At 65.3% G+C, this 52,174-nt stretch carries 46 protein-coding genes and 2 pseudogenes (1 of these 48 only partly in view); 19 read left to right on the forward strand and 29 right to left on the reverse strand.

Features of this window, described 5'->3' with window-relative positions:
* Both AB3X94_RS30615 and AB3X94_RS30620 read right to left on the reverse strand, forming a co-directional pair.
* On the reverse strand, window positions 1-569 hold the 5' portion of the coding sequence (locus AB3X94_RS30615; RefSeq protein ID WP_176105165.1) for a sugar ABC transporter substrate-binding protein. 754 nt of this gene lie to the left of the window's left edge; the window shows 569 of its 1,323 coding nt (coding positions 1-569); its start codon is at window positions 567-569; its stop codon lies off the left edge, out of view.
* 97 nt (window positions 570-666) lie between these two features.
* Window positions 667-1,446: an L-iditol 2-dehydrogenase gene (locus tag AB3X94_RS30620; protein WP_368613535.1), complete on the reverse strand. Its 780-nt coding sequence runs from the start codon at window positions 1,444-1,446 to the stop codon at window positions 667-669.
* A gap of 253 nt (window positions 1,447-1,699) precedes the next feature.
* On the opposite strand from AB3X94_RS30620, the gene AB3X94_RS30625 reads away from it, so the two are divergent.
* The 4 genes from AB3X94_RS30625 to AB3X94_RS30640 all read left to right on the forward strand — a co-directional run bounded on the left by AB3X94_RS30625 (window position 1,700) and on the right by AB3X94_RS30640 (window position 5,013).
* Window positions 1,700-2,191 carry a Fur family transcriptional regulator gene (locus AB3X94_RS30625; RefSeq protein WP_176105163.1) on the forward strand — a complete coding sequence of 164 codons (492 nt, stop codon included), beginning with the start codon at window positions 1,700-1,702 and terminating at the stop codon, window positions 2,189-2,191.
* An 80-nt stretch (window positions 2,192-2,271) separates the two neighbouring features.
* Window positions 2,272-3,255 (forward strand): metal ABC transporter solute-binding protein, encoded by a 984-nt coding sequence (locus AB3X94_RS30630; RefSeq protein WP_176105162.1) that lies wholly within the window; start codon window positions 2,272-2,274, stop codon window positions 3,253-3,255.
* Window positions 3,252-4,238, forward strand: a complete 987-nt coding sequence (locus AB3X94_RS30635; RefSeq protein WP_368613536.1) for an ABC transporter ATP-binding protein — start codon at window positions 3,252-3,254, stop codon at window positions 4,236-4,238. Before AB3X94_RS30630 ends, AB3X94_RS30635 begins: the two co-directional genes overlap by 4 nt.
* Window positions 4,231-5,013, forward strand: coding sequence for a metal ABC transporter permease (locus AB3X94_RS30640; protein ID WP_368613537.1), 783 nt, complete (start codon window positions 4,231-4,233; stop codon window positions 5,011-5,013). Before AB3X94_RS30635 ends, AB3X94_RS30640 begins: the two co-directional genes overlap by 8 nt.
* An 83-nt stretch (window positions 5,014-5,096) precedes the next feature.
* On the opposite strand, the gene fghA is transcribed toward AB3X94_RS30640, so the two are convergent.
* The 3 genes and pseudogenes from fghA to AB3X94_RS30655 form a co-directional block, all read right to left on the reverse strand.
* Complete coding sequence (gene fghA / locus AB3X94_RS30645; protein ID WP_368613538.1) at window positions 5,097-5,951, reverse strand: S-formylglutathione hydrolase; 855 nt, start codon at window positions 5,949-5,951, stop codon at window positions 5,097-5,099.
* 108 nt (window positions 5,952-6,059) lie between these two features.
* Window positions 6,060-6,191: pseudogene (locus AB3X94_RS30650) on the reverse strand (S-(hydroxymethyl)glutathione dehydrogenase); the annotation flags it as partial.
* A 123-nt stretch (window positions 6,192-6,314) separates the two neighbouring features.
* Entirely contained in the window at window positions 6,315-7,769 is a 1,455-nt protein-coding gene (locus AB3X94_RS30655) for a xylulokinase (RefSeq protein ID WP_368613539.1), read from the reverse strand.
* 469 nt (window positions 7,770-8,238) lie between these two features.
* On the opposite strand from AB3X94_RS30655, the gene AB3X94_RS30660 reads away from it, so the two are divergent.
* Window positions 8,239-9,648 (forward strand): nucleobase:cation symporter-2 family protein, encoded by a 1,410-nt coding sequence (locus AB3X94_RS30660; RefSeq protein ID WP_368613540.1) that lies wholly within the window; start codon window positions 8,239-8,241, stop codon window positions 9,646-9,648.
* A 115-nt stretch (window positions 9,649-9,763) separates the two neighbouring features.
* Here AB3X94_RS30660 and AB3X94_RS30665 read toward each other — a convergent pair whose 3' ends face one another.
* The 3 genes from AB3X94_RS30665 to AB3X94_RS30675 are packed head-to-tail and all read right to left on the reverse strand — an operon-like array spanning window position 9,764 to window position 15,752.
* Window positions 9,764-11,278 carry an efflux transporter outer membrane subunit gene (locus AB3X94_RS30665; RefSeq protein ID WP_368613541.1) on the reverse strand — a complete coding sequence of 505 codons (1,515 nt, stop codon included), beginning with the start codon at window positions 11,276-11,278 and terminating at the stop codon, window positions 9,764-9,766.
* A 1-nt stretch (window position 11,279) separates the two neighbouring features.
* The gene (locus AB3X94_RS30670; protein WP_176105155.1) at window positions 11,280-14,510 is read right to left on the reverse strand and encodes an efflux RND transporter permease subunit; all 3,231 of its coding nucleotides are present in this window, start codon (window positions 14,508-14,510) and stop codon (window positions 11,280-11,282) included.
* Between the two features lie 18 nt (window positions 14,511-14,528).
* Window positions 14,529-15,752 (reverse strand): efflux RND transporter periplasmic adaptor subunit, encoded by a 1,224-nt coding sequence (locus AB3X94_RS30675; protein ID WP_368613542.1) that lies wholly within the window; start codon window positions 15,750-15,752, stop codon window positions 14,529-14,531.
* Between the two features lie 426 nt (window positions 15,753-16,178).
* Here AB3X94_RS30675 and AB3X94_RS30680 point away from each other — a divergent pair, with 426 nt between their 5' ends.
* Window positions 16,179-16,820: a TetR family transcriptional regulator gene (locus AB3X94_RS30680; protein ID WP_176384456.1), complete on the forward strand. Its 642-nt coding sequence runs from the start codon at window positions 16,179-16,181 to the stop codon at window positions 16,818-16,820.
* 94 nt (window positions 16,821-16,914) lie between these two features.
* On the opposite strand, the gene AB3X94_RS30685 is transcribed toward AB3X94_RS30680, so the two are convergent.
* Window positions 16,915-17,553 (reverse strand): isochorismatase family protein, encoded by a 639-nt coding sequence (locus AB3X94_RS30685; RefSeq protein ID WP_176105153.1) that lies wholly within the window; start codon window positions 17,551-17,553, stop codon window positions 16,915-16,917.
* Window positions 17,554-17,726: 173 nt separating this feature from the next.
* Here AB3X94_RS30685 and AB3X94_RS30690 point away from each other — a divergent pair, with 173 nt between their 5' ends.
* Entirely contained in the window at window positions 17,727-18,722 is a 996-nt protein-coding gene (locus AB3X94_RS30690) for a helix-turn-helix domain-containing protein (RefSeq protein WP_368613543.1), read from the forward strand.
* Window positions 18,723-18,825: 103 nt separating this feature from the next.
* On the opposite strand, the gene AB3X94_RS30695 is transcribed toward AB3X94_RS30690, so the two are convergent.
* The 6 genes from AB3X94_RS30695 to AB3X94_RS30720 all read right to left on the reverse strand — a co-directional run bounded on the left by AB3X94_RS30695 (window position 18,826) and on the right by AB3X94_RS30720 (window position 24,547).
* Entirely contained in the window at window positions 18,826-19,560 is a 735-nt protein-coding gene (locus AB3X94_RS30695; RefSeq protein ID WP_176105152.1) for a CoxG family protein, read from the reverse strand.
* Window positions 19,561-19,595: 35 nt separating this feature from the next.
* Window positions 19,596-19,976 (reverse strand): DUF427 domain-containing protein, encoded by a 381-nt coding sequence (locus AB3X94_RS30700; RefSeq protein ID WP_013090413.1) that lies wholly within the window; start codon window positions 19,974-19,976, stop codon window positions 19,596-19,598.
* A gap of 147 nt (window positions 19,977-20,123) precedes the next feature.
* A complete protein-coding gene (locus AB3X94_RS30705) occupies window positions 20,124-20,618 on the reverse strand; it encodes a carboxypeptidase regulatory-like domain-containing protein (RefSeq protein WP_368613544.1) in 495 nt (164 codons plus the stop codon).
* Between the two features lie 268 nt (window positions 20,619-20,886).
* Window positions 20,887-22,413 carry a DegQ family serine endoprotease gene (locus tag AB3X94_RS30710; protein WP_176105150.1) on the reverse strand — a complete coding sequence of 509 codons (1,527 nt, stop codon included), beginning with the start codon at window positions 22,411-22,413 and terminating at the stop codon, window positions 20,887-20,889.
* 168 nt (window positions 22,414-22,581) lie between these two features.
* Window positions 22,582-23,880, reverse strand: a complete 1,299-nt coding sequence (locus tag AB3X94_RS30715) for an ATP-binding protein (RefSeq protein WP_368592265.1) — start codon at window positions 23,878-23,880, stop codon at window positions 22,582-22,584.
* A gap of 4 nt (window positions 23,881-23,884) precedes the next feature.
* A complete protein-coding gene (locus tag AB3X94_RS30720) occupies window positions 23,885-24,547 on the reverse strand; it encodes a response regulator (protein WP_013090417.1) in 663 nt (220 codons plus the stop codon).
* A gap of 258 nt (window positions 24,548-24,805) precedes the next feature.
* Here AB3X94_RS30720 and dacB point away from each other — a divergent pair, with 258 nt between their 5' ends.
* The 3 genes from dacB (at window position 24,806) to AB3X94_RS30735 (ending at window position 28,958) form a co-directional block, all read left to right on the forward strand.
* Window positions 24,806-26,446 (forward strand): D-alanyl-D-alanine carboxypeptidase/D-alanyl-D-alanine-endopeptidase, encoded by a 1,641-nt coding sequence (gene dacB, locus AB3X94_RS30725; protein ID WP_368613545.1) that lies wholly within the window; start codon window positions 24,806-24,808, stop codon window positions 26,444-26,446.
* A 188-nt stretch (window positions 26,447-26,634) separates the two neighbouring features.
* A complete protein-coding gene (locus AB3X94_RS30730; RefSeq protein WP_368613546.1) occupies window positions 26,635-27,633 on the forward strand; it encodes a sterol desaturase family protein in 999 nt (332 codons plus the stop codon).
* 95 nt (window positions 27,634-27,728) lie between these two features.
* Complete coding sequence (locus AB3X94_RS30735; protein WP_176384370.1) at window positions 27,729-28,958, forward strand: SGNH/GDSL hydrolase family protein; 1,230 nt, start codon at window positions 27,729-27,731, stop codon at window positions 28,956-28,958.
* Window positions 28,959-29,063: 105 nt separating this feature from the next.
* On the opposite strand, the gene AB3X94_RS30740 is transcribed toward AB3X94_RS30735, so the two are convergent.
* The 9 genes from AB3X94_RS30740 to AB3X94_RS30780 all read right to left on the reverse strand — a co-directional run bounded on the left by AB3X94_RS30740 (window position 29,064) and on the right by AB3X94_RS30780 (window position 38,702).
* A complete protein-coding gene (locus AB3X94_RS30740; RefSeq protein WP_176105146.1) occupies window positions 29,064-30,113 on the reverse strand; it encodes an L-threonylcarbamoyladenylate synthase in 1,050 nt (349 codons plus the stop codon).
* 10 nt (window positions 30,114-30,123) lie between these two features.
* The gene (locus AB3X94_RS30745; protein ID WP_176105145.1) at window positions 30,124-31,320 is read right to left on the reverse strand and encodes a 5-(carboxyamino)imidazole ribonucleotide synthase; all 1,197 of its coding nucleotides are present in this window, start codon (window positions 31,318-31,320) and stop codon (window positions 30,124-30,126) included.
* Window positions 31,321-31,424: 104 nt separating this feature from the next.
* On the reverse strand, window positions 31,425-31,943 hold the full coding sequence (gene purE, locus AB3X94_RS30750; RefSeq protein WP_013090423.1) for a 5-(carboxyamino)imidazole ribonucleotide mutase: 519 nt from the start codon (window positions 31,941-31,943) through the stop codon (window positions 31,425-31,427).
* 57 nt (window positions 31,944-32,000) lie between these two features.
* Window positions 32,001-32,891: a phosphoribosylaminoimidazolesuccinocarboxamide synthase gene (locus AB3X94_RS30755; RefSeq protein ID WP_176105143.1), complete on the reverse strand. Its 891-nt coding sequence runs from the start codon at window positions 32,889-32,891 to the stop codon at window positions 32,001-32,003.
* Between the two features lie 134 nt (window positions 32,892-33,025).
* On the reverse strand, window positions 33,026-34,090 hold the full coding sequence (gene fba, locus AB3X94_RS30760; protein WP_184226434.1) for a class II fructose-bisphosphate aldolase: 1,065 nt from the start codon (window positions 34,088-34,090) through the stop codon (window positions 33,026-33,028).
* A gap of 187 nt (window positions 34,091-34,277) precedes the next feature.
* Complete coding sequence (gene pyk, locus AB3X94_RS30765; protein WP_013090425.1) at window positions 34,278-35,714, reverse strand: pyruvate kinase; 1,437 nt, start codon at window positions 35,712-35,714, stop codon at window positions 34,278-34,280.
* A 439-nt stretch (window positions 35,715-36,153) separates the two neighbouring features.
* Complete coding sequence (locus AB3X94_RS30770) at window positions 36,154-37,347, reverse strand: phosphoglycerate kinase (protein ID WP_013090426.1); 1,194 nt, start codon at window positions 37,345-37,347, stop codon at window positions 36,154-36,156.
* A 279-nt stretch (window positions 37,348-37,626) separates the two neighbouring features.
* Window positions 37,627-37,950 carry an AzlD domain-containing protein gene (locus AB3X94_RS30775; protein WP_176105140.1) on the reverse strand — a complete coding sequence of 108 codons (324 nt, stop codon included), beginning with the start codon at window positions 37,948-37,950 and terminating at the stop codon, window positions 37,627-37,629.
* Complete coding sequence (locus tag AB3X94_RS30780; RefSeq protein ID WP_368613547.1) at window positions 37,947-38,702, reverse strand: AzlC family ABC transporter permease; 756 nt, start codon at window positions 38,700-38,702, stop codon at window positions 37,947-37,949. Before AB3X94_RS30780 ends, AB3X94_RS30775 begins: the two co-directional genes overlap by 4 nt.
* 226 nt (window positions 38,703-38,928) lie before the next feature.
* On the opposite strand from AB3X94_RS30780, the gene AB3X94_RS30785 reads away from it, so the two are divergent.
* The 6 genes from AB3X94_RS30785 to AB3X94_RS30810 all read left to right on the forward strand — a co-directional run bounded on the left by AB3X94_RS30785 (window position 38,929) and on the right by AB3X94_RS30810 (window position 43,636).
* Window positions 38,929-39,852, forward strand: a complete 924-nt coding sequence (locus AB3X94_RS30785; RefSeq protein ID WP_176105138.1) for a branched-chain amino acid transaminase — start codon at window positions 38,929-38,931, stop codon at window positions 39,850-39,852.
* A gap of 74 nt (window positions 39,853-39,926) precedes the next feature.
* The gene (locus AB3X94_RS30790; protein ID WP_013090430.1) at window positions 39,927-40,121 is read left to right on the forward strand and encodes a zinc-finger domain-containing protein; all 195 of its coding nucleotides are present in this window, start codon (window positions 39,927-39,929) and stop codon (window positions 40,119-40,121) included.
* A 200-nt stretch (window positions 40,122-40,321) separates the two neighbouring features.
* Window positions 40,322-41,347 carry a lipopolysaccharide heptosyltransferase II gene (gene waaF, locus AB3X94_RS30795; protein ID WP_176105137.1) on the forward strand — a complete coding sequence of 342 codons (1,026 nt, stop codon included), beginning with the start codon at window positions 40,322-40,324 and terminating at the stop codon, window positions 41,345-41,347.
* Between the two features lie 166 nt (window positions 41,348-41,513).
* A complete protein-coding gene (locus AB3X94_RS30800) occupies window positions 41,514-41,960 on the forward strand; it encodes a nuclear transport factor 2 family protein (RefSeq protein WP_176105136.1) in 447 nt (148 codons plus the stop codon).
* 52 nt (window positions 41,961-42,012) lie between these two features.
* The gene (locus tag AB3X94_RS30805; protein ID WP_368613548.1) at window positions 42,013-43,065 is read left to right on the forward strand and encodes a hydrolase; all 1,053 of its coding nucleotides are present in this window, start codon (window positions 42,013-42,015) and stop codon (window positions 43,063-43,065) included.
* Entirely contained in the window at window positions 43,058-43,636 is a 579-nt protein-coding gene (locus AB3X94_RS30810; protein WP_368613549.1) for a DUF2946 family protein, read from the forward strand. The genes AB3X94_RS30805 and AB3X94_RS30810 overlap by 8 nt, the downstream gene beginning before the upstream one ends.
* 30 nt (window positions 43,637-43,666) lie before the next feature.
* Here the strand turns inward: AB3X94_RS30810 and AB3X94_RS30815 are convergent, their stop codons facing one another.
* Window positions 43,667-45,400 carry a M48 family metalloprotease gene (locus AB3X94_RS30815; RefSeq protein ID WP_176105133.1) on the reverse strand — a complete coding sequence of 578 codons (1,734 nt, stop codon included), beginning with the start codon at window positions 45,398-45,400 and terminating at the stop codon, window positions 43,667-43,669.
* A gap of 188 nt (window positions 45,401-45,588) precedes the next feature.
* On the opposite strand from AB3X94_RS30815, the gene moaC reads away from it, so the two are divergent.
* Window positions 45,589-46,068, forward strand: coding sequence for a cyclic pyranopterin monophosphate synthase MoaC (gene moaC, locus AB3X94_RS30820; protein ID WP_368613550.1), 480 nt, complete (start codon window positions 45,589-45,591; stop codon window positions 46,066-46,068).
* A gap of 31 nt (window positions 46,069-46,099) precedes the next feature.
* Window positions 46,100-46,450 (forward strand): nucleotide pyrophosphohydrolase, encoded by a 351-nt coding sequence (locus AB3X94_RS30825; RefSeq protein ID WP_368613551.1) that lies wholly within the window; start codon window positions 46,100-46,102, stop codon window positions 46,448-46,450.
* A gap of 57 nt (window positions 46,451-46,507) precedes the next feature.
* Here AB3X94_RS30825 and AB3X94_RS30830 read toward each other — a convergent pair whose 3' ends face one another.
* Both AB3X94_RS30830 and ltrA read right to left on the reverse strand, forming a co-directional pair.
* A complete protein-coding gene (locus AB3X94_RS30830; RefSeq protein ID WP_368613552.1) occupies window positions 46,508-48,292 on the reverse strand; it encodes a PglL family O-oligosaccharyltransferase in 1,785 nt (594 codons plus the stop codon).
* A gap of 125 nt (window positions 48,293-48,417) precedes the next feature.
* Window positions 48,418-50,124: a group II intron reverse transcriptase/maturase gene (ltrA, locus tag AB3X94_RS30835; protein WP_368613553.1), complete on the reverse strand. Its 1,707-nt coding sequence runs from the start codon at window positions 50,122-50,124 to the stop codon at window positions 48,418-48,420.
* A 439-nt stretch (window positions 50,125-50,563) separates the two neighbouring features.
* Between ltrA and AB3X94_RS30840 the strand changes: the two genes are divergently transcribed.
* Window positions 50,564-51,031: a hypothetical protein gene (locus AB3X94_RS30840; RefSeq protein WP_368613554.1), complete on the forward strand. Its 468-nt coding sequence runs from the start codon at window positions 50,564-50,566 to the stop codon at window positions 51,029-51,031.
* Between the two features lie 255 nt (window positions 51,032-51,286).
* Here the strand turns inward: AB3X94_RS30840 and AB3X94_RS30845 are convergent, their stop codons facing one another.
* Both AB3X94_RS30845 and AB3X94_RS30850 read right to left on the reverse strand, forming a co-directional pair.
* A complete protein-coding gene (locus AB3X94_RS30845) occupies window positions 51,287-51,910 on the reverse strand; it encodes a pilin (protein WP_176105129.1) in 624 nt (207 codons plus the stop codon).
* 127 nt (window positions 51,911-52,037) lie between these two features.
* Window positions 52,038-52,174: pseudogene (locus AB3X94_RS30850) on the reverse strand (IS5/IS1182 family transposase); the annotation flags it as partial.

The following is a 52,174-nucleotide window of genomic DNA, read 5'->3' on the forward strand; positions in this document are numbered from 1 at the left end:
CCCGCCTTGCCGCGCAGGCAGATGCCGTATTGCTCCTTGGACTTGTCGGTGAGCTTGTCGGCGAATTGCGCGATCTGGTCATAGGTCGGCTGGTCGGGCATCTTCAGGCCGGCCTTGTCGAACAGATCCTTGCGGTAATAGGTCATCGAGCTTTCGACGTAGAACGGCAGCGCGTACAGCTGGCCGTTCGCGGACAGGCCGTCGCGGGCCGTCTTGACGACGTCGTTCAGGTCGTAGTTCGCGGGCAGGTTCGCGATCGGCGCGAGCCAGCCGCGCTTGCCCCATTGCGGCGTTTCGTACGCGCCGATCGTCATCACGTCGAACTGGCCGCTGCCGGTCGTGATGTCGGTCGTCGCGCGCTGACGCAGCACGTTTTCTTCGAGGATCACCCAGTTCAGCTTGATGTCCGGATTCGCTTTTTCGAACGCGGGCGACAGCTTCTTCAGCTCGATCATGTCCGGATTGTTCAGTGTCGCGATCGTCACCGTCGCCGCCGATGCGCTCAGCGCGAAGCAGGTGGCCGCGCCGGCACCGGCCGCCTTCAGCGCGAATTTGAAAGCTGGTTTCATGGTTGTCTCCTTTCTCATACGTTATGTGATGCTGCGTTCGTTTGACGGAATGACGCGCCGCTCCGAGCAGCCAACGTGCCCGCTCCCTGCTCTTCGTTCAGCTCATCCAGTTGCCGCCGTCGACGTTCAGCGTCTGCGCGGTGATGTAGTCGGCATCGGCAGACGCGAGGAACAGCGCGGCGCCGGTCAGGTCGTCGGGCACGCCCATGCGGCCGAGCGGCACGGCCTCGCCGACGAGGCGCTTCTTCTCGCCGAGCGGCCGGTTCTCGTAGCGTGCGAACAGCGCGTCGACCTCGTTCCACATCGGCGTGTCGACGACGCCCGGCGCGATGCCGTTTACATTGATCTTATGCGGCGCGAGCGCGAGCGCCGCGGACTGCGTATAGCTCAACACCGCCGCCTTGGTCGCGCAGTAGTGCGACACGAGCGCCTCGCCGCGCCGGCCGGCCTGCGACGACATGTTGATGATCTTGCCGCCGCGGCCCTGCTCGACCATCTGCCGCGCGACCGCCTGCATCAGGAAGAACATGCCCTTCACGTTGACCGCGAACAGGCGGTCGAACACGTCCCAGGATTCGTCGAGGAGCGGGCGCATGTCGAACAGCGCCGCGTTATTGAACAGGATGTCGATCTGGCCGAAGCAGCCGAGCGTGCTCGTGACGATGCGCTCGATGTCCTCGCGGCGCCGGACGTCGGCACTGACCCTCAACACGCGCTCGCCGTAGGTGCCGCGCAGCGCGCCGCCGATGCTGTCGGTCGGCTTCACGTCGACCAGCACGCAGCGCGCGCCTTCGTCGAGATAGCGCAGGGCTACCGCTTCACCGATACCGCTGGCCGCGCCCGTCAGAATGGCGACCTTATCCTGCAATCGTGCCACTGCCTGTCTCCGGTTCGTTTTTACATCCTCGCGCGTAGTGAGCGAACGCTCATCGTGCGATCAATTGCTCGGCTAGTGATCGAATGATCGGATACGGGCCGGGTCATGTCAAGGCACGCGGGCGAATTTCGATGGTGCAGCGCGGCAGGCTTCCAATCCGCGAAGATCCGCGCTGCTGACAAAAAATCGCGATACGTTATATCATTTCGACCTCGTCGCCCGCCGGGGGCGTCACGCCAGGAGATTCACGCCGATGACTACCTCGCTCGCCGAACAGCACGCCATGCGCCTCGCGCATGCGGATGCGCACGCCGCGGCGCAGGGGCTCGCGCTGACGCCGCTGCGTCGCCAGGTGTATGCGGCGATCGTCGCAAGCGAGCGGCCGGTCGGCGCGTACGAGTTGCTCGACGCGCTCGCGCCCGAGCGCGGTCGCATGCCGCCGACCACCGTCTACCGCGCGCTCGACTTCCTCGTCGCGCATGGCTTCGTGCATCGGATCGAATCGAAGAACGCATTCGTCGCTTGCTGCGAAATCGGCGTGCCGCATCGCAGCCAGTTCCTGATGTGCGACGGCTGCGGCGCGACCGTCGAGATTCCCGGCGACGAACTCGCCGACCGCCTGTCGCACAGCGCGCCCGCGTATGGCTTCGAGGTGCATCGCCAGGTGATCGAGTTGAGCGGCCTGTGCGGGCTATGTGCGCGAGCCGCGAAGCCTGGCGGCGGCGCAGCGGGCGCTTCGTCGTAATCAGACGCGCGGCGCCGCGCTGTATTTGGCCTTGCCACCCCGAGTAACTCATTCAAACTCTCAAGCAGCAGGAAACAACGATGAAAACGATCCGCTTGATGTTGTCCCGAGCGCAGCGCGCGCTGAAGGGTTCGATGTCTGTACGCACCCATCTGCGCACCTGTCTGCTCGCGCTCGCCGCGTTCGGCTTCGGCCATGGCGCGTTCGCCGCCGACGCGAAGATTTCGGTCGTCGCCGCGGAGAATTTTTATGGCGATGTGGTGCGGCAACTCGGCGGCGATCGTGTCGACGTGACCAGCATCCTCAACAACCCGGACCAGGACCCGCATCTGTTCGAAGCGAGCCCGGCCACCGCGCGCGCGTTGCAGCACGCGAGTCTCATCGTCTACAGCGGCGCCGACTACGATCCGTGGATGGGCAAGCTGCTAGCCGCGTCGAAAGGCGCGCAGCGCACCGTGATCGTCGCGGCCGATCTGGTGGGCAAAAAAGGTGGCGACAATCCACACCTGTGGTATGACCCGGCGACGATGCCCAAAGTCGCGCGCGCGGTCAGCGACGCGCTCAGCGCTACTGACCCGGCGCACAAGTCGGCGTACGATGCGAACCTCGCGAAGTTTCTCGATTCGCTGAAGCCGATCGACGCGAAAGTAGCCGAGCTGCATGGCCGCTATGCGGGCCTGCCGGTCACGGCGACCGAGCCGGTGTTCGGCTATATGTCGGACGCGATCGGCCTGAATATGCGCAACCAGCGCTTCCAGCTCGCCGCGATGAACGACACCGAAGCGAGCGCGGCCGATATCGCCGCGTTCGAACGCGATCTGCGCGAGCGGCGCGTGCGCGTGCTGATCTACAACAGCCAGGCCACCGAGGCGCTGACCCGACGCATGCTGAAGCTCGCGCAACAATCGAAGGTACCGACGGTGAGCGTCACCGAAACCCTGCCGGCCGGCAAGACCTATCAGACGTGGATGCTGACGCAGCTCGACGCGCTGCAGAAGGCGCTCGCGGCGGGTGATACAAACGGCCCGAACGGTGCGACCAACGCAAAAGGACAGACTCCATGACTCCGACTGTCCATCGAACGCCAGCAGGTGCGCCGGCAGACGTACCGACCGCGCACGGCGACACGCCCGTGCTCGAACTCGACAACGTGACGCTCGATCTGGGCGGCCGCACGATCCTGCGCGACACCAGCTTCGACGTGAACCAGGGCGAGTTCATCGGTGTGCTCGGGCCGAACGGCGCGGGCAAGACGACGCTGATGCGCGCGGTACTCGGCCTCGTGCCCGCCGCGGCCGGCGCGATTCGCGTGCTCGGGCAGACGGTCGAGCGCGGCAACGCGTCGATCGGCTATATGCCGCAGACGCGCAGCGCGCTCGCCGGCCGCCGTGTGCGCGGCCGCGATTTCGTCGCGATGGCCGCCGATGGTCATCGCTGGGGCTTGCCGCATGCGGATGCGAAAACGCGCGCGGACGTCGATCGGGTGCTCGAACTCGTCGGTGGGACGAATCTCGCGAAGCGGCCGCTGTCGGAGTTGTCGGGCGGCGAACGGCAGCGGCTCCTGCTCGCGCAATGCCTGCTCGGTAATCCGAAACTGCTGCTGCTCGATGAGCCGTTGATCAGTCTCGATCCGCATCATCAGAAGAGCGTCGTCGAACTCGTGCGGCGCGTGCAGCGGGAGCTCGGCATCTCGGTGCTGTTCTCCGCGCATGAACTCAATCCGTTGCTGAACTCGATCGATCGCGTGCTGTATCTCGGCAGCGGCGTCGCGGCGCTCGGCACCGTCGACGAAGTGATCACGCGGCCGGTGTTGTCGCGTCTGTACGGCTCGCCGATCGACGTAATGCGCGTGAACGGCCGCATCTTCGTGATGTCGGGCGGCGTCGAAGTCGAGAAGCACGATCACGAGCACGAAGACGACGAGGAAGGCGGACATACGCATTCGCACGGCTACCCGCATGACCACGGCCACGGTCATTCACACGGCCACTCACACAGTCACTCGAACCCGCAAGACTCACGCGACGGACACAAGCACGATGTTTGAATACGATTTCATGGTGAACGCATTCGCGGCGTCGGGGATCGTCGCGGTGCTGGCCGGCGTGGTCGGCTATTTTCTGGTGATGCGTGGACAGACCTTCGCGGGCCACGCACTGTCGCATGTCGGCTTCACCGGCGCGACCGGCGCGGTGCTGATCGGCATCTCGCCGATCTGGGGGATGATCGGCTTCACGCTCGCGGCCGGTGTCGGCATGGGCGCGCTCGGCGAACGGCTCGCTGGGCGCGACGTCGCGATCGGCGTGATCCTTTCCTTGTCGCTCGGCTTCGGGCTGCTGTTTCTGCACTTTTTCACCGCGTATGCGACGCAGGTGACGGCGCTGCTGTTCGGCAACGTGCTCGGCGTCAATGCATCGACGCTCGGGGTGCTTGCCGCGCTCGGTGTAGTGAGTCTCGTGGCGCTCGCGGCGATCATGCGGCCGCTGCTGTTCGCGTCGCTGCAGCCGGAGCTGGCCGAAGCGAAGGGCGTGTCGCTGCGCCGCGTGTCGGTGCTGTTTCTCGCGATCGCCGCGCTGGCCGTTGCCGCCTGCACGCAGATCGTCGGCGTGCTGCTCGTGTTCACGCTGATGGTAGGCCCGGCCGCCGCCGCGCAGAACGTGAGCACGCGGCTGTCCACCGGTCTCGTGCTCGCGGCCGTCTTCGCACTCGCGCAGGCGTGGCTCGGCTTGACGCTCGCGTTCTATACCGATTGGCCGACGAGCTTCTGGATCACCGTGCTGTCGGCGGCGGTGTATGGCGGGAGTTTGCTGAAGCGGCATTGAGCGGCGCTTTCGTCGATCACATGAAAACGGCGGCACGTCACGTGTCGCCGTTTTTCATTTCGCGCCGCGCTTTACGACGTTTTTCAGCCTAGCAACACCTTCGCGTGATGCGCGAGATGATCCTCGATGAATGTCGAGATGAAGTAGTAGCCGTGGTCGTAGCCTTCGTGACGATGCAACGTCAACGGCTGCCCCGCGGCCTTGCACGCCACTTCGAACACGTCGGGATTCAGCTGCGTGGGCAGGAACTGATCCGCGAGTCCCTGATCGACGAGAATCCCTGCCGCGAACTTGCGCGTCGCGTGCGCGACCAGCTCGCTCGCGTCGTACTGCTTCCACGCTTCACGGTTCTCGCCGAGATAGCCGCTGAACGCCTTCTCGCCCCACGGACAACGCATCGGCGCCGCGATCGGCGCGAACGCCGACACCGACCGATAGATGTCCGGATTGCGCAGCGCGAGCACCAGCGCACCGTGCCCGCCCATCGAGTGACCGAAGATGCCGAGGCGCGCGCCGTCGACCGGCAATTCGTTCACGACCGTCTCGCGCAGTTCATCCCGCACGTATGAGTACATCCGGTAGTTCCTGGACCACGGCTCCTCGGTCGCGTCCACATAAAAGCCCGCGCCGACGCCGAAGTCCCACGAATCGCTCTCGCCTGGCACGCCCGCGCCGCGCGGACTCGTGTCCGGCGCGATCAATGCGAGCCCATGCTGTGCCGCGAAGCGCTGCGCGCCGGCCTTGATCGGAAACGTTTCTTCCGTGCTGGTCAGTCCGGCCAGATAGAACAACGCCGGCACACGTCCCGCGTTCTCATGCAATGCCTGCGGCGGCAGATAGACCGAGAAGCGCATCGGCAGACCGATCGCGCGCGACTCGTGCCGGTAAAAGCGCTGCTCGCCGCCATGACAGGCGTGCGACGATAGTAGTTCGAGCATCGTGAGATTCCTCGCTTAGTAGAGCACGGCCGAGCGGATCGACTTGCCCTTCTTCATCAGATCAAAGCCCTCGTTGATACGCTCGAGCGGCAGACGGTGCGTGATGGAGTAGTCGGTATGGAAGATGTCCGTCGCCTTCATCTCGATCAGGACCTCACTGGCGCGCGGACCTTCGAGATCGACTTTCTTGATCGTCAACGGGACGCCGGCTTTCCATGCGATTGCTGCTTTGCTCTTCATCGTCAATGCTCCTCCCAGTCCGTGAGTGCGTGAATGCGAAATGGGCATCGCGTGCCCGGCGACCACGTGGCGCGCGAAAAGCGTAATGGTATTGCATAGCGCGCGAAGGCTGCGCCGCCGCTGCTACTGCGCTTCGCGTGGCGCCCCGCCGCCGAACCACGGCTCGACCCGGCCGTACAGCTCGACGAAGCGCGCATACCGTTCAGCAAGGACCGCATCACCTCGCGGACCCGCGACGCGCGTCGCGCCCGGCGCGAGCGCGGCGAGATCGCGCGTTAGCCAGTGGCCGCACGCGAGGCCGCCAAGGATCGCCGCGCCGCGCGGTGCCGCGTTCGGGCAATCGACCGCGTGCAGCTCGACGTCGAGCGCATCGGCGAGCAGTTGCCGCCAGCGTGCATCGACGGAGCCGCCGCCCGCGAGCTTGAGCGCCGTCACCGGTGCGCCGCTCGCGCGAATCGCGTCGAGCCCGGCGCGCAACGAGAACGCCACACCCTCGAACGCGGCGCGCATCATCGCCCCGCGCGTGTGCTCGAGCGATAAACCGAGCCAGCCGCCGCGCGCCTGCGGGTTCAGCCACGGCGTGCGCTCCCCGGTCAGGTACGGCAGGAAAGTCAGCGTCGACGCGGCGTGACCCGTTGCATCGGCGGCATCGCCGAATGCGTCGCGGTAAGCCTGCGCCCACTCATACGACAGCCACCCGCGCACCCGCTCCAACGCGATGCCGACGTTCTGCATCGCCGCCATCCGATACCAGTGATCGCTCGCCGCCCGATAGCGATGCAAACCCTTCAGCGGCGCCGGTTCGTCGTTCGCGAGCACGACGATCTGTCCCCCGCTGCCGGTCGTCAGCAGCGCGTCGCCGTCCTGCGCGAGTCCGCTGCCGAGCGCAGCGCACGGTGTGTCCGCGGCGCCGGTCGCGAGCACGATACCGGCCCGCAAACCGAGTGCCTGCGCGGCCTGCGGCGACAGCGCGCCCGACGCCGCATACGACGACGCCAGCGGCGCGAACCACTCGCGCGGAATCTCGAGCCGCTCCAGCAGCGCCGTGTCCCACGCGCCGGCGGGATCAGCGAGCGCGGTCGCGCACGCGTCGGACGCATCGGTTACGCACGCGCCGCCGAGCGCGACGCGCAGCCAGTCCTTCGGCTGCAGCGCCCAGCGCGTGCGGCGCGCGGCCTCCGGTTCATGTCGCAAGAGCCAGCGCAGCAGCGGACCGGCCATGCCGGGCGCGACCGGGTTCGGTTGCGGCTCCGGCCATGCGTCGAGCATGGCGAGCGCGCGCGAGTCGGGCCACAGCATCGCGCGCCGCACCGCCGCGCCGTTTGCATCGAGCAGCACGACGCCGTGCATCTGACCGGAGAAACCGATTGCGCGCACGCCATCGCGCAGCTCGCGCGGCAGGCCCGCCATCGCATCGACGAGCGCGTTCCACCACGTCTCGACGTCGATTTCGGCCCACCCCGCGTGCGGCGTAACCAGCGCATACGCGACGCTCGATACCGCCTGCTCGCGTCCATGTTCGTCGACGATTGCCGCTTTCAGGGAGCCGGTGCCGAGGTCGATGCCGAGAAAACTCATGAGCGCAGGGACGTTGGAATGACGATGAGGAAGGAGCCAGCGAGGCTGGCGACGAGACATGCAAGCGAAGCAAATAAACCAGGCCGCCGCGACACCGCGAACGTTCGGCGAACGGGTCGAAACACTCGCGGAAAAAAGCCCATTCGCGGGTTAACCCCCTCGTGCGGCGAGCGTCGTCAAAACAGGACTATGCGTGAAGCGTGATACACGCCATTGATTCTCACACATATCCCCGCCGACGACGAAGCCGCGCCGCGCACGCGACGCACCGCCGGTAATCGCCCGCCGCATAGGGCTTGCCGCCGCTGCGCTGCCGATCCGTCCCACGCCCGGCTTTGATTTGCCTTTCAAAATGGGCCTGTGCATATCGTCGCCGGGAATGCCGGAATAGCCACGTATGGTCTTGTTGCGACTTTTCGTCCCCGATACCTTGGAGTCATCCCAAAACGAGATGGTGGAGACAGACGATATGCAAGCGAACACGGTTCACCCGTGCGACGAGCGCCTACCGGCCGGCCAGTTGCTTACTCTCGGCATCCAGCACGTGCTGGTCATGTACGCTGGCGCGGTCGCGGTGCCGCTCATCATCGGCGCCGCGCTGAAGCTGCCGAAAGACCAGGTCGCCTTTCTGATCAGCGCCGATCTGTTTTCCTGCGGCATCGCCACGCTGATCCAGACGCTCGGACTGTGGATCTTCGGCATCCGCCTGCCGGTCATCATGGGCTGCACGTTCGCGGCCGTCGGCCCGATGGTCGCGATCGGCACCAATCCTTCGCTCGGCCTGCTCGACATCTTCGGCTCGACGATCGCGGCCGGCGTGATCGGTATCCTGCTCGCGCCCGCGGTCGGCAAGCTATTGCGCTTCTTCCCGCCGGTCGTGATCGGCGTCGTGATTTCGGTGATCGGTTTGTCGCTGATGGAAGTCGGGATCAACTGGGCGGCCGGCGGTGTCGGCAATCCCGAATACGGCAATCCGGTCTACCTCGGCCTGTCGCTGCTCGTGCTGACGCTGATCCTGCTGATCAACAAGTTTGCCAGGGGTTTCGTCGCCAATATCTCGGTGCTGCTCGGTATCGTCGCGGGCTTCGCGATCGCGCTGATGCTCGGCCGCGTCAACCTTGACGGCGTCATGCACGCGCCGTGGGTGGGCTTCGTGATGCCGTTCCACTTCGGTCTGCCGCGCTTCGATCCGCTGTCGATCGCGACGATGGTCACCGTGATGTTCGTCACGTTCATCGAATCGACCGGCATGTTCCTCGCGGTCGGCGACATGGTCGATCGTCCGGTCGATCAGAAAACGCTGGTGCGCGGCTTGCGCGTCGATGGTCTCGGCACGCTGATCGGCGGCATCTTCAACTCGTTCCCGCATACGTCCTTCTCGCAGAACGTCGGGCTGATCGGCGTGACCGGCGTGAAGAGCCGCTTCGTCTGCGCGATGGGCGGCGTGATCCTCGTGCTGCTCGGACTGTTTCCGAAGATGGCGCAGGTGGTCGCGTCGGTGCCGGCGTTCGTGCTCGGCGGCGCGGGCATCGTGATGTTCGGCATGGTCGCGGCGAACGGCATCAAGGTGCTGTCGCGAGTCGACTTCGTCAGGAATCAGCACAACCTGTTCATCGTCGCGGTCAGCATCGGGCTCGGCCTCGTGCCGGTGGTGTCGCCGCACTTCTTCTCGCAACTGCCGCCGGCGTTGTCGCCGCTGCTGCACAGCGGGATTCTGCTTACGTCGGTGTCGGCGGTCGTGCTGAACCTGATCTTCAACGGCGTGAAGAGCGAGAAGAAGGCGAAGAGCGAGCTTCGCCGCGCCGGGCACGATCTCGACAATAGCGCGGGCAGCGAGCCGCAGGGCAACGAGATGCTGCGGGCGGCGGATCTGCATTGAGCGTTTGATGCGTCGCTGACGCGCCGAGCGGCAACGAACGCCGCACATCAACAAAAACGCCACGGCATGCCGTGGCGTTTTTGTTTTGCTTCAGCGTTTCATCAACCTGCCGGGCTCACCCCGCGGTCGCCGCCGATGCCGCGACCGGCGCGCTCGCCGCACCGTAGTCGACCGGCGCGTCGGCGGGACGCGGCTGGTCGCCGTTGTGCTCGATCCAGCCGCCGCCGAGCGCCTGATACAGCGTGACCAGGTTCTGCAGACGCTCCATGCGCGCGGTCACCAGCGCCTGCTGAGCCACGTACAGCGCGGTCTGCGCGGTCAGCACCGACAGATAGCTGTCGACACCGTTCTTGTAACGCAGGGTCGACAGATCCAGCCGGCGCTGCTCGGCCGCGACATCCCGCTCGAGCGCCGCGATCTGCTCGTCGTAGGTGCCGCGCGCGGCCAGTCCGTCCGCCACTTCACGGAAGGCCGTCTGGATCGCCTTTTCATAGGTGGCGATCTGCACGTTCTTCTCGATGTTGGCGAGATCGAGATTGGCCATGTTCTGACCGCCCTCGAAGATCGGCAGCGTGATCGACGGCGCGAAACTCCATGCCGCCGAACCCGGCTTGAACAGGCCGCCGAGCGTGGGACTCAACGTGCCGGCGCTGCCCGTCAGCGTGACCTTAGGGAAGAACGCGGCGCGCGCCGCGCCGATGTTCGCGTTGGCCGCGAGCAGATTCTCCTCGGCTTCCATGATGTCCGGACGACGCGTCAGCAGATCGGACGGCAGGCCCGCCGGAATATCCGTGAGCAGATTCTGGTCGCTCAGCGGCAGGCCTGGCGACAGATCCGCCGGCAACGGCTCGCCGATCAGCAGCACCAGCGCGTTATCGGCCTGGGCCCGCAAACGCATCTGCGACTGCAGGTTCGCGCTCGCGGTCTCGACGACCGTTTGCGACTGGCGCAGATCGAGTTCCGATCCCGTGCCGTTGTCGAACTGCAGTTTGGTGATGCGATACGACTCCTGCGCCGTAACCAGCGTGTTCTGCGTGACCTTCAGCAGATCGTCCAGTTCGAGCACCGTCATGTACTGGTTCGCCACCTGCGAGACCAGCGCGATTTCGGCGGCCTTGCGCGCCTGCGCGGTGCCGAGATACTTGGCCAACGCCTGATCCTTCAGACTCTGCACGCGCCCGAAAAAGTCGATTTCCCACGACGCGTTCAAGCCCACCGAATACGTGTTGGAGATCGTCACGCCGGTGAAAGTCAGGTCCTTCGGCGTGCGCGATCTGCTTTGCGAAGCCGCGGCGTCGAGCGTCGGGAACAGGCCCGCGCGCACGATGCGGTACTGCGCCGCCGACGCCTGCATGTTCAGCACCGACACACGCAGATCGCGGTTGTTCTTCAGCGCGATTTCGATCAGCTGCTGCAGACGCGGATCGACGAAGAAGTTGCGCCAGCCGATGTCGGCGGCGGCCTGGCCGTCCGCGCTGCGCGCGCCCTGCGCGCCCGGCTGCTGGTCGTACACGCCGCCGGTCGGGAAGGTCGCCGTTACGGGCGCCGCGGGCCGCTGGTAATGCGGCGCCAGCGTGCAACCCGTGGCGAGCAGCGCGACTGCCACTGCAATCAAAGAGTGTTTTTGCATCTCAATGCCCATCCTTGCCCGAGCCATTGCCATTCGACCCGTCGGTCGTGCCACCCGTCGCGCCGCCTTGCGGATCGTGCGGATGGTGCTGTTCGTAGTGGCGCAGCGCCTCGTCCGGGTCTTCCTTCTCACCGCCGAACTTCGCGCGAATCACGACGAAGAACATCGGGATCATGAAGATCGCGAGGAAGGTCGCCGTCAACATGCCGCCGATCACGCCGGTACCGATCGCGTGCTGGCTGGCCGAGCCCGCGCCGTTACTGATCGCGAGCGGCAGCACGCCGAGAATGAACGCGAGCGAGGTCATCAGAATTGGTCGCAACCGCAGACGCGCCGCTTCGAGCGCGGCCTCGATCGGCCCCATGCCTTCACTCTGCTGCAGTTCTCGCGCGAATTCCACGATCAGAATCGCGTTCTTCGCCGACAGGCCCACGGTGGTCAGCAGACCCACCTGGAAGAACACGTCGTTCTCGAGCCCGCGCAGCGTCGCGGCCAGCAGCGCGCCGATCACGCCGAGCGGCACCACCATGATCACCGAGAACGGGATCGACCAGCTTTCATACAGCGCCGCGAGACACAGGAACACGACGAGAATCGAGATGCCGTACAGGATCGGCGCCTGCGAGCCCGACTGACGCTCCTGCAGCGACAGACCCGTCCACTCGTAGCCGACACCCGCAGGCAGCTTGGTGACGATCTGCTCCATCGCCACCATCGCCTGACCGGTCGACTTGCCCGGCGCGGCCGCACCCTGGATTTCCACCGACGGGATACCGTTGTAGCGCTCGAGCTTCGGCGAACCGAAGGTCCACGCGGTGTTCGTGAAGGCCGAGAACGGCACCATCGCGCCCGCGCCATTGCGCACGAACCAGGCATTCACGTCTTCCGGTTTCATCCGGAACGGCGCGTCGCCCTGCAGGTACACCTTCTTGATCCGGCCGTCGGTGTCGAGGAAGTTTTGCACGTACGCCGAGGCCCAGGCGATCGAGAACGTCTGGTCGATCGAGGAGAGCGACACGCCGAGCGCCGAAGCCTTCTCGTGGTCGATGCTCACCTTGAACTGCGGTGTATCGTTCAGGCCGTTCGGACGCACCTGCGCGAGCGTCGGATCTTTCGCCGCCAGACCGAGCAGCATGTTGCGCGCTTCCATCAGCTTCGCGTGACCGATGCCCCCGCGGTCCTGCAACTGGAAGTCGAAGCCCGCCGCGGTGCCGAGTTCAGGAATCGACGGGGGATTGACCGGATACACGACCGCGTTCTTGTAGCCGCTGAAGTGCATGAACAGCCGCCGCACCAGTGCCTGCACCTTCTGGTCCGCATGCTGACGCTGCGCGTAGTCCTTCATCCGCACGAACACCAGACCCGCGTTCTGGCCACGACCCGCGAAGCTGAAGCCGTTCACCGTGAAGGTCGATTCGACGATCGCCTTCTCGTCGGTCAGCAGGTAGTCCGACACGTCCTTCAGCGCGCGCGCGGTGGTTTCCTGCGTGGAACCCGACGGCGTTTGCACCAGCACGAACATCGTGCCTTGGTCTTCGTCAGGCAGGAACGACTTCGGCAGGCGCACGAACAGCAGGCCCACCGCGAAGATCACCACCATATAGATGATGAGCCAGCGGCCCGAGCGCTTGATCACGTGGTGCACGCCCGAGTGATACTTGTCGCGGCTCCTGTTGAAGGTACGGTTGAACCAGCCGAAGAAGCCGGTGGCTTTTTCGTGATGACCCTTCGGAATCGGCTTCAGGATCGTCGCGCACAGCGCCGGCGTCAGAACCAACGCGACGAGCACGGACAGCACCATCGCCGCGACGATCGTCAGCGAGAACTGCCGGTAAATCGCCCCGACCGAACCGCCCGAGAACGCCACCGGCACGAACACCGCCGACAGCACGAGCGCCACGCCGACGAGCGCGCCGGTAATCTGGTCCATCGCCTTGCGGGTTGCCTCGCGAGGCGATAAGCCCTCCTCCTGCATCACCCGCTCGACGTTTTCCACCACCACGATCGCGTCGTCCACCAGCAAGCCGATCGCGAGCACGAGACCGAACATCGACAGCACGTTGATCGAGAAGCCGACCACGCTCATGATCGCGAACGTACCGAGCAGCACCACCGGCACCGCGATCGTCGGGATCAGCGTGGCGCGCAGGTTCTGCAGGAACAGGTACATGACGAGGAACACCAGCACGATACCTTCGAGCAGCGTCTTGACCACTTCCTCGATCGACAGGCGCACGAACGGCGTCGTGTCGTACGGGTACTGCACCACCAGACCGTGCGGGAAGTACTTCGACAGTTCGGCGATCTTCGTGCGCACCGCCTTCGCGGTGGCGAGCGCGTTCGCGCCCGTGGCGAGCTGGATACCGAAGCCTGCCGTCGGCTGGCCGTTGTACTTGGTGTCGAAGTTGTAGTTTTCGCCGCCGAGCTCGATGTGCGACACGTCGCGCAGACGCACCTGCGAGCCGTCCTGATTCACCTTCAGCAGAATGTTGCCGAACTGCTCGGGCGTATTGAGCAGCGTGGCCTGCGTAATCGTGGCCTGCAGCACCTGGCCCGGCACCGACGGCGTGCCGCCGAGCGCGCCACCCGCGACCTGCACGTTCTGCGCCTGCAGCGCGGCTTGGACATCGAGCGGCGTCAAGCTGAAGTTATTCAGCTTGTTGGCATCGAGCCAGACCCGCATCGCGTACTGCGAGCCGAACAGCGTCACCGTACCCACACCGTCGATACGGCTGATCGGATCCTGGATGTTCGACGCGACGTAGTTCGCAAGGTCGTACTTGCTCATGCTGCCGTCGGTCGACACGAACGCCATCACCAGCAGGAAGCTGCTGCTCGACTTCGTGACCCGGGTGCCGAGCTGCTGCACCGCCTGCGGCAGCAGCGGCGTGGCGAGCTGCAGCTTGTTCTGCACCTGCACCTGCGCGATGTCAGGGTTGGTGCCGGCAGCGAACGTCAGCGTGATGGTGGCCGTGCCCGAGTCGTCCGAGGTCGACGCGAGGTACAGCAGGTGGTCCAGACCGCTCATCTGCTGCTCGATCACCTGCGTGACGGTGTTTTGCACCGTCTCCGCCGAAGCACCCGGATAGGTTGCGCTGATCTGGATGGCCGGCGGCGCGATGGTCGGGTATTGCGCGATCGGCAATGTGAACACCGACGCGAGACCCGCGAGCATCAGGATGATGGCGATCACCCATGCAAAAATCGGGCGATCAATAAAGAACTTTGCCATGAGGCGGGCTCCCTGTTATTACGCGCCCGAAGCGGCGGAGGCAGGCTGAGCCGCGGGTTGACCTGTCTGGGCGCCGCCAGCGGCCGCGTCGGAAGCCGGGGTGCCGGGCAGTTGCGCCGGCACGGGCTTGACCTGCTGGCCGGGACGCGCCTTGTCGGTGCCCTGGACGATCACGCGGTCACCCGGCTTCAGGCCGTTCGACACCACCCAGTACGAGCCGAAAGTGCCCGTGGTGACGAGCTGACGCAGCTCGACCTTGTTGTCGTTGCCGACGACGAGCGCGGTGGGCTGACCCTTCTGGTCGTGCGTGACGCCGACTTGCGGCACGATCAGCGCGTTCTGGTTCACGCCCTCTTCGATCTTCGCGCGCACGAACATGCCCGGCAGCAGCACGTGGTTCGGGTTCTTGAAGATCGCGCGCACCGTGACCGAGCCGGTGCCCGGGTCGACGGTCACGTCGGTGAACTGCAGCTTGCCCTTCTCGGAATAGATGCGGCCGTCCTCCAGCACCAGCGTGACCTGCGCGGCGCCCGGGCCGGTCGTCTTCAGACGCCCTTCCTGCATGTCGCGGCGCAGCTTCAGACCATCGAGGCTCGATTGCGTGAGGTCGACATACATCGGATCGAGCTGCTGGACCGTGGCCATGAGTGTGGCCGCGCTCTGCTGCACGAAGGCGCCCGGCGTGACCTGCGACACGCCGATCTGGCCGGTTACGGGCGAGGTCACGTCGGTATAGCCGAGGTTGATCTGCGCGGTATCGACCGCGGCCTTGCCGGCGGCGACGTCGGCGGCGGCCTGGCCTTCGGCGGCGACCGCGTTGTCGTAGTCCTGCTTGCTGACCGCGTTCGCCGCGACCAGCACCTTGTAGCGACTGGCCTGCGCGGTGGTTGTCACGAGGTTCGCCTGCGCCTTGGCAAGCGATGCCTTCGCGTTGTTCAACGACGCGATGAAGGGCGCCGGATCGATCTTGTACAGACGCTGACCGGCCTTGACCTCGCTACCCTCGGTGAACTCGCGGCGCAGCACGATGCCGTCGACCCGCGCGCGCACTTGCGCGACGAGGAAGGCACTGGTACGACCGGGGAGTTCGGTGACGACGGGCACGGTCGTCGGCTGGAGGGTGACGACGCCGACTTCGGGCGTCTGGGGCGGCGGGGCAGATTGTTTTGGTCCGCACGCCGCCAGCAAGATGGCAGCCGTCGCGGCACTGATTAAGCGGAATGAAACCCGTTCGACGCGCATGGAGCGACCTCTGTCAAAGACTGAGAATGAAAAAGTGCGCGCATCCCTACCCCGGGGACGACAGCGCACACAGGCGTCTCTCGACGCTCAACCGGAAGCCCACGGATGCAAACCTGCGCCTGCAGGGCACCCTGCTACTAATGCGCCATACCGGGGAATGCCGCACAGCACCGCCGTTTGACGGCTGCGATAGCGTTTTGGAAGACAACAGTGACGGATATTAACCGGTCGTCACGGCTTGGGCTATCCGATCGTGGGGTGCTATTATATATACATTCACGAATGCATGTAAAAGTGCGTTTATATCTTCCAGGGATCGGGGGCCGCAAATTCGCGTCGCAATTTGGTGCAGAAATAGTCAAATTGTCATCAGGCCGACTTAAAAACGCCCGCATAAACCCCAGGATCAGCGCAGGTCATACCAATATGGTCAGAAGAACCAAAGAAGAGGCGCTGGAGACGCGCAACCGCATTCTCGATGCGGCCGAACGGATCTTCTTCCAGAAGGGCGTATCGCGCACGTCGCTGGCCGATATCGCCCAGGCCGCAGGCGTGACGCGCGGCGCCATTTATTGGCACTTCGCCCACAAGAGCGAGCTCTTCACCGAAATGTTCGACCGCGTGCTGCTGCCGCTCGACGAGTTGAAGGCGGCATCGCTCGATCCCAACGAAACCGATCCGCTCGGGCGCATCATGGAAATCTGTGTGGTCTGCCTGCGCGACACCGCCAACGATCCCCGCCGCCGCCGCGTGTTCGACATCCTGTTCCTGAAGTGCGAGTTGGTCGAAGAGATGGGGCCGGTGATGGAACGCTATCAGACCAATATGCGCGAGGGGCTCGAGAAGCTCGAGGGCGGTCTGCGCAACGCGATCTCGAAAGGCCAGATGCCCGCCGACCTCGACACGAAACTTGCCGCGGCGATGGTGCACGCGTTCGTCGGCGGCTCGTTGCGCGACATGCTGTTTTTGCCCGACGCGACCGACTTCGGCGCGCACGCGCAGCAGATGGTAGAAGTGATGTTCGACGGCTTGCGCGTCAGTCCGGCGTTGCGCAGAAAGGCGGCGTAGAAGGCGCGCAAGGGTTGAAGATTGGCACAGCGGGCGGTTCGGTGAACCGCCCGCTTTCTATTCGTGGAACGGGCCACCCGCCCCCGCGCCGGGTTCAGGCAACCGCACGGCGCGCTCGCGCCGCCTGATTCGACGCATAGATGTTGCCGCGCTCGAGCGGCGCGCGGCTGTTTAGCGCCGCGATCCACTGGTCGGTGCTCGCAACCGCCGAGAAGCGCGACTGCAGCACCACGCTGAACACGCGATGAATCTCCTCCGCGCTCGCGAAGCCTGCACTGTTTTCATACGGCACCGAGCCGGTCGCGTCGTGCAGGAATTCGACGGCGAGGCCGGCATGCACCGCGTGGTTGATCGTCGACGCATCGCAGTTGTGAGTCATGTAGCCGGTAACGGTGAGCGTATCGATCTGCCGGGCGGCGAGCCAGTCGGCCAGATCGGTGCCGGCGAATGCACTCGGCAGCGACTTCTCGACGAAATGGTCATGAGCGCGCGAGCTCACGACCGTGTGCAGTTCCGCACCCGCGCTGCCGCGCGCGAACAGCGGCGAGGTGGCGGGCGCGACGTTCTGCACGACGACGACCGGCACGCTGGCGGCGCGCGCCGCATCGATCGCGCGAGCGATGTTGGCGAGTGACGTGCGCACGTCCGGAAATTCGATCGGCAGGTCGCCGCTCACGTATTCGTTCTGCACGTCGATGACGATCAGCGCACGGCGCGGCGCAGGTGTGTTCATGGCAGGGCTCCTTGTCAGAAAAGCGGTCGATGGCGCGCGCCCGGCGAGATGGCCGCGGCGCGACGGCAATGACGGCATTGTTGCTCCGCTGCCCGTCCGCCGACAGCGGCCCAAATGACAAGCTTCGCTAGAATCGGGCCATACTTCTGGCATTCATGAATGAGGCGGGCGGCATGACCAACTTCGCATCTTCCGACGATATCTCCGATCAGGCGCCGCGCCACGTCGTCGCCGTCGTCGCGTTCGATCGCATCAGCCCGTTCCATCTGTCGGTGCCGTGCGTCGTGTTCGGCGAGGACCGCCGCGGCGGCGGTGTCCCCGCGTTCGACTTCCGCGTCTGCGCTGTGGAGACGGGCGCGCTCGCGACGACCGCGGGCTTCTCGATCGCGGTCACGCACGGACTCGAAGCGCTTGCCGACGCGCAGACGATCATCGTGCCGAGCTGGCGCGATCCCGACGAAACGCCGTCCGCCGCGCTTCTCGACGCGCTGAGGGCCGCGCATGCGCGCGGCGCGCTGCTTGTCGGCCTGTGCCTCGGCGCTTTCGTGCTGGCCGCGGCGGGCATCCTCGATGGACGGCCCGCTTCGACGCACTGGGCCTGGGCCGACGACTTCGCGCGCCGCTACCCGCGCGTGCGGCTGGACCCCGACGTGCTGTACGTCGACGACGGCAACGTGCTGACCTCGGCCGGCACCGCCGCCGGCCTCGACTGCTGCCTGCATGTGCTGCGCAAGATTTGCGGCGCGCGGGTGGCTAACCACGTCGCGCGCCGGCTGGTCGTCTCTCCGCATCGCCAGGGTGGTCAGGCGCAATACGTGCAGCAGCCGATGCCGCCGAACCCGCGCGGCGATCGTCTGTCTGGCCTGCTCGACTGGGTGAGCGGCAACCTAGCCGCGCCGCATACGCTCGACACACTCGCCGCGCGAGCGTTTATGAGCCGCCGCACCTTCACGCGACGGTTCCGGCTTGCGACCGGCACGACCGTCGGCGCGTGGCTGCTCGCGCAGCGGCTCGCGCGGGCGCAACAACTGCTGGAAAGCACCGACGAGTCGGTCGAAGCGATCGCGACGGGCGCCGGATTCGGCTCGGCCGCTTCGCTGCGGCAGCATTTCGCGGACGCGTTTCGAACGTCGCCCAGCGCGTGGCGGCGGGAGTTTCGCGGGGATTAGTTGAAGGTGGCGGGAGCACCGCTATTTCGTAGTGCGCCGCCGGGATTTCGTAGTCGCGCGGGGATGTTTATCGCGCATTGCATCCGGCGCTGCGCGCGCCGCGTCAATGCTCGCTCAGCCAGCGCGCGACGTACAACAACAGCGCGACCAGAAAGATCATCCCGGCCCACGCCCAGTACGGCACGACATGCTGACCGGGTTCTTGATGCGGCACGCCATGCGACCAGCTGTGCGACGCGCTTGCCGCGCGTCCGGGCAGAGCCTGGCCGTGCTCGATGCGCGTGCGCCGCGCGATGCCGCCAAGTGTGATAGGCCGCAAAAACACGTACTGGCGACGCGGCGCCGTGCCACGCGCGCGGTTCGGCCCCTTGCCGTGCTTGGCGCGCACGACGGCGTCGAACTCGGCGAAAAAATCGTCGGCGATCTGCCGCAAGGCGTTCTCGAGCTGGCGCGTCGGCAACTCGGCGAGCGGACCCGACGACGTCGCCCACAACGTGTAATCGATGCGCGTGCCGCGCTCGCGCCCGTCATCCGCGCGCAAACGTACTTCGATCTGACCGCGCAACGCGCCGATGCCCTCGGCTCGTGCCTTGAAGTTGATGGTGCGGCGCTGCGCGTCCGCCGGGCCGGAATCCTGGCCGGCAACGTGCGCGTGCGCCTGATAATGCGCGCGCAACGGGCCGAGCGGCACAGTCATCGTCAGCGCGTATTCGCCGTGGGCGAGACGCACGAACGACTCGCAGTTGTCGAGGCTGGCACGCAACAGCGCGAGGTCCTGCAACGCGTCCCAGACCTCGGACGGCGGCAGCGGAATCCGTAACGCGTCGTTCAGTTCCATGACAACCTCCCCCGATGAACGCGCCGACTGCGGGATCAGGACGTCTGATCGATGCGGTCGACGCGCGATGCGTAAAAAGCGAGATAGCCCTTGATGCGACTGACCTGCTCGAACGGCGCTTCGTAACACCACACCGCGTTCTCGATCACGCCGTCTTCGGTGCGCAGATGGAAGTACGACGCGTCGCCCTTGAACGGGCAATGCGACGTGTGCGTCGAGCGTTCGAGCCGGGCCATATTCACGTGCTCGCGCGGGAAATAGAACACGTCGGCGAGGCCGGTCTCCGATAGCGTCAGCGCAGCCTGGGTGTCGGCCATCGTCACGCCGCCGTGAATCACGCGCACGCGATGGCCGTTGTCGCGAATCACGATGGTATGGCCGTCCGGCCGTTCCGCAGATGTCGACGCATCGCTCATGTCCAGGCTCCATGATGGGGTGTGCGCTGCACTACCGGCTATTGCCGCAACAACGGCAAAGCCACGGGACACGCCCGTGGGTTCATTATCGGCCAAACTCCGGCCGATTGCGCGCGCTTCCTGCGCAGCGGCGGACGGATCGAGCCGTTACTTCACGTTCCAGGTGAACGCGGATTTTACGTTGCCGTGCGCGGGCACACTAACCGAGCGCGTCTGTTCGCTGTCGTTGTAATTCGCGTGCACCGTATAGCGGCCGGGGCTCAGGCGCACCAGCATAAATGGTCCGCGCGACGTCGTGTTCAGCACTTCGCTGTTATGTGCATCCACGATGCGCACGTGCACATCGGCAAGAAACTCTGCGTTGGGTCCGGTGAAACGCAAGGTCAGTGGCCACTGGGTTTGCGCTTGTCGCAGCGCCCGCGATTCGTCGAGGCCGACACCGCCCGATACGTACGATACGTCGCCCTGCTGCTGGACTTGCGGCAGACCGCCGCCGTTGGTGTTGCCCGCGCTGGTGTCGTCGGTCGTCGAGCCACCGGTCACGCCCGCCTGCTGCGCGTACGCGCCGCCCGCCAGTCCGAGCGTGAGCGCCGCGCACAGCGCAGCGGCTACGATCCTTTGCTGCTTGCGTTGGGTTTTCATCGGTTCGCTCTCCTTGTTCGAGGCCTTGTCCAGACCCTAAACGATGGAAGCAACCTATGTGCCAACCATTCCGCAGCGTCGACCAGCATGCACGACCATCGAGGCACCAAGCCGCCTGACACCCCTCGGTCTATCCATGCCGCTCGCTGCAGCGCGGTTCCAACGGGCGAAAAAAAGCCGGTCGTTGCAGTAAATGCAAAGGACCGGCAATCGCTACTACAGCTCAAACTGGGGTGGGCGATCCCTTCGAACCGCCCAGATAACTGGATCAGCCGAGATCAACAGGCACGAAAATCTGCGCGTTGTCCCGCTGGATCAGCAGCGCAATGCTGTTGCCTGCGCCCGAAATCATCTGCTTCAACTGATCCATGTTCGTGACCGGACGGCCGTTGACGGCGAGAATCACGTCGCCCGCCTGGATGCCGGCGCTCGCCGCCGCACCGCCCGCCTGCTGCACGAGCAGACCGTGCGACACCGACGCGCTGCTCTTCTCTTCCGGCGTCAGCGGCCGCACCGCGACACCGAGACGGCCTTGCAACTGGGTCTGCTGATCGGTCTTGCTCGCCGACGCGACCTTCACGTCCGAGAACGAGCCAATCGTCACCTTCACGTCCTTGCTGGCCTTATCGCGCCACACTTTCAGCGTTGCCGAACTGCCCGGCGCGAGGGCTGCGATCTTCGACGGCAGATCCGTCGAATCGCTGACTTCGTCGCCATTCACCGACAAGATCACGTCGCCCGGCTGCAAGCCAGCCTTGGCCGCCGGACCGTTGGCGTCGACCGAGCTGACCAGCGCGCCTTGCGGCTTCTGCATGCCGAACGACTCGGCGAGCGTCTGGTTCAAGCCCTGCACCGCGACGCCGAGACGGCCGCGGCTCACGTGACCGGTCTTGACGAGATCGTCCTTGACCTTGATCGCCTCGCTGATGGGGATCGCGAACGACAGGCCCTGGAAGCCGCCCGTCTGCGAGTAGATCATCGAGTTGATGCCGATGACTTCGCCTTGCAGATTAAAAAGCGGACCGCCCGAGTTGCCTGGATTCACCGGCACATCGGTCTGGATGAACGGCGTGTAGTTTTCGTTGGGCAGCGTGCGCGACTTCGCGCTGATGATGCCCGAGGTCACGGTGTTGTCGAAGCCATACGGCGAGCCGATCGCGACGACCCACTGACCAACCTTGCTCTGGCGCGGATCGCCGATCTTCACAGTCGGCAGATCGCTCGCGTTGATCTTCAGCACGGCGACGTCGGACTGCTTGTCGGCGCCAACCACCTTCGCCTTGAACTCGCGCTTGTCGGTGAGCTTCACGGTGACGACGTTCGCGCCATCGACCACGTGCGCGTTCGTCAGAATGTAGCCGTCATTGCTGATGATGAAGCCCGAGCCGAGGCTCGCGCTCGGCTGGTCGGGCGCGTCGCCGCCATCGCCGCCATCGCCGCCTTGCATGCCGGGCACGCCGCCGAAGAACCGCTTGTAGAACTGATAGAAAGGATCGTTCGGATCGATCGGCAACTGGTTGCCAGGGCGGTTGCCGCCATTACCGCGCATTGCCGTTTGCTTGACCACGTGCTTCGCGCTGATGTTGACGACGGCCGGACCGTAGGTCTCGACGAGACCGGAGAAATCGGGGATACCGGTTTTGGCGGCAGCTTCGGCTGGCATCATCGCGGCGGCTTCCGCCGGCGAGATGATCTGCGGTGCGGGCACATCGCGATGGCCCGCCACATAGCCGGCTGAAAGCGCAGCGGCCACAGCTACCGCAACGGCGCCGCGGGACAAGGTTTTCGCGTTCATCATGAGCTCCTGACTGGAGAAAGTGACTTTGGATGTCGAGGAGCGTAAGGGGCGTCACTTAAAAGAGGCTTAAGCAGCGACAGATCGCGGGAACCTTATCGGACCGGCCGCAACAGCCCGTCGCGACGGCATAAACGCCGGTTCGAGCCGAACAGTAAACCACCATGATCAAAAGCGGACGATGACCTGCAAACCACCGGTCGGCGATTCACCGAGCGAGACTTGAGCATGATGTTGCGTGGCTATCCGGCGCACGATCGCGAGACCGAGGCCACTGCCCGTCACGTCGGTGCGCGCGCGATTCGCGCCCACTCCCGCGCGATAGAAGCGGTCGAACACGCGCTCGCGATCGGCCGGATCGATACCGGGGCCGCTGTCGGCGATCCGCACCACCGGACGGCCGTCCTCGACGCGCAGGCTGACGTCGACACTGCCGCCGCGCGGCGTGTACTTGGTCGCGTTGTCGACGAGGTTGTTGAACATCACGCGCAGCGCTTCGGCGTCGCCGGTCACGCTGGCGGGCTCGCTCGCCTCGATGCCGAGGTCGACGCCGCGATTCACCGCGAGCGGCGCGTAGGTCGCGACGCACTCCTGAAGCAGCTCGCGCAGATCGAGCATCCCGGCGACGGCGGCGCCGTCCGGCTCGGCGCGCGCGAGCGCGAGCAGTTGCTCGGCAAGGCGCGTCGCGCGCGTGACGCCCGCCTGCAAATCGGCGAGCGCTTCGCCGCGGGCCGTGTCGTCCCTGGCTCGCGCGACCAGTTGCGCCTGGATCTGTACCGCGGCAAGCGGCGTGCGCAATTCGTGCGCGGCATCGGCAACGAACGCCTTCTGGATATCTAGAGCGGTCGCGAGCCGTTGCAGCAGCCCGTTCAGCGCCCGCACGAGCGGCCGCACTTCGAGCGGCAAGCGCTGATCGGGCAACGGATCGAGCGCTTCGGGATGACGCGTGTCGAGCGCGCTCGTCACGCGCCGCAGCGGCTGTAGCCCACGGCCGACGATCACCCACACCGCGAGCCCGAGCAGCGGCAGCAGCACGATCAGCGGCCACAGCGTGCGCAGCGCGACATCGGCGGCGAGCCGGTTGCGCACCGACAGCGGCTGCGCGAGCTGCACGACGTTGTCACCGACGATCGCGCCATACACGCGCCATTCGCCGCGGTCGGTGCGCTCGGTCGAAAAACCGAGTTCGGCGCGCGGCGCGAGCGGCGCGCGCGGCCGCGAGTAATACATCAGCATGCCGTTGCGGTTCCAGATCTGCAGCACGATGCCCTCGTCGCCGGTATCGCGGCCGAGCACCTGCGAGAACGGTTCCGCCGGCAGCGCCGCGGCGATCTGCTCGAGCTGGTAGTCGAACAGTTCGTTCGCTTCGGCGAGCGCCTGCCGGTAGATCAGCCAACCCGCGATGCCGACACCGAGCAGCATGAGCGCGAGCAGCCAGAACAACAGTTGTCGGCGAATCGAGCGCATCGGCTCAGGCGTCCTTCGCGATCATGTAGCCCAGCCCGCGCACGTTGCGGATCAGATCGGCGCCGAGCTTCTTGCGCAGCGCGTGGATATACACCTCGACGGTATTGCTGCCGATCTCCTCGCCCCAGCCGTACATCTTTTCCTCGAGCTGGCTCTTGGACAGCACCGCGCCGGGCCGCGCGAGCAGCGCTTCGAGCAACGCGAATTCGCGCGCGGACAGCGCGACCGGCGCGCCATCGAGCGTGACCTGGTGCGACGCGGGATCGAGGGTCAAGTTGCCGTGGCGAATCGTCGAATCGCTGCGGCCGGACTGGCGCCGGATCAGCGCTCGCATGCGCGCGCCGAGCTCGTCGAGATCGAAAGGTTTGACAAGATAATCGTCAGCGCCGGCGTCGAGGCCTTTGACTCGATCGGCGACCGCGTCGCGCGCGGTGACGATCAGCACCGGCAGCGCATTGCCGCGCGCGCGCAGTGCGCGCAGCACCTCGAGACCGTCGCGCTTGGGCAGACCGAGATCGAGCAACGCGAGATCGTAAGGCTGGGCTGCCGCCGCGTGCAGCGCCGCTTCGCCGTCCTCGACCCAATCGACGGCGAAGCCTTCGCCGCGCAGCGCCTTGCGCACGCCTTCGGCGATCATCCGGTCATCTTCGACTAGCAGGATGCGCATGGTTGTCCGTTCCAAATGATTGGATGATGCCGCATTCTAGCGCCCGCTTCCGGCCTGCGCGGTGTGTGGCGCTTTTTTCACCGCAGCGTCGCGGCATGTCACTACAATGGGCGCTTTGCGTCGCGCGACGGCCGTTGGGTAGCGCGACGGCGCGCTACCGCGCCGTCGAACCGACCAGCTTGCCGTTTCATTGTCCCGCGCACGCTGCACGCCGCACACCTTGAAATCCCGCTCGTCCGTTTGCCCGTTCACCCGTTCATGACGCACGCTTTTCTGTCTTCCATCGCACGCCGTACGGCGCTGCGCTCGCGCCGTATGCTCCATCGCGCAGTCTTCATGCCTAACCGCTTCGCGACGCGCGCCGCCGTCTGGCTCTGCGCCGCCACGCTCGGCGCGGGCGCGCTGCTGCCGCTGGCCGCGCAGGCACGCATCAAGGCCACACATCCGAGCGTCACGGTCACGACGGTACTGCCGCAACCGGTGATGGTCGGTCTGCACCGCGCGCACGTGCCGTTGTCGTCGATCAGCGTGGTCGTCGAAAAGGTCGGCGATCGCACGCCGATCCTCGCGCTGAACGCCGGCAAGCCGATGATGCCCGCCTCGACGATGAAGCTCGTCACCACCTATGCAGGCCTGTCGATCCTCGGCCCCGGCTACCGCTGGCGCACCAGCGCGTACGCGGACGGCCCTCTCGACGCGAACGGCGTGCTGCACGGCAATCTGTACATCCAGGGCACCGGCGACCCCAAGCTCGTGCCCGAAGAACTGATCGACCTCGTGCAGAAGATTCACAAGGCCGGCATCAACGGCATCGACGGCGCGCTGGTGCTCGACAAGCGCTACTTCGATCCGTCGACCCGCGACCTGCCCGCATTCGACGACGACGTCAACGCACCGTACAACGTCGGCCCCGATCCGCTGCTGTACGCGTTCAAATCGCTGTCGTTCACGCTGACGCCATCGCCGGACGGCACGGTGGCGATCGACGTGCTGCCCCCGCTCGCTCAGTTGCGCATCGACAACCAGTTGCGCGCGACGAACGGCCCATGCCGCGGCGAGTTGCCGACGCCGACCGTCACGCCACAGCCTGACGGCACGCTCGTTGCGTCGTTCATCGGCGACCTGCCGGTGCGTTGCGATTCGCGCACGATCAACGTCGCCGTGCTCGATCACTCGACGTTCTTCGCGCGCGGCTTCCTCGCGCTGTGGCAGCAAACTGGCGGCACTTTCACGGGCACGACCCGCGAAGGCGCGGTGCCCGCTGGCGCGAAGCTCGTCGCGACGCACGAGGGGCCGATGCTGTCGGACATCGTTCGCGACATCAACAAGTTCAGCAACAACACGATGGCGCGCAACCTGTTCCTGACCATCGGCGCCGCCGAGGAAAGAGCGCCCGCCACGCCCGCGAAAGCCGCGCGCGCGGTCGAAGCTTTCCTGACCCGCGACAGCCTGAACACCGAATACCTGTCGCTCGACAACGGCTCGGGACTGTCGCGCGACGAGCACATCACCGCGCTCGCGCTCGCCGATGTGCTGCAGCGCGCGAACGCGAGCCCGGTCGCGCAGGTGTTCGTCGATTCGCTGCCGATCGCCGGTGTCGACGGCACGATGCGCAACCGCCTGACCAGCCAGGGCGCGGGCGGCAACGCTCACATCAAGACCGGCACGCTGCGCGACGTGCGCGCGATCGCGGGCTACGTCGCATCGGCCGACGGCAACAGCTACGTCGTCGTCAGCCTGATCAACGATCCGCATTCCGAAGCGGCGCGCGCCGCGCACGACGCGCTGCTCGAATGGGTGTACGAAGGCCCGTCGCAGGGCTTCACGAAGGTCGCCGCGCCCATCGAGGAAGTGCGCGAGAAGCCCAGGAAAAACCCGCGCAAGCGCGGCGGCCACTGAGTATTCCTTCTAGCGATGCCGCGCGCGGCAAGCTTCTAACCGTGTACGCTGTCGGGCATCATGCGGTGCGCGGCACCACGCGCTTGCCGCGCAGGGCGCCGGTCGTCGGACCGCGCGACCTTCACCAACGATAACGACACCACTCGCCGCGGACCGCGCGGCGGTCAGGGACCAGGAAGGGAGACACGATGCAATTCGATGCCGAATTGCTGCTGCTCGCCATGGCGCCCGTCTTTCTTGCCTGCATCGGCTGGGAGGCGTGGCACGTGAGCCGCACGCGCCCGGCCGAGCGGCTCTACAGCTGGCGCGACACGCTGTGCAACGCCACGCTCGCGCTGCTGCAGCAGGCCGCCGACAAGCTCGCGTGGCTCGCGATCATCCCTGTCTACGCGTTCTTCTACGAGCACTACCGCATTCATACATGGCCAGCGACGTGGCTGTCGTTCGTCGTGCTGTTCGTCGCGCAGGACCTGCTCTATTACGGGTTTCATCGCTGCAGTCATCGGGTGCGCTGGCTGTGGGCCGCGCACGTCGTGCATCACTCGTCGGAGCGGATGAATTTTTCGACCGCGTTCCGCCAGAGCCTGATGTACCCGGTCGCCGGCATGTGGGTGTTCTGGATTCCGCTCGCGTTCCTCGGCTTTGCCCCTAAGCAGATCGTCGCGATCGTGCTGACCAATCTCGGCTTCCAGTTCTTCGTGCATACGCAGGTGATCGGCAAGCTCGGCTGGCTCGAGTACGTGTTCAACACGCCGTCGATCCATCGTGTGCATCATGCGCGCAACGCTCGCTACATCGATCGCAATTACGCAGGTGTGCTGGTGATCTGGGATCGCCTGTTCGGCAGCTACGTCGACGAAGATCCGCACGAGACGCCGCAATACGGCATCGTCGAGCCGCTTTACACGTACAACCCGCTGAAAGCGACGTTCCACGAATGGGCGTCGATGGCCGCGGACTTCGCAAGCGCGCGCGGCTGGCGCAACAAGTGGCGCGCGCTGTTCGCGCCGCCCGCCTGGGCCGCCGCTTATCATGCGCAGCGCGCGGTGATGCCTGGCGGCGCCAGCGGCCTCCACGCCGCGCATCCGCATGCGGGTACGAACGACACCATGAGCAAAGCCACCGCCGAACGACCCGGCTTGAACCCAAACCATATGGCCGCGCTGCGGACATCGCGCACGCCGTAGAAGATTCTGTAAGCTGTCGTCACGCCGCCAACGCGGTGGACGCCGCCTGCAACACATGGCATCAAGGGCCACACATACGAGGAGATGTAGTCAACATGAATCAAACCGCTTCGAAGAAACAGCAATGGTTGCGCGTCACCCAGATCGCCGTGGCGAGCGCAGCGTTCGCAGCGCTCGCAGCGTGCGGCGGTGGCGGCGACAACAATAGTTCGAGCAGCAACACGCCGCCGGGGGGCGTCTCGCTGCAGGTCGTGTCGTTCGGCGACAGCCTGTCGGATGTCGGCACCTACCAGGCGGCGGTTCAGGCGAACGTCGGCACGGGCGGCGGCCGCTTCACGACGAATCCGGGCGAAATCTGGACGCAGAAGGTCGCCGAGTACTATGGCGGCACGCTCACCCCCGCGTACGTCGGCGGCTTCGGCAACCCGCTCACCGCGGCGGGCGGTCTCGGTTATGCGCAAGGCGGCTCGCGTGTCGACCTGCAGCCGGGCGTCGGCTTCGCGCCGAACAACATGGCCGCGACTACGGTGCCGGTCACGACACAGGTCAGCGAGTATCTGTCTGCGCACAACAACAGCTTCAATTCGAACCAGCTCGTGCTGATCAACGGCGGCGCGAACGACATCTTCGTCGCGGTGCAAACGATCTCGGCTGCCAGCGCGGCGGCAGCGGCAGCGGCGGCGACGGCGATCGCTAACGGCGCCAACCCGGCCGACGCGCAGGCGGCGGCAACGGCCGCGATCCAGTCGGTCACGCAGGCCCAAGGAGCGGCGATCGTGACCGCGGCGACCACGTTCGTCGGCACGGTGCAAAAGATCGTTGCGGCAGGCGCGCAACATGTGGTGGTGTCAAACGTGCCGGATATCGCGAAAACGCCGCAAGGCCTCGCCGCGGGCGCACAAGGCCAGGCAGTCATCGACGGGCTCGTGCAAGCCTACAACAACGTGCTGAAGCAAGGCCTCGCGTCGACCTCGCAGGTCATCTATCTGGACTCATACACGCTGCTGGACCAGACGTTGGCCAACTACCAGGCGCTCGGCTTCACCGTGTCGAATACGGGCACCGCGTGTAACCTGACGTCGATGGCTGCGGCCGCGACCGCGTACGCGACGAAGAACCCGAGCGTGCTCGCATCCGGCCAGACGGCGGCGGCTTTCGGCACCGCCCTCGCGTCGTCGCTGTTCTGTTCGCCGGAGACCTACACGGTGGCCGGCGCGGACCAGACCTACATCTTCGCCGACCTCGTGCATCCGACTACGCATACGGGAGCGCTGATCGCGCAGCAGGTCGAGAAGCAGATCGCTGCTAGCGGGCTTGGGAAGTAACGCGGCGTCAAGGTTGCTCAAATGGTAAAAGGCCCGGCTCGTTGAACGAGCCGGGCCTTCGTTTTTTTCGCTAGCCACGCTATGCAGCGCAGCGAGCCGAGAGCGTCAGCGCTGCGCTTCGAATGCCGCTGCCGCGCGCCCGAGCCGATCGTTGACCGCGATCCATTCGATCGTGTCGGGCAGCTTCTCGATCAGAATCCGCGTGACGTTCGCGCGATCGAGCGCGCGCAGCAAGCCGTAGAGTTCGCGCGCATAGACGTGCGGGTCTTCCGGCGCCGCGACGAAATGCACGCCGTCGGCATCGGCCCACTGTCCCGCACGCGACGCGCGCGCGACCAGCGCGACGCGCTCGCCCGGCGCGCGCACCGCGAGCAGCGGCTCGAGTTCGCCAAACGGCAGCAGCGCGAGCGGCGTGCGCGGCGCGTAATGCGCTTTCAACGTGCCCGACGCGCGCGGCGCGGTCGCATCCGACCCGTCGGGCAGACGCGGCGCCTCGCCAAGCACGTCGGCGATATCCTGCGGCGTCACGCGACCGGGCCTCAGCAGCGCCGGAAAGCCGCGCGACAGATCCAGAATCGTCGACTCGATGCCGACATCCGACGCGCCGCCATCGAGCACATGAATCGTGCTGCCGAACTCGTCGCGCACATGCTGCGCGGTGGTCGGGCTCACATGTCCGAAGCGGTTCGCCGACGGCGCGGCGACGCCGCCATGCCCGCCGCGCAACGCGCTGAACGCTTCGAGCAAGGCCTGCGCTACCGGATGCGACGGGCAGCGCAAGCCCACCGAGTCTTGCCCGCCGCTGACCGCCGCGGGAATCCGCGCGGCGCGCTTGAGGATCAGCGTGAGCGGCCCCGGCCAAAACGCGTCGATCAGGCGTTGCGCATCGGCCGGCAAATGCTCGACCCAGTAGTTCGGATCGCCATGCGGCGCGAGATGCACGATCACCGGATGATTGGCCGGCCGCCCCTTCGCCGCGTAAATGCGCGCGACCGCGTCCGGGTTCTCGGCATCGCCGCCTAGGCCGTACACGGTCTCGGTCGGAAACGCGACCAGCCCACCCGCGTCGAGCAAGGCCGCCGCGTGCTCGATCTGCGCGGCGCTGACCGGCAACGCGTCGGTGGCGTCCTCGGCGGGTTTCTGTTGATCCGGCATGGCGCGCGCTTCAGCTGGTAGCAATGTGCAGCAGCCGCGCGCAATCACGCGCCGCCGTGCGGGCTTCTTCGAGCGTCGACGCGGTGAAGTTCACGTGACCCATCTTGCGGCCGCAACGCGCCTCTTCCTTACCGTACAGATGCAGGCGCGCGGCCGGCATCGCCGCGACTTCCTGCCACGGCGGCGTGACCGCCGCGCGCTTCGGACCGTCCGGGAACCACACGTCGCCGAGGATGTTCAGCATCACCGCCGGCGAATGCTGGCGCGTGTCGCCGAGCGGCATGCTGGTCATCGCGCGCACCTGCTGCTCGAACTGGCTCGTCGCGCACGCGTCGACCGTGTAGTGGCCGGAGTTGTGCGGACGCGGCGCCATTTCGTTGGCGACCAGCGAGCCGTCTTCGAGAATGAAAAACTCGACGCACAGCACGCCGACATAGCCGAGTGTCTCGGCGATCCGCAGCGCGGCCTGTTGAGCCTGCTGCACCAGCGCTGGCGATGCGTCCGGCGCGGGAACGATGGTGTGCGACAGCACGCCATCGCGATGGGTGTTTTGCGCGAGCGGATAGACGACCGACGCCCCGCTCGCCGTGCGCGCGATCAGCGCCGACACTTCGAACTTCAGCGGCAGGCGCTTCTCGAGCACGCACGGCACGCCGCCGAGCGACGCATGCGCCTCGCGCACTTCCTCGGCGTTACGCACGCGAATCTGACCCTTGCCGTCGTAGCCCATGCGCGCCGTTTTCAGAATACCGGGCAGCACCGCTTCGAGCTCGGCATCGCCCAGCCCCGCAAGCGCATCCGACGACTCGATCACGACGTGCGGCGCGACCGTCACGCCCGACGACGCGATAAAGCGCTTCTCGGCGATCCGGTCTTGCGCGACGGCGACGCAACGCCCCGCCGGGCTCACGAAGGTGGTCTTGCCGAGAAAGTCGAGACTCGCGGCCGGCACGTTCTCGAATTCGGTCGACACCGCCGCGCACAGCCGCGCGAGTTCGGTGAGCGCCGCTTCGTCGTCGTAGGCCGCGCGCAGGTGGCGGTCGGCGACCGCGCCCGCCGGGCTGGTTTCGTCCGGATCGAGGACGGCAACGCGATAGCCCATCGCCTGGGCGGCAAAACAGAACATGCGGCCGAGCTGGCCGCCACCGACCATGCCAAGCCATGCGCCGGGCAGAATCGGTGAAACCGGTGTGTTGTCAGGGTTCATCTTGGTGGTCGGTCGCGGCCGGATACACGTCGCGCTCGCATACCGAGCGACGGGCACCCGGCCGGGGGTCGGACAGGGGACGTCTTATCAAACAACCGGCGCGCTTACAGCGCCGGCAATACCATCGCGTGCGCCGCTTCGTTCTGGCGCACGCGGAATGCAGCGAGCTTGTCCGCGTATTCGGCGCTGGTGCCGGACAGCAGCGACACCGCGAACAGCGCCGCGTTCGCGGCGCCCGCTTCGCCGATCGCAAACGTCGCGACCGGCACGCCCTTGGGCATCTGCACGATCGAATGCAGCGAATCGACACCCTTCAGATACTTGCTCGCGACCGGTACGCCGAGCACCGGCACCGTGGTTTTCGCGGCCAGCATGCCGGGCAGGTGCGCCGCGCCGCCCGCGCCCGCGATGATTGCGCGAATGCCGCGCTCGCGCGCGCTTTCAGCATAGGCGAACATTTCGTCCGGCATGCGGTGCGCGGACACGACCTTCGCTTCGTACGGCACGCCGAATTCCTGCAGAATCGCGACGGCGTTTTTCATCACTTCCCAGTCGGAACTGGAGCCCATCAATACGCCGACGACCGGCGCATCATGCTTATGGGCGGTTTGTGCTTCACTCATCTTTACGGCTTCCTTGTTTCCGGGCGATGCGCGCCTGACACGGCGCGCGCAATCAGATTAGTCGAGCTTGTGCCCGGTCAGGCGCTCGAGCGCTTCCTGGTACTTCTCACCCGTCTTTGCGACCACCTCGTCCGGCAGCTTCGGCGCTGGCGGCTCTTTCTTCCAGGGCTGGGTTTCGAGCCAATCGCGCACGAACTGCTTGTCGAACGACGGCGGGTTGGTGCCGACCTGGTACTGGTCGGCCGGCCAGAAGCGCGACGAATCGGCCGTGAGCGCCTCATCCATCAGGTACAGCTTGCCGTGGTTATCGAGACCGAATTCGAACTTCGTGTCCGCGATGATGATGCCGCGCGTCGCCGCGTAATCAGCGGCTTCCTTGTACAGGCGGATCGAGATGTCGCGAATCGTGGCCGACAGCTCGGTGCCGATGCGGCGCTCCATCTCGTCGTAGGTGATGTTTTCGTCGTGGTGGCCCATCTCGGCCTTGGCAGCCGGCGTGAAGATCGGCTCGGGCAGCTTCTGCGCGTTTTGCAGGCCCGCCGGCAGTTGCACGCCGCAGACCGAACCGGTGGCCTGGTAATCCTTCCAGCCGCTGCCAGCCAGATAGCCGCGCACCACCGCTTCGACGAGGATCGGCTCGAGACGCTTGACGACCACCGCGCGCCCCTTGACCTGCTCGACTTCGTCCGGCGCGACCACCGACTCGGGCGCGACGCCCGTCAGGTGGTTCGGCACCACGTGCTGCAGCTTCTCGAACCAGAAGTTCGCCATCGCGTTGAGCACGCGGCCCTTGTTCGGAATCGGCTCGCCCATGATCACGTCGAACGCCGACAGTCGGTCGGTCGTGACGATCAGCAACTGGTCGTTGCCCACCGCATAGTTGTCGCGGACTTTGCCGCGGCCGAGCAGCGGCAGCGAGCGGAGCGTGGATTCGTAAAGGGTAGACATCGTCGTGGTTCGCTAAAAGTGGGGCAAAAAAATGTGACCGGAACAAAAGGGAAACGCCGTTCCCCCGATGATGCGGGAACGGCGATCGGACGACAACCTGGCCAAACGGCCAGGCGCGGAGCCAAAACTACAGCTTAGCGGACGACTTGCGCGAGCTCGCCCGACTTGTACTTCTCCGCAATTTTATCAAGCGAGACGGGCTTGATCTTGCCAGCCTGGCCTTCGCAGCCGAATTGCGTGTAACGGTCGATACAGATCTTCATCGCCGCTTCGCGCGCCGGCTTCAGGTAATCGCGCGGATCGAACTTGCCCGGGTTGGTCGCCATGTAGCGGCGGATCGCGCCCGTGATCGCCAGACGCAGGTCGGTGTCGATGTTGACCTTGCGCACGCCGTGACGGATACCTTCCTGGATTTCCTCGACCGGCACGCCGTAGGTTTCCTTCATGTCGCCGCCGAATTCGCGGATTTCCGCGAGCAGCTCCTGCGGCACCGACGACGAGCCGTGCATCACGAGGTGCGTGTTCGGAATGCGCTGATGGATTTCCTTGATGCGCTGAATCGACAGGATGTCTCCCGTCGGCTTCTTGCTGAACTTGTAGGCGCCGTGCGAGGTGCCGATCGCGATGGCCAGCGCGTCGCACTGGGTCAGCTTGACGAAGTCGGCGGCCTGCTCCGGATCGGTCAGCAGCTGCTCGCGCGTCATCGTACCTTCGGCGCCGTGGCCGTCTTCCTTGTCGCCCTTCATCGTTTCGAGCGAACCGAGCACGCCCAGCTCCGCCTCGACGGTGACGCCGATCGAGTGCGCCGCTTCGACGACCTTGCGCGACACTTCGACGTTGTACTCGTACGATGCGACCGTCTTGCCGTCGGCTTCGAGCGAACCGTCCATCATCACGCTGGTGAAACCGCTGCGGATCGCCGCCATACACACTGCCGGCGACTGACCGTGGTCCTGGTGCATCACGACCGGAATGTGCGGATACGACTCGACCGCCGCTTCGATCAGATGACGCAGGAACGGCTCGCCCGCGTACTTACGCGCACCAGCCGACGCCTGCATGATGACCGGAGCGTTGACCTTGTCGGCCGCGGCCATGATCGCCTGCACCTGCTCCAGGTTGTTCACGTTGAATGCCGGAAGGCCATAGCCGTTTTCCGCGGCATGGTCCAGCAGTTGACGCATTGATACGAGAGGCATGCTTAAACTCCTTGGATTGAAACGAATTCTTTTGCCGTCGGCATCTTTTGCGGCGATTTTATCGCGAAGCAGGCGGCGTTCCCGCCGCGACACCGGCGCTTTGGTGCGCCGTCGCACATGGACCGTGCGGGTTTCGCCGGCCTGCTTCGCTCAATCGAGCCCGTGCCGTTCGAGCAGTCCTGCCTGATCAGTACGGTTCACCGACCCGCACGATCTTCAAGGTATTGGTGCCGCCCGCCTGCCCCATCGGCTCGCCGACCGTCAGCACGACCATATCGCCGTGCGACGCGTAGCCCTTGCCGACCACCGTTTCGAGCGCCTGCTGCAGCGCCGTGTCGCGGTCGGTGTTGGTGTCCAGATGCAGCGAGGTCACGTTGCGGTATAGCGCCATCGCGCGTTCGCTGCCGACGCGCGGCGTCAGCGCGAAGATCGGCACGTGGGTCCAGTGGCGCGACATCCACAGCGCGGTCGAGCCCGATTCGGTGAGCGCGACGATCGCCTTGGCGCCGAGGTGGTAAGCGGTGAAGAGGGCACCCATCGCGATCGACTGGTCGATCCGCGTGAACGTGCGATCGAGGAAATCCTTGTCGAGCTCCGACTGCTCGGACTTTTCCGCTTCCACGCAGATCGCGGCCATGGTCTCGATGGTCTGTACCGGGTACTTGCCCGCCGCAGATTCCGCCGACAGCATCACCGCGTCGGTGCCGTCGAGCACCGCATTGGCGACGTCCGACACTTCCGCGCGGGTCGGCACCGGCGCGTGGATCATCGACTCCATCATCTGCGTCGCGGTGATCACGAACTTGTTCGACTCGCGCGCCATGCGGATCATGCGCTTTTGCAGCGCCGGCACGGCGGCATTGCCGACTTCCACGGCCAGGTCGCCACGCGCGACCATGATGCCGTCCGAAGCGTCGAGAATGCCTTGCAGCGCCGGAATCGCTTCCGCGCGCTCGATCTTCGCGATCATCTTCGGCTTGATGCCGTACGGCGCGCCGGCGATGTTCGCGAGCTGGCGGGCCATTTCCATGTCGGTCGCGTTCTTCGGGAACGACACCGCGATGAAATCGACACCGAGCGACATCGCCGTGCGGATGTCCTCCATGTCCTTCGCGGTCAGCGCGGGCGCCGACAGACCGCCGCCCTGGCGGTTGATGCCCTTGTTGTTCGACAGTTCACCGCCGATCTTCACGATCGTGTGGATCTCCTGGCCGATCACGCGCTGCACGTTGAGCACGATCAGGCCGTCGTTGAGCAGCAGCACGTCGCCCGGCTTCAGGTCGCGCGGCAGGTCCTTGTAGTCGAGGCCGACGCGCTCGTCGTTGCCGAGCTCGCATTCCGCATCGAGGATGAAAGGATTGCCGGTGACGAGCGTCGTGCGGCCGTTCTCGAATTTGCCGACGCGAATCTTCGGGCCTTGCAGGTCGGCCATGATGGCGACTTCGCGGCCCGCCTGACGGGCCGCCTCGCGAACGTATTCGGCGCGCTGACGATGGTCGTCGGCGGTGCCGTGTGAGAAATTGAGCCGCACCACGTCCAATCCTGCCTGAATCATTTGCAGCAGGATTTCCGGCGTGCTGGAAGCCGGACCGACAGTAGCGACAATCTTGGTGGCGCGATGCATGAGTCTCCTCGTCTGGATAGGATCGCTGGAAAGAGCGCTGCGGGGCTGCTGCGGAGTTCGCGCATCGAAAGATGCTACGTGGGGTCGCGCGCCGGTTGGGGCCGGTGTCGCTTTGTGGAGTGAGGCGGGTGAGGCGGGTGATGCGGTATTCGGGACCGGCGCCTCGCGCGCCGGAGATTTGCTGTCCTGCTTACCGGAAGGCTGTTCCGGCTGGGCCGAATCGTGTTGACCAGATTCGGCTTGTGAAGAAGTTGGCAGTTGCTGCACGTCGGCGGCCGCGGGCGCTATCAGCGCCTCGGCGGCCACGTCCTGTCCGGGCGTCGCCGACGCAGCGGCCGGGCGTGTCGCGCGCTCCCGTGCCGGTGTTGTCGCATTACCGCGCGGCGCTTTCGCGCCACGCGCCTTGGTCGACTTCGCCGCCGGGGAGCGCGTCGCCACGTTAAGCCCGCGATTCCAGAACTTCGACCGCCGGCAGCTTCTTGCCCTCGAGGAACTCGAGGAACGCGCCGCCGCCCGTCGAAATGTAGCTGACCTGATCGTGGATGCCGTACTTGGCGATCGCCGCGAGCGTGTCGCCGCCGCCTGCGATCGAGAACGCAGCCGAGCGCGCGATCGCGTCCGCGAGCGTCTTCGTGCCGTTGCCGAACTGGTCGAACTCGAACACGCCGACCGGGCCGTTCCACACGATCGTGCCGGCCTTCTCGAGTTGTGCGGCGAGCACCTTGGCCGTTTCCGGGCCGATGTCGAGAATCATGTCGTCGTCCTGCACATCGGCGACGGCCTTCACTTCGGCCTTCGCGGTCGGCGAGAACTCCTTGGCCGTGACCACGTCGGTCGGAATCGGCACCGAGGCGCCGCGGGCCTTGGCCGCGTCGATGATCGCCTTCGCTTCGGCGACGAGATCGGCTTCGGCGAGCGACTTGCCGATCTTCAGGCCGGCCGCGAGCATGAACGTATTGGCGATGCCGCCGCCGACGATCAGCTGGTCGACCTTCTCAGCGAGCGACTTCAGGATGGTCAGCTTGGTCGACACCTTCGAACCCGCGACGATCGCCACAAGCGGACGCTTCGGTGCGCCGAGCGCCTTGCCGAGCGCTTCGAGTTCAGCGGCGAGCAGCGGACCCGCGCAGGCGACCGGCGCATATTTCGCGATGCCGTGCGTGGTCGCTTCGGCGCGGTGCGCGGTGCCGAACGCGTCGTTCACGTAGATATCGCAGAGCTTGGCCATTTTCTGCGCGAGCTCGTCGGAATCTTTCTTTTCGCCCTTGTTCACGCGGCAGTTTTCGAGCAGCACGACCGAGCCCGGCGCGACGTTTACGCCGTTTTCGACCCAGTTCGCGACGAGCGGCACGTCGCGGCCTAGCAGCTCGGCGAGACGCTTCGCCACCGGCGCGAGCGAGTCTTCCGGCTTGAAGTCGCCTTCGGTCGGGCGACCCAGGTGCGAGGTGACCATCACGGCGGCGCCGGCGTCGAGCGCGGCCTTGATGGCCGGCACGGAAGCGCGGATGCGGGTGTCTTCGGTGATGTTGCCTTGATCGTCCTGCGGCACGTTCAGATCGGCGCGGATGAACACGCGTTTGCCGGACAGCTTGCCTTCGGCGATCAGGTCGGAGAGACGCAATACCTTGTTCATGGGCTTGAGTATGCGAGTTGATGAGAAGGCGGTGGCGGACAGCGCGCGGGGACGAGGCGCGGCGAACTCCGGCGCTTCGGCCCAACGGTTCCGCGGGATCGGGCGCCGGCGGCCGGCCGCGGCACCAGGCGCCTTGCGGGGGCGCGCTCAACCCGGAAAAGGGCATTTTAACTGATCCCAACGGCCATCTGACCGCGACGCGGCGAATCTCGCGTATTTGAGCGCGAGGCCGTCGCTGCCGCGCGGCGCGGCATCATCTCCACACTTGGAGCCGGACCATCACAGGAAGACGCGCATCAGCGTGAACACGACCATTCCGGTCACGATCGTGCCGAGCATGGTGCGGCGCCACAAAAACCAGCCGAGGCCGGCGAGGGTCGCGTAAAGCTCATGATTGGAAGCCGCCAACGACAGTCCGTCGGGTGTCGTCAACACGTCGGGCACCACCACGGCGGCGAGCGCGGCGGCCGGCGCGTAGCGCAGCATCTTCTGCACGCGCGCCGGCAGCACCGTGCGCTCGCCGCCGATCAGGAACATCGCGCGCGTGAGCGCGGTGACGAAGGTCATGCCGAAGATGGCGAGCCAGATTTGCGTTGAGGTCATCGGGAATCTCCGGCGCGATCGTTCACGCCGCGGATGCGGCGCAGGTCCGCGCGCTCGATCATCAGGTCGGCTGCGCTGCCGGCGACGATCGCCGCGATCACCGCGAACGGCAGCGCGAGCCGATACGGCAGATCGAGCGCGAGCAGCGCCACGATGGCGGCCACGCTGACCGCGGCCAGCGTGGAGCGCGTCGCGACCGCCGACACCATGATGGGCAACAGCGCGAGCGTACCGGCGAGCGCGAGCCCCCAGTTGTCCGGAATCAGGCTCGCGAGCAGGATGCCGACGATCGACGACACCTGCCACGACAGCCAGCTCGATACCGCCATGCCCCAGAAGTACGCCTCCTTGCCCGGCACGTAACCGGTCGGAAAGCTCTTCTTGACGAAGAGCAGATAGATCACGTCGCCGTTGAAATAGCCGAGCACGATGCGCCGCCACATCGGCAGATACGAGAAGTGCGGTGCGAGGCCAACGCTGAAGATCACGAAGCGGGTGTTGACCATCGCCGCGGTCAGCAGCACGGTCCACACCGGCAGCTTCGCCGCGAGGAGCGGCAGCACCGCCAGCTGCGACGAACCGGCGTAGCACAGCAGGGACATTGTGAGCGCCTGCGGCAGCGTCAGCACGGACTTGCTCATCGCGATGCCCGTCACGAGGCCCCAGGAAAAAATTGCCATCAGCGTGGGGGCATAGGCGCGCGCGCCTTCATGAAAAGCGCGGCGATCGGTGTCGGACAGTCGAGCGAGCATCGGGCGAAGATTGCGGGCGCGGGGAACGCCGTCAAGAAGGCCGGGCCGGCGCCAGCTTGCGAGACCACCCGCTGGCGCATCCGGAGTTGATTTATGCGTGCGCTGGATTATAGCGTCCGGGGTGCGCCCAAATGCCCGTTGTGTGTGCAAAAGACGCTAAAATAGCGCTCCCGGCTATGTCCTGCGCTCATGGCCGCACCTCATAACGCACCTGCTGGAGAACCGTATGTCAATGGCCGACCGCGACGGCAAGATCTGGATGGATGGCAAGCTCATCGACTGGCGCGATGCCAAAATCCACGTGCTCACCCACACGCTGCACTACGGCATGGGCGTGTTCGAGGGTGTGCGCGCTTACAAGACGGCCGACGGCGCTACCGCGATTTTCCGCCTGCAGGAGCACACCAAGCGCCTGCTGAACTCGGCGAAGATCTTCCAGATGGACGTGCCGTTCGACCATGAAACGCTCGCCGCCGCGCAGCGCGAAGTGGTCCGCGAGAACAAGCTCGAGACGTGCTATCTGCGCCCGATCATCTGGGTCGGCTCGGAAAAGCTCGGCGTGTCGGCCAAGGGCAACACGATTCACGTCGCGATCGCCGCGTGGCCGTGGGGCGCCTACCTCGGCGAAGACGGCATCACCAAGGGTATTCGCGTGAAGACGTCGTCGTTCACGCGCCATCACGTGAACGTGTCGATGGTGCGCGCGAAGGCGTCGGGCTGGTACGTGAACTCGATCCTCGCGAACCAGGAAGCGATCGCCGACGGCTACGACGAAGCGCTGCTGCTCGACGTCGACGGCTACGTGTCGGAAGGCTCGGGGGAGAACTTCTTCCTCGTCAACAACGGCAAGCTGTACACGCCTGACCTGTCGTCGTGCCTCGACGGCATCACGCGCGACACCGTGATCACGCTCGCGCGCGACATGGGCATCCAGGTGATCGAAAAACGCATCACGCGCGACGAAGTCTATACCTGCGACGAAGCGTTCTTCACCGGCACGGCAGCCGAAGTCACGCCGATCCGCGAACTCGACAATCGCAAGATCGGCGCCGGCGTGCGCGGCCCGATCACCGAAAAGCTGCAGTCCGCCTTCTTCGACGTCGTGAACGGCAAGAGCGAGAAGTACGCGCACTGGCTCACGAAAATCTGAGCGACGTTTCGAGATGCGCCGCGCCGCCCATCGGCGGCGCACTGCAAGCACCCCGCATACAACGAGAAAGTGTCATGAGCGAAATCAAGGAAATGCCGCTGGTCGAACTGACGGCAAAAGATCTGCCGGCATATTGTCCGAATCCGGCCATGCCGCGCTGGAGCGCGCATCCGCGCGTGTTCATCGACGTATCGCACGGCGAAGCGCGTTGCCCGTATTGCAGCACGCGCTACAAGCTGCGCGACGGCGAAGTGATCAAGGGCCATTGATCCAGCGCATCGAGCGGTCCTGAGCCGGCTTCAGCGGCACGAGGTGCGACTTTCCGATCGCGCGCTCGCCGCGCCGCAGGCTCGATCGCACGACCCGCGAGGCCCTCGCGCCGCGCGGCTTTCCGCTTTCCCCTTTTACCCATCCGAGTGCCACGCGCATCGCGCGCGGCGCTTGTTATCGACACCGGACACCCACTCTGATGCGTCGCGCGTTGGTTATCGCACCGAACTGGATCGGTGACGCATTGATGGCGCAGCCGCTGTTTGCGCGCCTCGTGAAATTGCATCCGCGCATCGTCATCGACGCGGTCGCGCCCAGCTGGGTCGCCCCCGTGCTCGAACGCATGCCGGAAATCCGCGACGTCTACGCGACCGATCTCGCCCACGGCAAGCTGCAGATGCTGCGCCGCTGGCAGCTGTCGAGCGATCTGCGCGACGTCGGCTACGACGCGGCCTACGTGCTGCCGAACTCGTTCAAGTCGGCGCTGATTCCGTGGCTGGCGGGCATTCCGCTGCGCATCGGCTACACCGGCGAGAGTCGCTACGGCATGCTGAACGTGCGTCACGCGAATCCGCGCAAGGACGCGCGGCCGCCGATGGTCGGCCACTACGCCGCCCTCGCCTACGCGCCCGGCGCCAAGGTCCCCGAAGATCTGCCGATGCCGCGTCTCGACACGGATCTGAACGAGGCGTCGCGCGTATCCGCGCGCTTCAACCTCGATACCCGCGTGCCGCTGCTGGTGTTCTGCCCGGGCGCCGAGTACGGTCCCGCCAAGCGCTGGCCGCCCGAGCACTTCGCCGCGCTCGCGCAGATGGTCGGCCAGTCGTTCCCGTACACGCAGATCGTCGCGCTCGGTTCGCCGAAAGACGCGCCGCTCGCGCAGGCGATCGCCGAAAAGGCGCCGAACGTGCGCAACCTGTGCGGCCAGACCGCGCTTGGCGAGGCCTGCGCGCTGATCGCGCGGGCCAACGCGGTGGTCACCAACGACTCCGGCCTGATGCACGTCGCCGCCGCGCTGCGCCGCCCGCTCGTGGCCGTTTTCGGTTCGACCGATCCGCGCCACACCCCGCCCTTGTCCGAGCTCGCGAAGGTACAATGGCTTCATCTCGAATGCAGCCCCTGTTTTGAGCGCGAGTGCCCGCTCGGTCATCTGAACTGTCTGAAGCAGTTGAGCGCCGAGCAGGTTTTTGGCGATTTGCGCGGCATGCTGCTCGCGCAGCGCTGAGCCAACTGGTACTTGCACGCAACACCGCACGCCCCCGAGCGCGTCGCGTCATGTTCGCGCCTTGCGGCACGGGCAAGCTGACGCCGGGGGCGATGGTCCGGCACTCTGGACCGTCCCGCTACCGCTGACCCGCAACCGCGCGCCGCGCACTAGAGACTGACGAGCCATGCCACGTTTTGCCCATATCTTCGAAGCCGCCGCCGATACCCTGAACGCCTACTATCAGGCCGTCGCCGAGGTCAATATCGACAGCTTGATGGGTTTGTGGATCGACGAGGAGTTCGTCAGCTGCATCTGCGCGGACGGCTCGCATCTGCACGGTCTCGAGAACATCCGCAATGGCTTGCAGGCTCAGCTCGAAGCGCTGCCGGTGTCGATCGAGCCGCTCGACATCCGCGTCTACGACAGCCTCGGCACCGTCGTCTATGCGATTGCCGAAGCGCATCGTCCGGCCGATCCGACCGCCACGCCCGCGATGGTCTTCACCACCTACGTAATGGTCCATGAACGCGGCGAATGGCGCATTGCGCATATTCACGCGAGCCCGATGCCGAACGAGGCCGCCAGCCAGTTCGCGACCAAGATGCGGCATGGCCAGGGCCCGCTGCACTGACGCGCGGCACCACGACAGATTCAGACTCACGTTTTTTCGCTTTTCCGCCGGTATGAGTTCGACGTTACATAAACCCGCTTCCTCCGGTACGGCCCCCGCCAGGGTGACGGCCGCCGCCGAGGCGACCGTCGAGCTGCTGTACCGCGCGCCGCTCTGGCTGCCCAACCGGCATGTGCAGACGATCGTCCCGTCGTTGTTCGCGCGCCGCCCCGCCGTGGCGTTTCGGCGCGAGCGCTGGGACACGCCGGACGGCGATTTCATCGATCTCGACTGGGTCGCGCACGATGCGCCCCCCACCGATACCGCCCCGCTCTTCGTGCTGTTCCACGGCCTCGAAGGCAGTTCGTCGTCGCACTACGCGGTCGCGCTGATGGCCGCCGCGCGCGAATACGGCTGGCACGGCGTCGTGCCGCACTTTCGCAGCTGCAGCGGCCCGCTGAACCGGCTGCCGCGCTTCTACCATCTGGCCGACAGCAACGAGGTCGACTGGATCCTGCGCCGCCTGCGCGCCGCGCATCGAGGGCCGGTGGTCGCGGCGGGCGTGTCGCTCGGCGGCAACGTGCTGCTGCGCTGGCTCGGCGAGCGGCAAGACGATGCGGCGCAGGTGGTAGCCGCCGCCGCCGCGATTTCGACACCGATCGACGTCCATGCGGGGGGCCGCGCGCTGTCGCAGGGCTTCGGCCTCGTCTACACGCGCAGCTTCCTGAAGACGCTGAAGCACAAGGCCAATCAGAAGCTCGAGCAGTTCCCGGGCCTGTTCGATCGCGACGCGATGCTCGCGAGCCGCACGATGTACGAGTTCGACAACGTCGTGACCGCGCCGCTGCACGGCTTTCGCAATACCGACGACTACTGGAGCACCGCAACCACCCGCCCGCTGCTGCCGCTCATTCAAGTGCCCACGCTGGTGCTCAACGCGCGCAATGACCCGTTTCTGCCGGCCGAAGCGCTGCCGTCGCGACACGAGGTGTCGGCGGCGGTCGAGCTTTATCAGCCTGAGCACGGCGGCCACGCGGGTTTCATGACCGGGCCGTTCCCGGGCCGCATCGACTGGCTGTCGCGGCGCGTGTTCGGCTATCTGGAGCAACACGTCGATCATGGATGACATCGTCAAACAGTCGCTCGCCAAATGGCCGAACGTGCCGAGTTGCACGGGCTGGTTGATGCTCGACCGGCGCGGCAACTGGCGCATGCGCGACGAAGCGGCCCAGGCGAGCGGCGCGCACGGCGTGCCGATCCGGCACGAGGCGCTGCTGGGATTCATCAACCGGAACTATGAGGCCGATGAGCGCGGGCAGTGGTATTTCCAGAACGGGCCGCAGCGGGTTTATGTCGAGCTCGCTTACACGCCGTGGGTGGTCAGATTGTCCACGCGCGCGGATGGCACGCTCGCGCTGCACGACCAGGGCGGCGGCGCGTTCGAGCCGGCGGCGGTGTTCGTCGATGAAGACGGCGGCATTCTGGTCGCCGATCGCTCGCAGCCGGCACGCATCGCGGCGCTGCACGATCACGACCTGGAGATCTTCTCCGATCACGCGACGCTCGCCGACGATGGCTCATTGAGCGGCGCATTCCACTGGAGCGCTCAACTCTCACTGCCGCTGCAAAGCGTGCGACGCGATCAGGTGGCCGCGCGCTTCGGCTTCGTCGCGAGCCCGGCGGCGGCGCAGGTCTGACGCACGCGCCGGCGTGCGCCTGCGTCCACACTACCCCTTCTCGTCGAGCCGCTCCTCCTTGTAGCGGTTCTCCATCTCGTGCAGACGCGCGTCGACGGTCGCGAGGTCGTAATAGCCGATCGTCTTCAGGTCGCGCGCGTCCTTCAACTGCCGGATCGCCGATGGCCACGCGCCCTCCAGCGCGAACTTCTCCGCCATCGCGCGATGCTGCGTCAACGCATCGCCACTGCCCGCACTCGCCTGCGCGAGATACAGCCACCACGCGGGTTGATCGGGGTGCGCCCGGGTTTCCTGCTTCGCGAGCGCCTGCGCGTCCGCGAAACGGTGCAGCGTCAGCAGCGTGCGGATATGCATGTCGATCGCGGCGTTCGACTGCGGCCAGCGCTTCTGCGCGAACTCGGCGAGACGCGCGGCTTCGTCGGCGTGACCGGCACTCCGCGCGATGTCGGTCGCGAGCACGTCGAGACTCGGCGAATCGCGCTCGGGCTCGCCTTCCGCACGCGCGCCCGAGACGAACGTCGCGCGCGCGTTCGCGAGCGAGGCGGCCGCGTCGTCGTAGCGCTCGAGCAACATCTGCCCGTACGCGATGCCATACCAGTTCGCCGCGACGTTCAGCGCGGTGCGGTCCTCGATTTCCGAGCGCAAGCGCGAAATCTCGTCCGCGTATTCGCTGCGCGAATGGCCTTCCAACAGACCCGCGCGCGCCCGCACGAAGCCGTACTCGGAGTCTTGATGCGGCTGCCGGTATGGCGCGCGGCGCGCGCGGTCCTCCATGTCGGCGATCCGCTCGCCGGTCAGCGGATGCGTGCGCGCGTAGGCCGGAATGCCGTTGTCGTTCATCGCCGCGCGGTCGAGCCGGTGGAAGAACGTCGGCATCGCGTAGGGATCGTAGCCGGCGCCGGCGAGCAGCAGAAAGCCGACGCGGTCCGCCTCCTGCTCGGCCGATCGCGAGAAGCGCAACTGGCTGTCGACCGCATACGCCTCGCTGCCGAGCGCGATCGCGCTGCCGAGGTCGCCGCTATGCGCGAGTACGCCTGCCAGCACGCCGAACAGCACGCCGACGAGCGCCGCGTAGCCACCGCGCTCGCCGTTCGAGATCATCCGCGAGATGTGCCGCTGCAGCACGTGCCCCATCTCGTGACCCAGCACCGCCGCGAGTTCGGACTCGGTCTGCGTCGCCACGATCAACCCCGTGTTCACGCCGATGAAACCGCCCGGCAGCGAAAACGCGTTGATCTGTGCGTCGCGCACCGCGAAAAGTTCGAAATCCGGACGATAACCGCCGATGTACAGCGCGCTGGCCGCGGCCGCGAGCTTGGCGGCGACCGAATTCAGGTAGTCGCGCACGAGCCAGTCGTCGAGATAGTCGGGGTCGCGGCGTATGTCGCGCATCACGCGCTCGCCGAGCTTGCGTTCGGCCTGTGGAGTCAGCGAACCGGCGCCGCCGCTGCCGAGATCGGGCAATTGCTGCGCGACGATTGGCGCGCGCCAGTCGTTGCTGCCGGTTTTGCCGCCATTGCTACCGCTAGCGCCGCCATCGGAAAAACGGCTCTGCGCGCCGCCGTAGGTGCCGAACACGCCGCGCGCGATGTCGGGCGGCAGGATCGACTCGGCATGCTCATCGCTGGGGCCGCTGACGAGCGGCGCCTCGGACGACGAGGTTCCCGGCGTGATGGCCGCCCCGCCAGTCGATTGCGCGAACGCGCCGGGCGGCATTGCGAGGGCGACGGATAGCAACGCAGCGAGGAATCGTTTTGAACGCATCGCGAAGCCGGTCTGACGAAGTCGAAAAAAAGTCGCCCGTGGCCCGGACTAAGATAGCGGGCAAGGGCGTCGAAGGACGCGTACGAGGCAAAACGCAGGGCACGACACAGCGCAAGTGTAACCAGTCGCCACGACGATTCGGGGCCACGCCGCACTGCTATGATAGGCGGCCTCTGAAGGAGTCAACCATGCCTGAACTCACTCATTTCGATGCGTCTGGTGACGCGCATATGGTGGATGTCGGCGGCAAGCAGGAGACCAGGCGCATCGCGATTGCGCGCGGCTCGATCCGCATGCTGCCCGACACGCTCGCGCTGATCCGCGACGGCAACGCCAAAAAGGGCGACGTGATCGGCGTCGCGCGGATCGCGGCGATCCAGGCCTCGAAGCGCACCGCCGATCTGATTCCGCTGTGCCATTCGCTCGCGCTTACACGCGTGAAGGCCGACTTCGAACTCGACGAGCAGATGCCCGGCGTGCATTGCACGGTCCAGGTCGAGACGTTTGGACGCACGGGCGTCGAAATGGAAGCGCTCACCGCCGTGCAGGTCGGGCTGCTGACCGTGTACGACATGTGCAAGGCGGTGGATCGCGGCATGACCATCACCGATGTGAAGGTGATGGAAAAGCATGGCGGGAAATCGGGGGATTGGGTCGCGCAAGCATGAAGCGCGGATCGACAACTATCCGGGTAGCAACATGACCATCGACGAACTGCTCAAGCAGCTACTGGCGTTTCGCGACGCGCGCGACTGGCGGCAGTTTCATACGTTGCGCAATCTGATTGTCTCCACCGGCATCGAAGCCGGCGAGCTTTTGGAGACGATTCAATGGAAGTCCGACGCGCAGATCGACACGCTGCTCACCGATCCAGAGCAATCGACGAACCTCCGGCACGAGTGCGCCGACGTCTTCATGTACCTGCTGCTGGTGGCCCATACCGCGGGCTTCGATCTCGTTGACGCGGCAGCGGAAAAACTGCAGCTGAACGAAGCGCGCTACCCCGTCGACAAGGCTAAAGGCACCGCCGCGAAGTATTCAGAGCTTTGAACTTCGAGGCGCGGAGGCCTGCCTTGGCGGGAGCATGCTCGAGCCCCCGCGGTTCGATCAGTCTTCGTCGCTGTCGTCGTCCGGTACCGCATCGGCTGCCGGCGTGCCGTAGCGCTTCACCAACTGCTCCTTGAAGCCCGCGAGCGACTTCTGCTCGTCGACGAGCTGGTACAGATAGCCGAGCTGCGCGGGCCAGTCCTTCAGCTCCTCGGCGAAAATCCGCAAGCGTTCGACCGTATCGAGCGCCGCCGCGGTATCGCCAGTCAGCGCCTGCAGCACCGCGTAGCGACGCAGCACGGTTTCGCCCGGCAATAGCGCGATCGCCTGCTCGTGCATCGCGAGCTTGCGTTGCAGGTTCAGCGGATTCATCGGCTGCAGCGTCGCGAGACCGTATTCGCCCCACGCGCCGAACATGAACGACGGCGCGGCGCTGTACTGTTCGGCTGGACGCTGGCCGTAGTACAGCACCTCGGCACGCGCATAGTCGCGATAGATCGGATACAGCGCGGCGAGTCCGCCGAATACCACGACCGCGAACGCGCCGAGCGACAGATTCGCGGGCACCGCGCGCAACGGCCGCGTTTCGAGCAAGCCGAACACGAACATCGCGGGCAACAGGAAGAACATGTACTGCTGCGGATACTCGACGAGCGCATGCATCGTCAGCACGCCGATCAGCGCGATGCCGAACACACGCGTAGCGCTTTGCGGCGCACGCACGACACGCACGAGCCACGCGACGAGACCCACGAGCACGATTCCTAGACCGATCAGACCGGTTTTCGCGAGCAGATCGACGAAGATGTCATGCGAGTTGTTGGCGATTTCGACGCCGCCCAGTTGCCTGACGAGCTCAAACTGATAGCTCGGAAATTCGCCCCAGCCGACGCCGAGCAGCGGATGCTGCTTGAACATCGTCCAGCCGTATTTCAATAGCGCGATGCGCGGCGCGATCTGGCCGGCATCCTGGAAGCGCTCGGCCGCCGACTGCCCGAGTTCGAGGTGAAAGCGCGCATTGGCCCAGCGAATCACCGCATTGACCACGAAAAACAGCACCGCGAGCGCGATCGGCACCAGCCAGTCACGGTTGCTACGGCGCGATTGCGGTTCGTTGCGGGTCTGCGCGAACGCCATCCAGAAGCCGGCCACGACGATCACACCCATTTGCAGCCACGGACCGCGCGACACGGTCAGCGCGAGGCCGACCGAGAAAATCGTCGACACGAGCAGCCAGATAGGCAGCGCGATGCGGCGCGTCTGCACGAGGTACAGCGCGCCCGCCATCGCGAACGCGATATAGGTCGCGAGGTGGTTCGCCTGCGCCATGTTGCCGAACGGCCGGCGATCGACGGTGAGGTTGTACGCAACGACGAGCGGCGCCACACGCGTCTCGAGGTGAAACAGCTGGATCACCTGGCTGAACACCGCGAACAGACCGCCGACGATCAACGCCCCCGCCGCCCAGCGCAACGCGGTCTCGTCGAGTTTCACGCGCGCGAAGCCATAGCCCACATGCACGGCCATCCACGCAGCGAGCAGGAAGCCCGCGCCGAGCCAGTTCATCGACGGCTTCGCGACCGGCAGCACGAAGGTCTGCACGACCAGCACGAGGCCGAACAGCAAGGGCACGAGCGCGACCGTGGGCGACGCGAAGCTCACGCGCGGCCGCGTGGTCGCGACCATCAGCACGACGGCCGCCCCGGTCAGCAGATACAGCCCGAGCGAGGTGAATTCGGCGTAAAAAGTTGGGATCGGATACGTATGGTTGGCAACCGCGTAGGGGAGGATCAACGCAAGAGCCAGCAGTACGAGAGACAGGTAGCGCGCGAAAGGGGTGGGCATCGAATCAACGGTGGGCGTCAGGTAGGGTAGCCCCTCTTCCTTGCGGAAAAGGGGCCCCCTAAGAACCGTACGTGCGAGTTTCCCCGCATACGGCTCAAGCCTACATATTTCTTTACAAAGCCCCGTCAGAGCAACGACGGAGCCGGCTTAGTTACCACAAGTTTACCAACGTGTACCTGCCGGTGGCAGTCGGGGTGGAGCAGAACCCTGTTCGACAGAGCGTCGGTCCCACCATGCATCCGATATTCCAGATGATGGTCGTGCCAACTGGTCTCGTTCGTCAAAGCCCAACCACAGTGCGCACACAAGCCGCCCTGTGATTTGTACAGCGATACCCATTGCTTGCGATAACGCATCGAGTACTCCATGCGCTCCTGCCGCAATTGCTCGCTGTACTGCTCCCACATTGGATCAAACGGATTGAATTCCCCTTTGACCTTCCTGTGGCGCCTGATGTCCGTACCGCTGATCTGGTACAGCTCAAGCAAACCCTTGCTGCCGTCCTCTTGAACTACGGGAGCGGCGAACACCCAATGCCGATTGCCGAGCGAGTGAAAGTACTTCCGTCTCACCCATTCCGCGCTCTTGTTCGGATGCCTCCGCTTCGACCACCGCCAGAGCCTATAAAACACCAGCGACTCCATGCGGCTATACGCCTGCTTGGCTACTACAGGGCTGTGATATTGCGCCCAGCCTCGTAGCATCGGATTCAGCAATCGGATCAACTCCTCCTGCTTTACCGCCTTGTGACCGCTGATGGTATCCGCCACCTTGCGATAGAACGTCTGCACGTTCTTCCCGCTCGGTTTGATGAGCAGCGTTCCCGAATACTTCCGGAAATTCCACCCAAGGAAATCAAAGCCTTCGTCAATGTGAACGATCCGGGTCTTCTCCTGCGATAGTTGCAATCCCCGTACCCCAAGGAAGGTTTCTATCCAAGGTCTGACTTCGTGTTCCAGCATCTCTTTCGAGTCGCCGGTGATGACAAAGTCGTCCGCGTATCGCACAACATTCACTTTCAGCTTGTTCGCCTTCCCGATCCCAAATTTCGCACCGAGGTGCGCAATCAGTTCGCGTTCCAGCCCGTTCAGCGTCACGTTTGCCAGCGTCGGGGAAATGATGCCTCCCTGCGGCGTACCGGCCTCCGTCGCCTGTAGCTGCCCTTGGTAAATCAGGCCAGCCTTCAACCATTTGCGAAGGATCATCCTGTCCATCGGGACATTGTTTTCCAGCCAGTCATGGTTGATGTGGTCAAAGCATCCCTTGATGTCCGCCTCAAGTACCCATTGCGCCGAACGGCGACGGGCCATGACAACGAAAATCTGAGACATCGCATCAGCCGTCGAACGATTGAGCCTGAACCCATAAGAGTTCGGGTCACTCGTCGATTCTGCTACCGGCTCCAAGGCCAGCAGATACAAGGCTTGCATCGCCCTGTCCTGCATGGTCGGAATACCCAGAGGGCGTTCCTTCCCATTGGCCTTGGGGATAAAGACTCTCCGTAGAGGCAGAGGCTTATATCCGTGCCGCTTCAACCTGCCGACAGCAAGCCATCGGCTTTCAGGCGAATCCCATAGCTCGCGATCGACTCCAGCCGTTCGCGCACCCTGGTTCTGCGTAACACGTCGTACCGCACACAGCTTTGCGGACAACGTGCGAGTCAGCATCCGTTGCAAGGCTTTCACCCTGCGCCAGTCACTTTCTCGCGTCGCCTTCGCAATTCGAATCTGCATCCCTCTCACGTTCCGTTCAACCCGACGCCAATCTACGGCGTGCCAGTTGTCCGGCGCGTGGGAAAGCGCAGATCCGGTCTTTCGACCAGATACTTTCATGCTGCTCTCCTACCTGGAAAAGTCCCCAGACAGAAGGCGCATCTCCCCCAGCAGGGCAGATACACCCCGCTGGGGAACAACAAAACTCAATGCAGGCGCATGCACCTGCATCTGACCAAGTTACAGAGGGTAGTCAGCCGTCTTGCGACGGTAGACCAGACGGAAGTCTGCCCGCTTTCGCGTGGGGTGATGTCCCAACCCCTATCCGAACCATTACAGCCCGGCTTTCGCTTTTTCCGTCCTCCCATACCTGCACAATCAACAGCGTCCCTTGCGGTTCGCCTGCCAGCCTTACTGCGCTGGCAACCATACAGGCTTACCACGTTCCCGGCATGTCACACGACTGACGTAGGTTCTGCCTCTTCCCCGGTGGCTAAGTGACGACGTAATCCGACGGTTGAGCGGATTAACCAGCCACGTACCTTTTGGTTAGAGCCCAATGTTCAAGCAGCTTTGGCTCCTCAGTGCTTACGAGGTTTATCAGCAGTTCACTTACATTAACCCTATCAGCCAGCCTAGCTCCTCAACCCCCTTGCTGCTGGGAGTCTCCAGATCGTTCCTCACGGAACGAATCTGCCCGAAACGTCCGGGGGCTACATTGTCAGAAGAGCTTCACACCCCACCGTTGCCAGTGACGCATGTCTTCCTAGGCTACTGCTGGTCGCACAGCAGGTTCACTTCCTCGCTCGAACATCAAGCGGGGCAAAACAATGACACACCGAGCTTTCGCTCGTATCGGTTTGCGAATCCGTTGCCGTTGAAAGCGCAGGAATTGCACACGACATCCCGCCTGGTCGGCGGAGATGAAGCCGCTGACTGGGCGGAACCTGACGGTAATCAGGTCAATACAATGCGATCCTCCGGCTGGACAAGCCCGGATCACGCTTCACAAAAATATGGGGCGTAGTCCCGAAGGACCACACACTCAGCTACTAGAAATCGCCCCCGAAGAGGCCTCAAGCACATCTTTACTGCAGTCGATGCTCGTAACGTGAGCGAACGGACACGAGCGTGCGTGTCGCACCAACCGGCGCACTATACAAAAATTTCGTTGCACTGTGCGCCGGTTCGGCCGAAATAGGCTGCAAATCAGCCCTTTACGTTGTGGCTACGAGTCGTCCGGTGAGCGCTCGGCCGTCGCCTCGCTCGTTCATCTGCCCCCTTACGAACGGCACTCTGGCGGCGCCAGATTCGCGGCGAGCGTCGGCGCTTCACCCGGCATCGGCCCCGACCCCGGCGCCGGCAGCGACGACGCGCTCTTGCCGCTCGCAAAGCATTCCCACGTCAGCGCACCGGTCTGCACCGTGTCCTTGCTCAACGCGACGCGTGCGCTCGGCGCATCGGCGTTGTCCGGCACCGAGGGCACCAGCGTCATAGTGTTCGCGCCGGCCTGCGCGACGCGCGTCGAGTACGTGATCGTGATCTGGCCGGTGTCGTCGTCGATCTGGATGGACTCGACGTTGCGTGTGGCAGGCGGCGACGCATAACCGCCGCTGAACGCGTTGCCGCTCGCGGCGTTTTCGGCCACCGCGAGCCGCGCCGACGCCGCGAGCGACAAGCCCTCGCCGACCCGGCTGCGCGCCAGATAGTCCTGATACGCGGGAATCGCATAGGCGGCGATCACGCCGACGATCGCCAGCACGATCATCAACTCGATCAACGTGAACCCGAGGCCGCAGCGCCGGCAGAGGCGCGTGAACCAATTCTCGCGCCAGCGTGCGCGGCGTGACCTGCGCGAGAATTGCGTCGATTGGGAGTAAGGGGAATATGGCAAGGTAACGATCATCGGCAGACTCCTGATACGAGAAACGCCCGGCCCGTGGATCGGGAACAGGCGTTTCAATCGTAGCGAGCGACGCTCGCGCGTCACAGTCAGCCGGATGGCCAGGCTTGCATTCGGACGGCATCACGGCTTAGAGGCGATAACAAAATGAGTTCTTCAGCTTTCGCCAGCAGATGATGCAGCAGGCAATTTTCATGAAGGCTTCATGGATGAATGCAAGCCGTTCGAAGCGGATGCGCAGTCGTCGAAAGTTATGAAGCCACGAAA

It is taken from the genome of Paraburkholderia sp. BR10923, assembly GCF_040948765.1.
GTDB lineage: Bacteria > Pseudomonadota > Gammaproteobacteria > Burkholderiales > Burkholderiaceae > Paraburkholderia > Paraburkholderia youngii.

What these genes read in the sequence shown, in the direction of transcription:
- AB3X94_RS30625 (WP_176105163.1), top strand. Translation starts at nt 1,700, where the DNA reads ATGACTACCTCGCTCGCCGAACAGCACGCCATGCGCCTCGCGCATGCG.
- AB3X94_RS30630 (WP_176105162.1), top strand. Translation starts at nt 2,272, where the DNA reads ATGAAAACGATCCGCTTGATGTTGTCCCGAGCGCAGCGCGCGCTGAAG.
- AB3X94_RS30635 (WP_368613536.1), top strand. Translation starts at nt 3,252, where the DNA reads ATGACTCCGACTGTCCATCGAACGCCAGCAGGTGCGCCGGCAGACGTA.
- AB3X94_RS30640 (WP_368613537.1), top strand. Translation starts at nt 4,231, where the DNA reads ATGTTTGAATACGATTTCATGGTGAACGCATTCGCGGCGTCGGGGATC.
- fghA (WP_368613538.1), bottom strand. Translation starts at nt 5,951, where the DNA reads ATGCTCGAACTACTATCGTCGCACGCCTGTCATGGCGGCGAGCAGCGC.
- AB3X94_RS30655 (WP_368613539.1), bottom strand. Translation starts at nt 7,769, where the DNA reads ATGAGTTTTCTCGGCATCGACCTCGGCACCGGCTCCCTGAAAGCGGCA.
- AB3X94_RS30660 (WP_368613540.1), top strand. Translation starts at nt 8,239, where the DNA reads ATGCAAGCGAACACGGTTCACCCGTGCGACGAGCGCCTACCGGCCGGC.
- AB3X94_RS30665 (WP_368613541.1), bottom strand. Translation starts at nt 11,278, where the DNA reads ATGCAAAAACACTCTTTGATTGCAGTGGCAGTCGCGCTGCTCGCCACG.
- AB3X94_RS30670 (WP_176105155.1), bottom strand. Translation starts at nt 14,510, where the DNA reads ATGGCAAAGTTCTTTATTGATCGCCCGATTTTTGCATGGGTGATCGCC.
- AB3X94_RS30675 (WP_368613542.1), bottom strand. Translation starts at nt 15,752, where the DNA reads ATGCGCGTCGAACGGGTTTCATTCCGCTTAATCAGTGCCGCGACGGCT.
- AB3X94_RS30680 (WP_176384456.1), top strand. Translation starts at nt 16,179, where the DNA reads ATGGTCAGAAGAACCAAAGAAGAGGCGCTGGAGACGCGCAACCGCATT.
- AB3X94_RS30685 (WP_176105153.1), bottom strand. Translation starts at nt 17,553, where the DNA reads ATGAACACACCTGCGCCGCGCCGTGCGCTGATCGTCATCGACGTGCAG.
- AB3X94_RS30690 (WP_368613543.1), top strand. Translation starts at nt 17,727, where the DNA reads ATGACCAACTTCGCATCTTCCGACGATATCTCCGATCAGGCGCCGCGC.
- AB3X94_RS30695 (WP_176105152.1), bottom strand. Translation starts at nt 19,560, where the DNA reads ATGGAACTGAACGACGCGTTACGGATTCCGCTGCCGCCGTCCGAGGTC.
- AB3X94_RS30700 (WP_013090413.1), bottom strand. Translation starts at nt 19,976, where the DNA reads ATGAGCGATGCGTCGACATCTGCGGAACGGCCGGACGGCCATACCATC.
- AB3X94_RS30705 (WP_368613544.1), bottom strand. Translation starts at nt 20,618, where the DNA reads ATGAAAACCCAACGCAAGCAGCAAAGGATCGTAGCCGCTGCGCTGTGC.
- AB3X94_RS30710 (WP_176105150.1), bottom strand. Translation starts at nt 22,413, where the DNA reads ATGAACGCGAAAACCTTGTCCCGCGGCGCCGTTGCGGTAGCTGTGGCC.
- AB3X94_RS30715 (WP_368592265.1), bottom strand. Translation starts at nt 23,880, where the DNA reads ATGCGCTCGATTCGCCGACAACTGTTGTTCTGGCTGCTCGCGCTCATG.
- AB3X94_RS30720 (WP_013090417.1), bottom strand. Translation starts at nt 24,547, where the DNA reads ATGCGCATCCTGCTAGTCGAAGATGACCGGATGATCGCCGAAGGCGTG.
- dacB (WP_368613545.1), top strand. Translation starts at nt 24,806, where the DNA reads ATGACGCACGCTTTTCTGTCTTCCATCGCACGCCGTACGGCGCTGCGC.
- AB3X94_RS30730 (WP_368613546.1), top strand. Translation starts at nt 26,635, where the DNA reads ATGCAATTCGATGCCGAATTGCTGCTGCTCGCCATGGCGCCCGTCTTT.
- AB3X94_RS30735 (WP_176384370.1), top strand. Translation starts at nt 27,729, where the DNA reads ATGAATCAAACCGCTTCGAAGAAACAGCAATGGTTGCGCGTCACCCAG.
- AB3X94_RS30740 (WP_176105146.1), bottom strand. Translation starts at nt 30,113, where the DNA reads ATGCCGGATCAACAGAAACCCGCCGAGGACGCCACCGACGCGTTGCCG.
- AB3X94_RS30745 (WP_176105145.1), bottom strand. Translation starts at nt 31,320, where the DNA reads ATGAACCCTGACAACACACCGGTTTCACCGATTCTGCCCGGCGCATGG.
- purE (WP_013090423.1), bottom strand. Translation starts at nt 31,943, where the DNA reads ATGAGTGAAGCACAAACCGCCCATAAGCATGATGCGCCGGTCGTCGGC.
- AB3X94_RS30755 (WP_176105143.1), bottom strand. Translation starts at nt 32,891, where the DNA reads ATGTCTACCCTTTACGAATCCACGCTCCGCTCGCTGCCGCTGCTCGGC.
- fba (WP_184226434.1), bottom strand. Translation starts at nt 34,090, where the DNA reads ATGCCTCTCGTATCAATGCGTCAACTGCTGGACCATGCCGCGGAAAAC.
- pyk (WP_013090425.1), bottom strand. Translation starts at nt 35,714, where the DNA reads ATGCATCGCGCCACCAAGATTGTCGCTACTGTCGGTCCGGCTTCCAGC.
- AB3X94_RS30770 (WP_013090426.1), bottom strand. Translation starts at nt 37,347, where the DNA reads ATGAACAAGGTATTGCGTCTCTCCGACCTGATCGCCGAAGGCAAGCTG.
- AB3X94_RS30775 (WP_176105140.1), bottom strand. Translation starts at nt 37,950, where the DNA reads ATGACCTCAACGCAAATCTGGCTCGCCATCTTCGGCATGACCTTCGTC.
- AB3X94_RS30780 (WP_368613547.1), bottom strand. Translation starts at nt 38,702, where the DNA reads ATGCTCGCTCGACTGTCCGACACCGATCGCCGCGCTTTTCATGAAGGC.
- AB3X94_RS30785 (WP_176105138.1), top strand. Translation starts at nt 38,929, where the DNA reads ATGTCAATGGCCGACCGCGACGGCAAGATCTGGATGGATGGCAAGCTC.
- AB3X94_RS30790 (WP_013090430.1), top strand. Translation starts at nt 39,927, where the DNA reads ATGAGCGAAATCAAGGAAATGCCGCTGGTCGAACTGACGGCAAAAGAT.
- waaF (WP_176105137.1), top strand. Translation starts at nt 40,322, where the DNA reads ATGCGTCGCGCGTTGGTTATCGCACCGAACTGGATCGGTGACGCATTG.
- AB3X94_RS30800 (WP_176105136.1), top strand. Translation starts at nt 41,514, where the DNA reads ATGCCACGTTTTGCCCATATCTTCGAAGCCGCCGCCGATACCCTGAAC.
- AB3X94_RS30805 (WP_368613548.1), top strand. Translation starts at nt 42,013, where the DNA reads ATGAGTTCGACGTTACATAAACCCGCTTCCTCCGGTACGGCCCCCGCC.
- AB3X94_RS30810 (WP_368613549.1), top strand. Translation starts at nt 43,058, where the DNA reads ATGGATGACATCGTCAAACAGTCGCTCGCCAAATGGCCGAACGTGCCG.
- AB3X94_RS30815 (WP_176105133.1), bottom strand. Translation starts at nt 45,400, where the DNA reads ATGCGTTCAAAACGATTCCTCGCTGCGTTGCTATCCGTCGCCCTCGCA.
- moaC (WP_368613550.1), top strand. Translation starts at nt 45,589, where the DNA reads ATGCCTGAACTCACTCATTTCGATGCGTCTGGTGACGCGCATATGGTG.
- AB3X94_RS30825 (WP_368613551.1), top strand. Translation starts at nt 46,100, where the DNA reads ATGACCATCGACGAACTGCTCAAGCAGCTACTGGCGTTTCGCGACGCG.
- AB3X94_RS30830 (WP_368613552.1), bottom strand. Translation starts at nt 48,292, where the DNA reads ATGCCCACCCCTTTCGCGCGCTACCTGTCTCTCGTACTGCTGGCTCTT.
- ltrA (WP_368613553.1), bottom strand. Translation starts at nt 50,124, where the DNA reads ATGAAAGTATCTGGTCGAAAGACCGGATCTGCGCTTTCCCACGCGCCG.
- AB3X94_RS30840 (WP_368613554.1), top strand. Translation starts at nt 50,564, where the DNA reads ATGTTCAAGCAGCTTTGGCTCCTCAGTGCTTACGAGGTTTATCAGCAG.
- AB3X94_RS30845 (WP_176105129.1), bottom strand. Translation starts at nt 51,910, where the DNA reads ATGATCGTTACCTTGCCATATTCCCCTTACTCCCAATCGACGCAATTC.